This is a genomic window from Corynebacterium sp. MSK218, assembly GCF_030232655.1.
Classification (GTDB): domain Bacteria; phylum Actinomycetota; class Actinomycetes; order Mycobacteriales; family Mycobacteriaceae; genus Corynebacterium.
Genome location: NZ_JASPGN010000007.1, coordinates 1 through 56,404, shown reverse-complemented (window position 1 = coordinate 56,404; position 56,404 = coordinate 1). Strand labels below are relative to the sequence as shown.

Sequence of the window (56,404 nt, the reverse complement as noted above, 5' to 3'; positions counted from 1 at the left end):
GCGAGCATGAGTGCATAGGCGTTGATGATCCATAGCTGCTGCAGAGAAGTGGCGTGGAGTTGCTCGGAAAGCTCCGGAAGGGCGGTGTAGAGAATCGAGTTATCCAGACCGATCATGAGCAGGCCCAAAGAAACGACGCCAAAGAAGGTCCAGCGGCGCGTGGCGGAGGTGCGGAGGGCGTCGGTAGGCGCGGTGGTCTGTGTATTTGTCATGCTGCGAAACTCTAGCGAACGGTCGTTACAGTTTCAATACCGCAAGGAGGAATTTGTTGTTGAGGTCACAAAGGAATTCTTACGTGAGAATCCAGCTTTAATGTGGCGAAACCGCTCCGGGTAGAGCAACACTGGGGTCCTGTTCACAACAAACGTTAGAGAGGAAGACTTCATGGCACGCACATACGCTGCACAACTCGTCGAGATGCTCGAGGTCCAAGGCGTCGAGCGCATTTACGGCCTCGTGGGTGACTCCCTTAACCCCATCGTGGATGCGGTGCGCCGCTCCTCCATCGAGTGGGTCCACGTCCGCAATGAGGAGGCCGCCGCCTTCGCCGCGGAGGCGGATTCTCTCACCACCGGCAAGCTGGCCGTGTGCGCTGCCTCCTGCGGCCCGGGTAATACTCACCTTATCCAGGGGCTTTACGACGCCCACCGCAACGGCGCCAAGGTCCTCGCCATTGCTAGCCACATCCCATCGCGCCAGATCGGCTCAAAGTTCTTCCAGGAAACCCACCCGGAGGCCATCTTCCAGGAATGCTCCGGCTACTGCGAAATGGTGAACTCTGCGGAGCAGGGTGGCGTTGTCTTGCACCACGCCATCCAGTCCACCATGGCGGGCAACGGGGTTTCCGTCCTCGTTATCCCTGGTGATGTCTCCATGCAGGAGGCAGAGGATGACACCTTTACGTCCTCGGCTATCTCCGCGGGCCGCCCCATTGTCTACCCGGACCCGGCTGAAGCCGCTGCCTTGACCCAGGCCATTAATGAGGCCAAGACCGTCGCCCTCTTCGTCGGCGCCGGTGTGAAGAACGCCCGCGAGCAGGTCCTGGCTCTCGCGGAAAAGATCAAGGCACCCATCGGTCACGCCCTGGGCGGCAAAATGTACATCCAGTACGACAACCCCTTTGACGTCGGCATGTCCGGCCTCCTTGGCTACGGTGCCGCCCACGAGGCTACCCACGACGCCGACCTGCTTATCCTCTTGGGCACGGACTTCCCGTACAACGACTTCCTGCCGGATGCCAACGTGGCGCAGGTCGATATCGATGGCTCCCACATCGGCCGCCGCACCCGCATCAAGTACCCGGTGACCGGTGACGTAGCCGCCACCATTGAGAACATCCTGCCGCACGTTGATGAAAAGAAGGACCGCTCCTTCCTCGACAAGATGCTCAAGAAGCACTACGACAAACTGGAGCACGTCGTTGAGGCCTACACCTCCGGTGTAGACAAGCACACCCCGATTCACCCGGAATACATCGCGGACCTCATCGACAAGGAAGCCGACGAGGATGCCATCTTCACCGTCGATACCGGCATGTGCAACGTGTGGGGCGCGCGCTACATCACCCCAAATGGTCAGCGTGAGCAGATCGGATCCTTCCGCCACGGCACCATGGCTAACGCCTTGCCGATGGCTATCGGTGCCCAGGCCGCGAACCCGGGCCGCCAGGTCATCAGCTTCTCCGGTGACGGTGGACTCTCCATGCTCATGGGTGAGCTGCTCACCGTGAAGCTGCACAACCTGCCGCTGAAGACCGTCGTCTTCAACAACTCCTCCCTCGGCATGGTCAAGCTAGAGATGCTCGTTCAGGGCCTCCCGGAGCACGAGACCGATCACGAGCACGTGAACTTCGCCCAGATTGCAGAAGCTGCAGGTATCAAGCACTTCCGCATCGAGGATCCGAAGGACGCGCCGCGCCTCATCAAGGAGGCGTTGGCCTACGAGGGCCCTGCGCTTATCGACGTCGTCACCGACCCCAACGCCCTGTCCCTCCCACCGACGCTCACCTTCGAGCAGCTCATGGGCTTCTCCAAGGCTGCAACCCGCACTGTCTTCGACGGCGGCGTGGGCCAGATGCTCAGCATGGCGAAGTCCAACCTGCGCAACATCCCGCGTCCGCAGGACTTTTAATGTGTCGGCGTTAAGCGCCGCACATTAAAAGGGACCCACACCCTGCGGTTCCACCCCGCGAAAGCGTTATGCCTTCGCGGGGTCTTTGACTGGGATGAGGACCAGCGCGCCAACGAGCAGGACCAGCCCAATGGCGAGCACGCCTCCCCGATCTCCCTGCCCGAGCAGGGAAACGAAGACGCCAAAGAGGAAGGGCGTCAACCACGCCACGGCTCGGCCGGTCGTGGCGTAGAGGCCAAACATCTCGCCTTCGCGCCCCGGCGGGGCCACACGCGCCAAGAAGCCGCGGGCGGAAGCCTGGGCAGGGCCTACGCAGAGACACAGGATGAGCCCGCAGATCCAGAAGGCCGTCGGCCCCTGCGCCACGAACATGATGCCGGCCATGAGCGTCAAGATAGCCAGGCAGGTGAGGATGATGGCTTTGGGCCCCACGTGGTCGTCGATAAGCCCGCCCGCCACCGCGCCCAGCGCGGCGGCAACGTTGGCGGCAACACCGAAGATGAGGACGTCGCCAGGTGAAAGGCCATAGACGGACACGCCCAGCACGGCGCCGAAGCTAAACACCGCGGACAGGCCATCGCGGAAGATGGCAGAAGCGAAGAGGAAGGCAAAGGCGTTGCGGTCCTCCCGCCACAGCGTGTGCACCGTGCGCCATAGCTCCCGGTAAGAGGCCGCGAGGCCGCCCGTTCTTTCCCCCGACGGTGCAATCTCCGGCACGCGTAGCAAGACAGGAATGGCAGACAGCCCAAACCACGCCGCAGCGAGCAGTGCCACGAGCCGAATATTCCAGCCGCCCTCCGTGGACAGCCCCAGTCCGCCGCCCTCGCCGGAGACGAAGCCGAAGTAGCAGATGAGCAGCAGCACGATGCCGCCGAAATAGCCTGCCGACCAGCCCAGGCCGGATACGCGGCCCACCTTGTCCTCGGTGGCCACCTGGTTGAGTTGGGCAAAGTAGTTGACCTCCGCGAATTGGATGGTCACCGAACCTACCGCTAGGCCGATGAGGCCGAGCCAGAAATACGCGGGCGCATCATTGCGGATGAAGAACAGGTTGGCCATGACCAGGAAGGTCAGCAGCGACCAGAAGCCCAGCGCGCGACGCCGCGTGCCCAACCGGTCAGAGCGCTGCCCCATCACGGGGGTCACCGCAAAGATCACCAGGCCCGCCACCGTCATGGACCACGACAGCCACTGCGCCGGGGTGAACTGCGAGTCAATCTGCTGTCCCACCGAATCGGTGAGATAGACCGAGAAAATAAACGTCACGAGCACCGCGTTGAAGGCGGCCGAACCCCAGTCCCACAGAGCCCAAGCAGCCACGGTGAGGCGGTCAGTGCGTGTCGAGGCTTGCGTCATGCTTCATTATCGTAGGCAAAAACACCTGCCGAGTGGATGGAGTTGCACTTAACGCGACGTGAACTTTTAGGCTCAACGACATGCGTAACGACTACAGCATCGGCGATGTGGCTGGCATTTTGAAAGTCACCACCCGCACCCTGCGGCACTGGGATGACATCGGCCTGCTTAGCCCCCAGTGGCGCACCGGGGGTGATCACCGCCTCTACACCGAAGACGATGTGCAACGCGGGATGGACATCCTGATTTATCGCAGCGTCGGGATTGAGCTGAAAGACATCGCAGTGCTTCTCGACGCCCCCTCGTCCGCCACCCTGCCCCGCCTCCGCGCCCAACACGAGGCCTTGCAGAAGCGGCGAGCCGACGTCGACGCCATGTTGTACGCAGTGGAAAGACTAATTGAGGAGACTGAAATGGATAAGAACCTAAGCCCCAGCCAAAAAGTGCGGAACCTGGGTGACGCATGGCCCCAACTGCAGGAAGAAGCCCACGAGAAGTGGGGAGACAGCAAAGAATGGGCGGCCAGTGCGGCCGTCGCAGATTCGATGGGAAAGAAGGACTGGGAGGAATTCTCAGTGGACCATGAGAACTTTGCGGCCGAGCTAGAGGAAGCCGCGGACGCAGGACTTGAACCGGGCGGCAAGGAGGCGAAGGAGATCGTCGACAAGCACCGCGCCCTCATCGCCCAGTGGTACCCGGTGTCGAGGTCCAAGCAGGTGATCCTGGCGCGCATGTATTGCGAGGACCCGCGGTTTAACGAGACCTACCGCGGTAACGCCGACTATTTACGCCAGCTGATTGAGGCGCAAGCCCAGGCGGAAGGGGTGGATCTGGACAATCTCGCCTGGGACTAGTCGGTTCACAGCGCACGTACAGACTCCGCTCAGTACCCTTGGAAGCCAGAGTGCAATACTTCTCACCTTGAATGAGATATCCCTGGCGCCACCAGGCGTCAGGAGAAGCGGAGAAAGGACCAAAGCGGGACCATGGATGATTCGAAGGACGTCAAGGTACTTGTCGTCGATGACGAGCCCAATATCGTTGAGTTGCTCACCGTCTCCCTAAAGTTTCAAGGTTTCGACGTACACAGCGCCAACTCCGGCAACGAGGCCCTGCGCATCGCGCGTGAGATCAATCCAGACGCTTACATCATGGACGTCATGATGCCGGGCATGGACGGCTTTGAGCTGCTGGGCAAGCTACGCGCAGAGGGCCTCGACGGCCCCGTGCTCTACCTGACCGCCAAGGACAGCGTGGACCAGCGCATCCACGGCCTGACCATTGGCGCGGATGATTACGTCACCAAGCCCTTCAGCCTGGAAGAGGTCATCACCCGCCTGCGCGTGATTCTGCGCCGCGGTAACGCGGTGGATGACCAGGACGGCGACGCCACCATGACCTATGCCGACCTCACCCTCAACGATGACACCCACGAGGTCACCAAGGCGGGGGAGATCGTGGAGCTTTCGCCCACCGAATTCAACCTCCTGCGCTACCTCATGCAGAACCGCGAGGTGGTGCTGTCCAAGTCGAAGATTCTGGACAACGTGTGGCACTACGACTTCGGCGGCGACGGCAACGTCGTGGAGTCCTACATCTCCTACCTGCGTCGCAAGATCGACACCGGTGATACCCCGCTGATCCACACCGTGCGCGGCGTGGGTTATGTTCTGCGCATGCCCCGCTCGTAGGCTGAAGAGAGCATGAGCGATACCACCACCAACAATCAGGCCCCGGTTTCCGGGGCCACTCGTGTGAGCGAGAAGACCCAGCGCCGTCGCATCCAGCGCCCCAAAGCCCTGCCGCTGCGCACGTGGCTGCTCGTGCTCATGGTGCTCGTCTCGGGCATCGGTTTGGCGATGTCCTCGCTGGCGGTCTCGTCGATTATGCGCAATGTGCTCTATACCCGTGTGGACACAGAGCTTAACGACGCCCTCCATTCCTGGGCCAGCAACCTTGACGAAACCTTCTACACCCAGGACCGCAGCCGCCGCCCACCGACGGATTACGTGGCGATTGCCTATTACCCCAACGGCTCCGTGGTCTCCACCGGGCCCATGTCCGCCATCCCCGATGTCCGGGATGTCTACGTCGGCGGCGAACCGATGAGCGTTGCCTCGACGGAGGGCGACACCGAGTGGCGCGCGGTGGCTGCCGTTAAACCCGATGGTTCGGTGGTGGTCGTGGCCAAGGACATGACCACAGAGAACTCTATTCTCAAAGGCCTAGCCATCGTGCAGGTCATTATCGCAGCGGTGGTCATGCTCATCATCGCCATCGTGGGCATGTGGTTCATCCATAGGGCCTTGCGGCCGCTGCGGGTGGTGGAGAAGACGGCGTCGCAAATCGCGGCCGGAAACTTGGACAAACGTGTGCCGGAATGGCCGCTGCATACCGAGGTGGGACAGCTCGCCGCAGCACTCAACGTCATGCTGGGCCAGCTGCAGAATTCCGTCGTCGACGCGCAGGAGAAGGAGCAGCAGATGCGCCGCTTCGTCGGCGATGCGTCCCACGAGCTGCGCACCCCGTTGACCAGTTTGCGCGGTTATACCGAACTGTATCGCTCGGGTGCGACGCAGGATGCGGAGTTCGTGTTCAGCAAGATTGACGCGGAGTCGAAGCGCATGTCTCTGCTGGTGGAGGACTTGCTATCCCTGACCCGTGCGGAGGGCAACCGTTTGGATTTGCGCCAGGTGGACATGCTCGAGTTGGTGCTGTCGGTAGGGTCCTCAGCCCGTGCGGCGTTTGCTGGCCGCACCATCAACGTCAACAACGAGGCCACTGACATCCCCATTGTGGACGGCGACCCAGACCGCCTCCACCAGGTGCTGCTCAACCTCGTGTCCAACGGTATCCGCCACGGCGGCGAGGATGCTGCCGTCACGCTCACTCTCCGGGACGATGAGGAGCACGTGCTTATCGACGTCTCCGATGACGGCAAAGGCATCTCCCCCGAGGATGCCTCCCATATTTTCGAGCGCTTCTACCGCGCGGATACCTCGCGTACCCGAGACACTGGTGGCTCGGGCTTGGGCCTGGCGATTGTGAAGTCGTTGGTGGAGCAGCACGGCGGCTCGATCTCTGTGGAATCCGAGCTGGGCCGCGGCTCCGTTTTTACGGTGTGCCTGCCGAAGGCTAAACAGGCCGACTAGCTGCGCTTGCCTTCCTCATCGGTGCCGAGGTGCTGGCGGATACGTGCTGCGGCCTCGTCCATAGCGGCGGGGTCGGTAGCGTCGGCGGCGAAGGCCTTGGTGAAGTCGTAGTCCTCCATCTTCTCCGCAGGGAAGAGGTGGATGTGGGTATGCGGAACGTCGAAGCCAGCAATGATGTAGCCAGCGCGTGGGGTATCGAAGGCGGTGCTGATGGCGCCGCCGATTTCCTGTGCGATGGCGTTGAGGTGTGCCCAGGTCTCAGGATCCAGATCAGTCCACTTGTCAACCTCCTGCACCGGAACGACAAGGGTATGGCCGTAGCGCAGCGGTTCGATGGACAAAAAGGCGACGCACTTCTCGTCGCGGTACACAAAACGAGCGGGCAGCTCGCCGTTGATGATCTTAGTAAATACAGAAGACATGGCCACTAGGCTACCGCCAGTTAAGATGGACGGCATGCGCATACTCGTAATTGGCTCGGGCGGCCGCGAACACGCCCTGCTCACAGGCCTCAAAGCTGATCCTTCTGTGACTGATCTGCACATCGCTCCGGGCTCCCCGGCGCATACGCAGCAGGCCACGGTCCACCCGGAGTACTCCCAGGTGGATGACCCCGCTCGCATGGTGGAGCTTGCGCTCGACATCGCTGCGGACCTCGTTGTCATTGGGCCGGAGGTCCCGCTGGTCAACGGTGTGACTGATGCCTTGCGGGAGCGTGGGGTGGCGGTATTCGGGCCGTCGGCAAGCGCGGCTCAAATCGAGGGGTCCAAGGCCTTCGCCAAGGACGTCATGGCGGCCGCCGGCGTGCGCACCGCCCGCGCGGAACAGCTCGCCCCCGGCACTGCAGGCGCCGACATTGAGGCAGCCCTCGACCGCTTTGGCCCGCACTTTGTGGTCAAAGATGATGGCCTCGCCGGCGGCAAGGGAGTGGTGGTGACCGAATCCCGCGAGGAGGCCCGCGCGCACGTCGACGCCGTCCACGCTGCCGGCAATCCCGTATTGCTGGAATCCTTCCTCGATGGCCCGGAGGTGTCCCTCTTCTGCTTGGTCGACGGTGAAACCGTCGTCCCGCTCCTGCCCGCCCAGGACCACAAGCGCGCCTACGACAACGACGAGGGCCCCAATACCGGCGGCATGGGCGCCTACACCCCGCTGCCGTGGCTGCCGGAGGATGGCGTGCAGCGCATCGTCGACGAGGTCTGCCTCCCCGTCGCCCGCGAGATGGTTCGCCGCGGCACCCCGTATTCGGGTTTGCTCTACGCCGGCTTGGCATGGGGCAAGGAGGGCCCGGCCGTTGTCGAGTTCAACGCTCGTTTCGGTGACCCGGAAACCCAGGCGGTGCTGTCCCTGCTGAAGTCTCCGCTCGGAGAGGTCTTGAACGCCACCGCCACCGGTCACCTCGCGGAGCTGGAACCGCTGGAGTGGGAAGACGGCTACGCCGTGACCGTCGTGCTCGCAGCTGAGGGCTACCCGGCCTCCCCGCGCAAGGGCGATGTCATCACCTCTTCGGACCTTGAAGACCCCACGAAGATCCTGCATGCGGGCACGGCGACGTCGGAAAGCGGCGTGGTCTCCAACGGCGGACGTGTGCTCAACGTCCTGGGCAAGGGCGCCACGTTGGAAGAGGCTCGCGCCAACGCCTACGACGTCATCCGCCGCATCGAGCTGGACGGTAGCTTCTTCCGGACCGACATCGGTGCCCGCGCGGCGAAGGGCGAAATTAGTATCTAGTGCCCCGCGGCGTGGAATAATGAGCGACGTGGCTGAAAAGAAGAACATTTCCAACGTCCTGTCCGCTCGATACGCCTCCCCAGACATGGCTGAAATCTGGTCTCCGGAGAACAAGATCATCCTGGAGCGCCAGCTCTGGATTGCGGTGATGAAGGCGCAAAAGGACCTCGGCGTCGACGTGCCCGCCGAGGCCATCGCCGCTTACGAGGCGCAGGTCGATAACGTCAACCTCGCCTCTATCGCGGAGCGCGAGCGCATCACGCGCCACGACGTCAAGGCGCGCATCGAAGAGTTCAACGCCTTGGCTGGATTTGAGCACATCCACAAGGGAATGACCTCGCGTGACCTCACGGAAAACGTCGAGCAGCTGCAGATTCTGCGTTCCCTGGAGCTGGTGCGCGATAAGGCCATTGCGGTGGTCTCGCGCATCGGCGAGCGCGCCGCGCAGTACCAGACGCTGGTGATGGCTGGCCGCTCGCACAACGTGGCAGCGCAGGCCACGACCTTGGGTAAACGCTTCGCTTCTGCTGCCGACGAGATGCTGCTCGGCATCGAACGCGTGGAGTCTTTGCTCAGCCGCTACCCGCTGCGCGGCATCAAGGGCCCGATGGGTACCTCCCAGGACATGCTCGATCTCATGGGGGGCTCCGAGGATAAGCTCGCCGCACTGGAGACGCGCATTGCGGACCACCTTGGTTTCTCCCGTGTCTTTAACTCGGTGGGCCAGGTCTACCCCCGCTCCCTTGACTTTGACGCTGTCTCCGCGCTGGTGGAGTTGGGCGCTGCGCCGTCCTCTTTGGCCACGACGATTCGCCTCATGGCCGGCAACGAGACGGTGACGGAGGGCTTCAAGGAGGGCCAGGTGGGCTCCTCCGCCATGCCGCACAAGATGAACGCGCGTTCCTGCGAGCGCGTCGGCGGCTTCCAGGTGATTCTGCGCGGCTACCTCACCATGGTGGCGGACTTGTCCGGCCAGCAGTGGAACGAAGGCGACGTCTTCTGCTCGGTTGTGCGCCGCGTCGCGCTTCCCGACGCCTTCTTCGCCCTCGACGGCATGTTTGAAACCTTCCTCACCGTGTTGGCTGAGTTTGGCGCCTTCCCGGCCATGATTGACCGCGAGCTGGAGCGCTACCTGCCCTTCCTCGCCACGACCCGCATCCTCATGGCGGCCGTGCGCGCGGGCGTGGGCCGCGAAACCGCGCACGAGGTCATCAAGGAAAATGCCGTCGCTGTCGCGCTTAACATGCGCGAGAACGGCGGTGAGCAGGACCTGGTGGAGCGCCTCGCTGCGGATGAGCGCCTCCCGCTCGATGCCGCCGCGCTTGCCGACGCCCTCTCCGACAAGCACGCCTTCATCGGCGCCGCCGAGTCCCAAGTGGCCCAGGTGCTTGGCCGTATCAAGGCCCTCGCGGACCAGCACCCGCATGCCGCCTCCTACACTCCGGGCGACATCCTCTAGCTCGGTACGTTTTCGCACGCAAGCCCTCTAAAAAGTCAATTTTGGGGGCACTATTTACGAAAACGTACCTCGCTGGCCCGGTCCATGTACGTTTCGATCAAATAAGGTTGTCCAGATCGAATTTTCTGGCCCTTATTTGATCGAAACGACCATCTAGTCATTTTCTGTTTTATCCGGCGCGTTGTCTGCGCCCTTCGTCGCAGACTCGATGGCGCCGCGGGTTGTGCCCCAGGCCTGCCGGGCGCGATTGGCTACGGTTTCGCCGGCTTCGGTGGCGCGCTGCTGCGCAACACCAGCGGCTTCGCGGGCGGTGCCGGTGGCTGTCAGCTCGCGGAAGGCATCGAGGTGGCGGACGGGCTCTAAGTCCTCCGTTCCTTCGACGGCCAGGTTGGCTGCATTGGCGAAGTCACGCAGCTGGGCAAAGAAGCGGTTGACCTCCTGCACGGCGCGGGGAGAGTTCCAGTCGATGGCCTTGCGGAACGTCGAGAAGCTGCCCAGCTCATGCGCTATGCCGGCAATCCCCGACAGGCTTTCCAACAACCGCGCCGCGCGCTTCTCGCGTGCCCTGCCAACAGCCGCGACGTAGTCCTCAGACACGTCGCCCTCCACGGCAGTGACGCGGTTGAGCTGCAGTATGTACATCTGGTTCTGCAGCTGTACCGTGCGGGCCAGCTCATATAGCCGAAGCGAGCCTCAGAGTTGGTCTTCTGGAAGGTCTCCTTGACCTTGCCGGGCGAGGTTTTGGATTGCGCCATCCGTTCGGCAACTGCGGTGAGGTGCCGCAAAACTCGGCCTTGCAGTTTGGCTAGGTCGGCGTTGAGGTGCTGTACGGAGGCCCACTGCGTATCGGTAACCTTTTCAGTGCCCTCGAGCACGAGAGCGGCTTCGGCAAGCGTCTCCGCCACGCCGTCGAGCTCGCCCGCCAGCGTGTCCTGCTGGAAGCGCAACACTGCATCGAGCTTCGCATCGATGCGCTCTAAGTAAGTCTGCATCTGCGCCATCTGCTTCTCGACGGCCATCTGCTGCATCATCGACGCCAACACCATCGGCGCCGCAGGCGTGAGCAACCCGGCTTTGTCAAACTTCACGTGCTTGAGAAACACGCCACCGTTGGCAGCCTTCGCCCCGCGAGGGGTGTCCTTCACACGGATGACACCAGCCCGAATATCGCCCGGCTTCATTCCCAAGCGCTTGAGATACGCAGCCGATTCGTCGTCGAGCTTGAGCCACCGTCCCGACTCCTTCTGATAGTCCTCGATGCCGGTGAGCACTTGGCCCGCGCGCTGGAGGAGCTGGGGAGTAATGGGAGAGGAGCCAGTACTGTCAGACAAGCGCTCTAGTTCAGCTGCGGGGCCGAGGACGAGGGCACCATCGTCGCTCACGACGACAGCCAGCTCGTCAGAACGAGGGTCCACTGCCATTAGCCAAGCCCCGGTACACGCAGCACCGGCAGCTCAAAGCCGCCGAAGGCACCGATCGACTTTCCGTTCGAGGCCAGGTAGCCGCCGACCATAATCGCGGTCAGCGCCACCATCACGCCAATGACCGCAGCGCCCGTAGACGAGCTCTTCTCCTGCGTGGTTTCGCCCGGAATAGTCAGCTCCGGAACCTCCTGAATACCCTCTTCCGCGCCGCGTTCGCGCAGCTCAGAAACGCACTCTTCGAAGGCCTGCGACTGAGCCGCGTTGAAAGCGTCGACGGCTTCTTTCTCCTGCGCCTGGTTTTCTGCCAGGGCGGCACGAAGCTTAGGGCTGAAATCGCTACCCGTTGACAGCAGGGGCGCCGGGCCCTTCTCAGAGCGGGCGGCTGCTGCGTTGATGGAATACTCGGCGTCCTCAGGCAGCAACACCGACTCGTCCGCCACGAGTGCTTCCGGAGCAGAAGCACCAACCAAGATGATGAGCATGTCCGCGCCCGTGTAGCCAGCCTTGCCCAGCGCGGCGACCGTCGCTGTATAGCCCGGCGCCTTGCTCACGTCCCGTGAGGTGTACGCCGAGAAGTCCAGCTTCGGGAACTGTGCCTGAATTTGCTCCGAGGTTTCGCGGATGGTGTTGATGTAGCCTTCGCGGACGTCGCGAGCCAGCTCGCGATCCGACGCCGACGCCGACATCGAGCACAGCCACTGGCCGTGGGCGGACTCGCGCACGGAGACGTCGGCTGCGTGCGCAGCGGGCACAGACAGGGCGCCGCACACCAGCGCAGCAGAGGTCACAAGAGAGGTCACGCGAGTGCGCATGGTGGTCTAACTCCTCGGAATAGGGACGTATCTTGATGCAGTGTAGACGGGGCTAGGATGGTTGTCATGCGTCCTGAACTTTCTTCCTACACCCACATCGCCTCCGGCAAGGTGCGCGATATTTATGACATCGACGACAACACCCTGCTCATGGTGGCCTCCGACCGCATCTCCGCCTATGACCATGCGCTGGAACCCGCCATCCCGGACAAGGGGCGCGTGCTCACGGCGACCTCGATGTTCTTCTTCGACGCCATCGATTTCCCCAACCACCTCGCCGGCCCGCTCGATGATGAGCGCATCCCCGAAGAGGTCCTCGGCCGCGCCATGGTGGTGAAGAAGCTCGACATGTTGCCCTTCGAGTGCGTCGCCCGCGGTTATCTCACCGGTTCTGGACTCAAGGAGTACAAGGCATCCGGCAGCGTATGCGGCGTTGAGTTGCCCGAGGGACTCACCGAGGCTTCCCGCCTGCCCGAGCCCATCTTCACCCCGGCCACCAAGGCGGAGCAGGGCGATCACGATGAGAACGTGTCCTTCGACGTCGTCGTGGACAAGCTCGGCCGCGAACGAGCCGAGGAGCTGCGTGAGGCGACCCTACGTATCTATGCCACAGCAGCCGCGTTGGCGGAGGAGAAGGGCATTATTTTGGCGGATACGAAGTTCGAGTTTGGCGTCGATAAGCACGGCACTCTGGTGTTGGCCGATGAGGTCCTCACCCCGGATTCCTCGCGCTACTGGCCGGCCGATACCTATGAGGAAGGCAAGGTCCAGCCTTCCTTTGACAAGCAGTACGTGCGCGATTGGCTCACCAACTCCGGCTGGGACAAGGAGTCCACGCCGCCGCGCCTGCCCGAGGACGTGGTCCAGGCCACCCGCGCGCGCTATGTTGAGGCCTTTGAGCGCCTGTCCGGAACCACTTTTTAAGGAGGCTGAATGAACGCACCGATTGCTGCCAAGCGCCCTATCACGCGAGAGTTTCACGGCCGCAGCTTCGTCGATGATTACGAGTGGCTGCGTGAGAAAGACGCTCCGGAGACCCGCGAGTACCTTGAGGCCGAAAACGCTTATACCCAAGAGCGCACCGCGCACCTGGAAACCTTGACGGAGAACATCTTCACTGAGGTCAAGTCCCGCATCAAGCAGACAGACATGTCCGTGCCCCAGCGCTGCGGCAAGTACTGGTACTACGGCCGCACCGAGGAGGGCAAGGAGTACGGCTACAGCTGCCGCATCCCGGTGGCGGAAGGCTCCGATCCGTGGACCCCGCCGACTATCCCGGAGGAAGGCGCTCCCGACGGGGAGCAGGTGCTTCTCGACGTCAACGCGCTCGCCGAAGGCCACGACTTCTTCGCCCTGGGTGCGTCCTCGGTGAGCGATTCCGGTGACCTGCTGGCCTATTCGGTCGACGTGGCTGGTGACGAGCGCTTTGAGCTGTTTATCAAGGACCTGCGTACTGGTTCACTGCTGGAGGATCGTCTGGAAGGCATCTTCTACGGTGCGACGTGGGTCGGGGAGGAGTACATCTTCTACACCACCGTGGATGACGCATGGCGCCCGGATACGGTGTGGCGCCACCGCGTGGGCACCCCGCAGTCGGAGGATGTCGTGGTCATGCGCGAGGAGGACTCGCGTTTCGGCATCGGCGTGGGCACGACTCGCAGTGAGAAGTACATCATGATCGTCTCCGGATCGAAGACGACGAATGAGGCGTGGGTACTTGAGCAGTCCACCCCAGAGGGCGAGTTCCGCTGCTTGTGGGAGCGCGAGACCGGCGTGGACTACGACGTCGATCATGCCGTGGTGGGCGGCACTGACTATTGGGTCGTCACCCACAACGCCACGGGTCCCAACTTTGCCTTGGGGTATTGCGCGGTTGCTGATGAGCTTCCAACCCTGCGCGATCTCACCGTCCTCATGCCGCACGATGACTCCGTGCGTATCGAGGGCGTGGATTGCTACCGCGACCAGATCGTCGTGGGCTATCGCCGCGGCGGCATCGGCCGTGCGGCGGTGATGGACGTGCGGGAGGGGTGGACGCCCTTAAGCGAGCTTCACTTCAACGAGGAGCTCTACACCGTCGGTGTGGCTGGCAACCCGGAATGGGATGCGCCGGTGCTCCGCGTGAGCTATACGTCCTTCGTTCAGCCCGCGCAGCTCTTTGATTACCGCGTGGCCACGGGCGAGTACACGTTGCTCAAAGAGCAAGAAGTCCCGGGCGGCTATGACAAGGACGAATACGTGGCTTACCGCGTCTGGTCGGAGGCTCCCGATGGGACGAAGATTCCTGTGTCTATCGTGCACCGCGCGGATCTGGACCGCACGCAGCCGAACCCGACGTTGCTCTATGGCTACGGGTCTTATGAGGCGAATATGGACCCGTATTTCTCGGTGTTCCGTTTGTCGCTCATGGACCGCGGCATGATTTTTGCCATGGCGCACGTGCGCGGTGGTGGTGAGATGGGCCGCAACTGGTACGACGACGGCAAGATGCTGGCGAAGAAGAACACCTTTACGGATTTCATCGCGGTGGCTGATGACCTTATCGCGCGCCGGGTGACCACGCCGGAGACCTTGGTGGCGGAAGGCGGTTCCGCAGGTGGGCTGCTCATGGGTGCGGTGGCGAACATGGCGCCGGATAGGTTCAAGGCCATCGAAGCTAACGTGCCCTTTGTGGACCCGCTGACCTCGATTCTCATGCCGGAGCTGCCGCTCACGGTGGTCGAGTGGGAAGAATGGGGTGACCCGTTCCATGACCCTGAGGTTTACGACTACATGGCGTCCTACTCGCCGTACGAGAACATTCAGGCGCAGGACTACCCAAATATTCTCGCGCTGACTTCGCTCAATGACACCCGCGTGCTCTACGTGGAGCCGGCGAAGTGGGTAGCCAAGCTTCGCGACGTCGCCACCGGCGGCGAGTTCCTCCTCAAAACTGAGATGGCAGCCGGCCACGGTGGCGTGTCAGGCCGCTATGCCAAGTGGAAGCAGAACGCGTTTGAGTATGCGTGGCTCATTAACCAAGCGACGGGGGCGGAGGCTTAAGCTTCACCCCCGCTCGGCGCGCGGCGGCGCGGTGGCTGTGCGATAATTTTCCTTATGCATGGCCACCTTTTGGTTTCGATTTCCAGTATTTTTGATGACACCCGAAGCCAGGCCTCCAGTCTGCTCAAGCAGCTCGATAAAGCCGATATTCCTGTTTCGTTGCTGGTGGCGCCGCACATTGACGGCAACTGGCACCTCGCTAAGGATGCGGTGACACAGTCTTGGTTGCGGGAGCAAGCTGAATCGGGCCGCGTGCTGATTCTCAATGGCTTTGACCAGGCGGTTCAAGGGCGTCGCGCGGAGTTTGCCAATCTGGATGCGCATGAGGCGCGCCTGCGCCTGAAGGGCGCGACCCGGCAGATGGCCAAGATTGGCTTTGAGCCCGCGATTTTCGCGCCGCCGCGTTGGCGCATGTCGGAGGGCACGCTCTCTGTCCTTCCCGAGTTTGATTTCGACTTCGCTGCCTCCACCCGAGGCATCCATGACTTGCGCTCCGGCGAGCTACACCAAGCCCGCAACTTGTCTTTCGGTGAGGGCTTTGGCTCGGCCAAGTGGTGGCGCCGCAACATCATTCGCGCTGCAGAGCGCTCCGCTGAGCGCGGCAATACCGTGCGCTTGTCCATTTCTGGGCGCAACCTTGATGACCGCAAGGTCGTCTCCGATTTCCTCAAGGCTGCCGAGCGTGCCGTCGCTGCGGGTGCCCGCCCCGCCGACTATTCCGTTTTCACGCACGCCGAATAGCCCAACACCCCTTTCTGGTTGGCGGGTGTGGCCAATGTAGACGCGGTGAAAGTGTGCGAACCGGTCGGGTATGCTGGTTGCGCGTTTCACGAGCGCAATCCAGTGGACGTAGATTTCTAGTCCCCACCCGCAACCGGAGCGAGAAAAGCCTCTCTGATGAGGGGCTTGACCTGGCTGAGCAGAGACGAACTTAGCGAGTATTCGGGCGTTGCGGGTCAGTCAGGAAGTGACAGGGAGCTCCGTCAGTAATGCTGGCGGGTGTCCGGCTGCACTGTTGGCGGCGTCTAGCGCGTACTTGGTACTACATGGGGTGTTGGAGGCGCCACGACTCGGTGGCGTTGCGTCAACTTCTACTTGGAAAAGCTAGTTCTTGTGCCTAACTTCAAACAGATCATCGCGATGTGCATTGAAGGTGATGGGGTCTTTACAGGTTTACAGCCAACTGCCCGTGTAAACACATGCAGATAAGCGTTTGGTGCTCTTGGGGCAGAGGTTTAAAAGCGTTCATTTGTTTGAAAATGCTGTTTTGCTGCTGTCATTTAATGCGCCAGCTTCTCATACGGGCGCGTACGAAAGCACGGTTCCCTCTCGAATTAGGTGTGGTTCATTGAAAGCGTGTGCCCCCAGGAGGTTTCCCTGGGGGCACACGCTTGTTTCTCTTAGCTCTTTAGAACCAAGAAAGTTAGGGCCAGTCTACTTAACAACAATCTTTACCATTACCGGCTCGTCATTCACAGTTACTTCCTGACTTCCCTCGAGCACTCGCGCGGAGGAAAGGCTGGAAAGCCCTGAACAAGATGCGTTGATGGTATGCGAACCAGGCTCCAACCCGTAGAAGTACACGCCATTGGTATTAGTCGTGTGTACCTTTTCCTGCGAAAGACCAATAAGCTTACATTCGCCTGCCGGGTTACCACTGGAGGTTACAACTTGAATCGTTGATTCTCCTTCATTAGGCGTGGCCTGCCCATCGTCGGGGAGACCTTGGCCGACACTGATTGCAACAACTAGGGAAATAATGCCCAGAACGGTACCAATGAGTCCCAGAAGATTACTAGGGTTATTAATGAGAGCTTGAACCTGAGCTGGAACCGGGATCTGTGGTTGCATTGTTTTGGATCTCCTTAATGTCATTGAAGGTCTTTAGCATGCTTGGGCTGATCCTATATAGGTTGCCAACCTCGTGGGTGGGTTAGTAGGGGGTTATTTTTCTCCGCGGGAGCTATATGGACGTGTTGTCTCCGGGCATGACTTGAAAGCTTATCCATGACGGACAAAACTTGGGACCCTTCAGACTGGTGGCTCGATACCCACACCGAAGAACCTGTAGCGCCACTGGAGTTAGCCAAGTAACAAGACTTCGAACGCCAAGGAGAAAAGCACCACGCGCTGCCTGGGCGAAAGAAAAACTCAAACGGCGCGGCCACCCAAACGGCGACCAGCCACATACGACGCCCACATCGACAACGAATGGAACCCCAGCCTAGGCGTAAGAAAAGGCTGGGTCGGGGTTCCTAAATCCACGCGAAATGTCCGTTACGCTCGGAGAAAAATGACCTTGAGTCCAAGGCTTACATACAAAACGCACACATTAAACTCAGGAGAGCGCTTTATTCAGACTCAGTTGGGGCACAGGCAGCGGCAATGATGCCAAGGACTGCCAGCAGGCCGATGCCACCAGCAGCGTACTGAGCCTCGCGTGGGATGTTGCGCGTGACGTTGTAGGTCAGCGTCTGAATCTGCTTCTGTACCGGCTCAAGACCCGGGATGTTGAACTGCGCGCTAATGTTCCCGAGGAAGGCCAGCGGGATAGCGAGGGCGGCGGGGATGCTGAGGCCGAGGACCGTCGGCAAGCAACGCTCACTCACAGAGGAACCACCTGCCGGGGCCGCCGGCTTGTCGCCGGCCTTGACGGTCTCTGAGGTGCCGTCGGTGTAGGTGACGACAAGATTGCCGTTGGCGTCTGTGGTCACGGACTTAATACCGCGGCCGTCCTTGCCATCTTTACCGTTCTGTCCGTCGGTACCGTCGCGGCCGTCGGTGCCGTCGCGACCCGGTGCGCCATCGAAGCCGTCGCGGCCCGGTGCGCCCTGGTCGCCCTTCGAGCCAGCGAGGGTACCGAGGATTTCGGAGGTGCCGTCGGTGTAAGTAACGACGACTTCGCCCTTGTCGTTGGTGGTCACGGACTTGATGCCACGGCCGTCTTCGCCATCCTTACCGTCGGTACCGTTTTCGCCATCGGCGCCGTCTTTACCGTCCTTGCCGGCATCGCCCTGAGCACCGACTACCTTGCCGACGTTCTGCTCCTCACCATCGGTGAACGTCACAATGAGCTCACCCTTGTCGTTGATGCGAACAGACTCGATGCCTCGGCCGTCCTTGCCCGGCTCACCCTTGTCGCCCTTCGGGCCGGACACCGTACCAGCGTTCTCGGTGGTGCCGTCGGTGTAGGTGATGATGAGCTCGCCCTTGTCGTTGGTGGTCACGGACTTGATACCACGGCCGTCGGTTCCATCCTTACCGTCGGTGCCGTCCTGGCCGGGCTCGCCCTTCTCGCCCTTCTCTCCCTTGTCGCCGTCCTTGCCGTCGGCGCCAACGACCTTGCCAGCGTTCTCGGTGGTGCCGTCGGTGTAGGTGATGATGAGCTCGCCCTTGTCGTTGGTGGCTACAGACTCGATGCTGCGGCCGTCCTTACCGTCTTTGCCGTCGGTGCCGTCTTTGCCGTCCTGGCCGGCGTCGCCCTTGTCACCCTTGTCGCCCTTGTCGCCCTTAGGGCCCTTGTCCCCATCCTTGCCGTCGGCGCCAACGACCTTGCCGGCGTCCTCGGTGGTGCCGTCGGTGTAGGTGATGATGAGGTGGCCCTCGTCGTTGATGGTGACGGACTTGATGCCGCGGGCATCGTCAGCCGGGGCCGGGTCGCAATCCTTGAGCTCGTCAGCGGAGCGCTCGACCGTGCCGAGGTTGAAACCTACCTTAACCGGGTCGTGGTCGGAGGAGCGGTAGGGGTTGTCGGCCTCGAAGACATCGCCGCCGGTGTAGTTGCGGCGGGAGTACTCCATGGCAATCGGCTCATCGGAGTTGATGTTCCAGGTCTGTGCGGCCACGGCCTTAACATTCTTGTTGGCCAGGATGTGGTCCAGGGAACCAATGCGGCCGGAGAACTGGTAAGAGGCCACTGCCTGCCACTCAGACTCCGGGTTGAGCTTCTCAACCGGGATGGTGTAGCCGGCGTTGCGGAAGATGGAGATGGCGTCTTCCTTGGAGTAGGAGTTCAGGTCACCCATGACGAAGGTGGCCTTTTCCTGCCACTGCGGCTGCTTGGACAAACCATCCAGGACTGCCTGAGCGTGAGCATTGCGCACGTTCGGGTTATTGCCCTGGCCGTCGCCGGTGTCCTTATCACCGTTAGCCACGGAGCCCTTGGACTTGAAATGGTTGGTTACCACCACGAAGGAATCAGGGAGCTCAGGAGCGCACTTATCAGCTTTTTCAGCAACCGGCTTGAACTCCGCAGCGAGCGGAGTGCGGGCGGTACCCTTGAAACGCTCGTCCTCAAGCAAGGTGGCCTCACCAACCGGCTCGACGCGATCCTTCTTGTAGATGATCGCGGTGCGGATGACGTCCGTATCGGCTGACGCGTTCGCCGGGGCCTTAACGTAATCCCACTTCTCAGAACCCGCGCGGGTATTGAGCTCACCCACGAGGTACTTCACGGCGTCATCGTAGGAGCCACCCACGGTGTTCGCGGCGTTTTCGATCTCAGACAGTCCAATGACATCGGCGTCGAGGCCCTCCAGCGCGGTGAGGATCTTGCCCTTCTGGTCATTGAACGCAGACTTCGACCACGCGCCGCGGAAGGTACCACTGTCAGAGCCCACGCCGTTGCCAAAGCGGTCCTTATACGCCTTCGCGCCGTTGTCCTCACCCAAGTTGATGAAGAAGTTGAGCACGTTAAACGCCGCCACGGTGTAATCGCCTTCCACCTGCGGGGCCTCCGGACGAGCCGGGTCCCACGTAATCGGCAGGTCTGCGGTGGCAGAGTCACCGGTAATCATCGAGGTGGGCTGGAAGCGCCACTGGTTGTGGCCGTAGCCCAAGATGACGCCGGAGTCCGCAAACTCCACCTGGTTGGTGGTGCGGATGGTCTTCACATCCGAGCCGTTCTGCATGATGTACGGCAGCTTCGTCGACGCACCATCACGGGTGAAGTCACGGGTAGAGCCGTCATCGAGGATGACGTACTTCGCTGCGTTGGACTCTTCCAGAGCATGCATTTCCGCACTGCCCGGGGCGAACTTGTCCGTCGGCTGGCGCAGCGCCTCCGTGCCCGGGGCCAGACCCAGCTCGCCGTAGCGATTAAGGCCGTAGTTGTCAGTCACCGTGTGCACGCCCGGCTTGAGCAGCATGGATTCGAGCTTTTCACGGGCCTCGTCACCTTCCGGCAGCGCCTCGAGGGACAGTGGGGTGACGGCGGGGAGGGCGTCGGTAAGCACAGAGCCCTGGGTCAGGGCGATTTGGGTCTGACCGTAGTACTCATCAACGCTGCCGGTGACCTCGACGGACTCGCCGATGGACGGGTAGAAGCCGGTGCCGCCGGTGTAGACAAAGACTGCCTCAGAGGCCTCGGTCGGGGCGGTTGCACCCGTGCCCGGGGTCTGGATGGTGAAGCCATTAAGGGATTTCTCGCCCTTCCACACGGCGGTGACGACGCCGCGGGTGGTGACGGTCTGGCCCTTAAGCGGGGACTCTGCGCCGGTGCCCTGGATGTCCGGGATGGTGACGGTGGAGCCCGGCTCGGCCGGGGTGGGATCCGGATCCGGCGCGGTTGCGCCACCGCCGGATTTCGGTGTTGGGGCGGCGGTGCTGAAGTCGGTAGCGTTGTCGTCGGTGTCGGTGCCGGCCTCGTTGCGCTGCGCGGAGGTAGTGTTGCTCAAGGCAGGTGTGGGGGAGCCCTCGCTTATCGACGCCGAACCGTACCCCACGATGTCAACCTCGGACCCGGAGGCGTCGTAAAGCTTCACCGAGCCCTTGGAGCCGGACATGCTGAGACTGCCCTCGGCATCCGGGGTAGGCAGAGGTTCACCAGTTCCGCCGCCATTTTCCTGGATGAGGTAGTGGCCACCGGCTGGGATGGAACCGGACAGGTCGTGCTTTCCGCCCGAATTGCCGGAGGAAGAAAAGTACTCCACGGACCAGCCGGTGACGTCAATGGCGGTATCCGTCGGGTTGTAGAGCTCAATGAAGTCGTGGGTAAACGGGGCGTTCTTGTTACCGCCGCCGCCATACACCTCAGAAATGACGGCGGTGGAACCGTCCACCGCAGCAGTGGCCTGAGGAACAACCACGCAGGTGGAAACCAGCGCGGCGATGGCGAGCGAGCCAATACGCTTGAGATGCATGAGAAGAGTCCTTGAATCGGTGAGATGAGTGACAGTGAAATTTGTTCTACTCGCTGGTTGTGTATTGCGGTACTCGAGTGCTGAAGGCGAGCTGGGCGTTTAAGAGAGGTTGTCCAAGAATTCTTCACTCGTTTAGGGGTTGTTCACCCCCTGAGGATTCGCCAAACCTCCCCGGTTGCGCGATAGACTGACGGGGCACCCATACTCACGCACAGTAAGGCAGAATTTTCATGGCTCGTGTAGTTGTCAATGTCATGCCCAAGGCCGAGATTTTGGACCCGCAAGGTCAGGCCGTCGTCCGCGCGCTGGGGCGCCTCGGGGTTGCTGGTGTCAGCGACGTGCGCCAGGGCAAGCGTTTCGAAATCGAGGTCAATGATTCCGTGAGCGCGGAGGAGCTGGAGAAGGTTGCTTCCACCCTGCTGGCCAACACGGTTATCGAGGACTACGAGGTCATCCAGTAATGAAGATCGGCGTTATTACCTTCCCGGGCACGCTTGACGACGTCGACGCGGCCCGCGCCGCCCGCACCGCCGGTGCCGAAGTCGTGTCCCTGTGGCATGCGGACGAGGATTTGCGCGGCGTCGATGCTGTCGTGGTTCCCGGCGGCTTTTCTTATGGCGACTACCTGCGCTCCGGCGCTATTTCGGCGCTGGCTCCGGTGATGCGCGCGGTCGTCGAGGCTGCGAATAAGGGCATGCCGGTGCTGGGCATCTGTAACGGTTTTCAGATTTTGACCGAGGCTGGCCTGTTGCCCGGTGCGCTAACCCGCAACCAGGGCCTGCACTTCCACTGCGTGGATACCTACCTTGAGGTTGCCAACGCTGAGACGGCGTGGACCCGCGAGTTTGAACAGGGCCAGCGAATCCTGATTCCCGCGAAGCACGGCGAGGGCCGCTTCCAGGCAGATGCGGAAACCGTGGAGCGCTTGGAGGGCGAGGGCCGCGTGGTCTTCCGCTACACGGATAACTTCAACGGCTCCATCAATGACATTGCTGGTATCACCAATGAGGCCGGCAACGTGGTGGGGCTCATGCCGCACCCGGAGCATGCCATCGATCTTCTCACCGGCCCGTCCACCGACGGTCTGGGTTTGTTTGTGTCCGCCCTCAAGGTCGTCGCTTAGCACGCGCCGACGGTTTTAAGGAGAAACAATGACCGTACACAACGACACCGTCGAGCAGGCCACGCAGCAGTCGGACCTGGAGCAGCCTTACCGCGAGCTTGGTCTGAAGGATGATGAGTACGCCCGTATTCGCGAGATCCTGGGCCGTCGCCCTACCGATGCCGAGCTGACCATGTATTCCGTGATGTGGTCGGAGCACTGCTCCTACAAATCTTCCAAGGTGCACCTGCGCTACTTCGGCGAGACCATGACCGAAGAGATAGGCTCGAAGATTCTCGCTGGTATTGGTGAGAACGCCGGCGTGGTAGACATCGGGGACGGCAACGCGGTGACCTTCCGCGTGGAAAGCCACAACCACCCGTCGTATGTGGAGCCGCACCAGGGCGCCGCGACGGGCGTGGGCGGCATCGTCCGCGACATCATGGCGATGGGCGCGCGCCCGATTGCCGTAATGGATCAGCTGCGCTTTGGTCCCGCCGATGCCCCGGATACCAAGCGCGTCCTGCCGGGCGTGGTTGATGGTATTTCGCACTATGGCAACTGCTTGGGCCTGCCCAACATTGGTGGTGAAACCGTCTTTGATGAGTCCTACGCCGGCAACCCACTGGTCAACGCCCTCTGCGTTGGAACCTTGAAGGTGGAGGACCTGAAGCTCGCTTTTGCTTCCGGTACTGGCAACAAGGTCATGCTCTTCGGCTCGCGCACCGGCCTCGATGGCATCGGTGGCGTGTCCGTGTTGGCCTCCGACACTTTCGAGGACGGCGCGGAGCGCAAGCTGCCGGCCGTGCAGGTGGGCGACCCGTTTGCAGAGAAGGTCCTCATTGAATGCTGCCTGGACCTGTATAAATCCGGCATTGTTGTCGGCATCCAGGACTTGGGCGGTGCGGGCCTGGCCTGCGCGACCTCCGAGCTGGCTGCCTCCGGTGACGGCGGCATGGAGATCAACCTGGACAACGTTCCGCTGCGTGCGGAGAACATGTCCGCTGCAGAAATCCTGGCTTCCGAGTCCCAGGAGCGCATGTGCGCCGTGGTGACCCCGGAGAACGTGGAGAAGTTCAAGGAAATCTGCGCGCACTGGGATGTGACCTGCGCGGAGATCGGTGAGGTTACCACCGGTGACCACCTCATCATCCGCCACCAGGGCGAGGTAGTGGTGGACGCACCTGCGCACACCATCGCCAACGAGGGCCCGGTTTATGACCGCCCGTACGCCCGCCCGGAGTGGCAGGATGCGCTGCAGGAGTTCCAGGACGTCGAGAAGCAGGACCTCATCGTGGCGCTGAAGAAGCTCGTGGCGTCCCCGGCACTGTGCTCGCGTGACTTCATCACCGAGCAGTACGACCGCTACGTGCGTGGCAATACCGTGCAGTCTCACCATGCCAATGCTGGTGTGCTGCGCATCGACGAGGAGACTGGCCGTGGCGTGGCCGTCTCTGCTGACGCTTCTGGTCGCTACACCAAGTTGGACCCGAACATGGGCGCTCGTTTGGCGCTGGCGGAGGCCTACCGCAACGTTGCCGTCACCGGTGCCCGCCCTGTCGCCATCACCAACTGCCTCAACTACGGTTCCCCGGAGAACCCGGACGTCATGTGGCAATTCCGCGAGTCCGTGCATGGGCTTGCCGACGGCGCCGTGGAACTCGGCATCCCCGTCTCTGGCGGCAACGTCTCCTTCTACAACCAGACTGGTGAGGAGCCGATCTTGCCGACGCCCGTCGTGGGTGTCCTCGGCGTTATCGATGACGTCCATAAGTCCATCGGCAACGAGCTCGGCCTCGTGGAGGAGCCGGAGGTCCTCGTGCTGCTGGGTGAGACCAAGGATGAATTTGGCGGCTCCATCTGGCAGCAGGTGAACGCGCACGAGCAGGGCCACCAGGCGAAGGACGGACTCAACGGCCTGCCGCCGCAAGTGGACCTGGCCAACGAGCAGCGCCTTGCAGACTTCTTCGTGGGCAACGAGGGCGTTACCGCCGCCCACGACATCTCCGAGGGCGGCCTTGCCGTCACCGCATTCGAAATGGCCAAGCGTAGTGGTGTGGGCCTGAGCCTGGATCTATCCAAGGTTCACGAGGACGCTTTTGTGGCGGCCTTCTCCGAGTCCGCCTCCCGCGTACTGGTGGCCACGACCGCCGACCGCGTTGATACCCTACTGCACCGCGCTGAGGAGTGCGGCGTGCCGGCCGTCATCGTGGGCCAGACCACCGACAACGGTGAGTTGGAGCTCGGCGGCGAGTCCATCGCCGTATCCGAACTGCGCGAGGCCTGGGCAGCCACCCTGCCGGACCTCTTCGGCCACGCGGTGGGCGCCAACTCCGTCGTGGAGTAAAGCACACGCAGCGCACTGCGACCGGGCAGGGTTCTCGCTATGGCGAGGCCCTGCCTCTGACGTCTAAGCGCTCCAATTTACGTTGTAGACTCAAGCCAAAATAGCGACCGCCCCACCTACCGGGGTAAGCCGGAAAGCCTTCAGGGGCTCTTTCGGTGGGGCGGAACCTTTGGCCTCAATTTTAGACCTTCGTCGCGCGGGGAAGCAAGGGTGTCATTTAGAAACACGGAGGCCAACGAAGTAGTGATGGACGACGGCACTAAGGCCACCGTTGTGCACAGCAAAACGTGTATGCTTACGGCCACGTAGGTTAGGACACCTGAGGGGAACGCAGCCATGACTCCACCAACCACAGTTCCGAATGACCAAGAGGCCCGCATCCAACGCACCTACTGGATGGCAGACCGTGGCCCGCGACCACTCACGCGCGGCTGGGGGCATTTCTGTGCGGCGATTCTATCGGTCATCGCCTCCACGGTTCTCATCACATTTGCGTGGATGACGCTGCCGTGGTGGCAGGGGCTTGCGGTAACGGTGTACGGCGTGGGCGTGGTTGGTCTCTTTACCGTATCGGCGCTGTATCACCGCTGGCCCTGGGTGTCCATGCGCGCGGTGCAATGGTGGCGGCGGGCAGACCACGCGACGATTTCGGTATTCATCGCGGCGACTTACACTCCTTTGTGCGCCATCGTGCTAGAACCCACGCAGGCGCTGTGGATGCTGAGTGCGGCGTGGGTGGGAGCCATCATGGGCGTTGTCCTGAATCTGGTGTGGATTAACCACCCACGCTGGCTGGATGTGGTGGTGTATCTCGTGCTGGGCTGGCTCATCTTGCCGCTGCTGCCGAACCTGTGGCAGTCTGCGGGCCCAGCCGTGGTGTGGCTGTTGTTTGCAGGTGGCGTGGTCTACTCGCTGGGCGCATTGATCTACGGCTTTAAGTGGCCGGGGCGCAATGCGCGTTGGTATGGCTACCATGAGCATTTCCACACCGCGACGATTGCCGCGGCGGTGGTGCACATGGTAGCCATCTGGATGGTGGTGGCGGGCTAGCCTCTTACAGGGCAGACCATGTGGAGGGACCTAGTCGGTGAGGTCGTCGGCGAGGGGGTATTCGAGGGCGACGTCGTGGCACAGAACGCGACCTGTCGTTGAGCCGTTCCACTCGGGGTCAAAGCCCACGGCGCGCAGAGCTTCGACGAGCTGTTCGCCGACCTTGATGGTTGCCTCTTCGCTTTTCTCCATGGCGGAGAACCCAAAGTACAGCTCGCCGTTGTAGATAACCCGGCTGATGTCCTGGCGGTGGCAGTAGACATAACCGCTGCGGCCTTCCTCCTCAGCGAGCTCGGAGCCTACCCAGACACCGTCTGATAGATCCCAGGCCTCGTTGAATGTGAAGGAGATATCGCGTTGAGCTAGCTCCTTGCGGAGGGCATCGAGACGCTTAGCATCCTCCGACTTCTCCGTGACCAGACGGCCGTATTCTGCGGCGACTTCGTCGATGATGGCGTCGAAATCCTCTGGATAAGGTTCGTCATGGCTAGCCTCCCATTCGGTGGGGTCATCGAGGACTTCAATGTAGTCATTGTGGATGTCTTGGCGGGATTCGCCGTGGCAGAGTCTCAGGGCGATGTCGTTGCGAAGCGGGCTTGGCTCAAGGAGATCATCGGAGGGCGGAAAGGAACTGGAGAACATTGGATGCTGTGTGGTCATAGCTCAGAGAGTAAACAGTTCTAATCGGCACTGTCTGAAAACAGGGAAGACACCCCACAGGCGGGGTGTCTTCCTAGAAATGCGGTAGTGGCTTACTTGTGGAGTGGATCCACGCCGGCCTCGTTAAGCATCGGGATGTTGTGAGCCTCGGCCGGAACGCCGAAGGCATCCACGAGTACGACGGACCACGGAGCAAGCGAATCAACGAGGTCGTTGATGGCCGCGCGGGCAGCCTTGATGCGGCCAGCCGGGATGAGGTTGTGCTCCTGGTACCAGCCCGCGTGCTGCACCAAGGTGTCGAAGACGAAGAGGTGGCGCAGCTGCTCGAAGACCTGGCGCGCCAGCGAGCCTTCCTCAAGGCGCTCTTCTGCCTCAATCATGGCTTGTACGAGCAAGGTGTCCACGCGAGCCCAGCCGGCGGCGATGAGGTGGTCCTGGCACTGGTCCACGATGGCTGCGGCCTGAACCTTGTCGGCCTTGCGGGCCGGCTGGATGCGGCGCACGAGGGAGAAAAGGACGGACTGGGCGCGGTCGTCGATAAGCTTTGCCTGGTAGGTGGCGTCGAACAGCGAAGCTTCGGACGGGTTCACGCGGTCCACCAGGCCCTGTAGACGGGTGGTGAAGCCGTAGCGGCGCTTGACCACGTCAGTGGCGGTGGTGGCGGCGTACTTCACGGTGTCCCACGGGCTCATGTCATTCATTTCACGGCCGTAGGCAGTCAGTAGGTTCTTACCCACCATCTGGATGAGCACGGTGTTGTCACCCTCAAAGGTGGAGAAGACATCCGAATCAGCACGGTACGTGGTCAGACGGTTCTCCGACATGTAGCCGGCGCCACCGCAGGCCTCACGGCACTCTTGAATGGTGCGGGTAGCGTGCTGGGTTTGTGCAGCCTTAATAGCCGCAGCTAGGGACTCCATCTCACGGGAGGCGAACTTCTGCTCTTCGGTCGGCTCCGTGACGGACCACGTGCCGGCCTCGTGCTGGTCGTTCTGCTCCTGGTAACGCTCCAGAATCTGGTTGTAGAGCAGGTGCAGCGCGTAGGTGCGGGCCAGTGGGATGAGCAGGCGACGACGGTGCTGGCGGTGCTCGATAAGGCGCTTTTCGGCGCCGGTTGCGCCCTCGAACTGACGGCGGCGGTTGGCGTAGCGAATCGCGATGTCGAGGGAGGCCTCAGTAGCGGCACCTGCAGCGCCGGAGACGCCAATGCGGCCACGGATGAGGGTGCCCAACATGGTGAAGAAGCGGGAGTTCTTCGACTCGATGGGGGAGGAGTACTTGCCGTTCTCATCGACGTCAGCGAAGCGGTTGAGCAGGTTCTCGCGCGGCACGCGGACGTTGTCGAAGCGCAGGGTGCCATTATCGACGCCTACCAGGCCACCCTTGTGTCCATGATCGCCCAAGGTCACGCCCGGCAGCTCGTTGCCCTCTTCGTCGCGGATGGGGACGATGATGGCGTGAACGCCGTGGGAACGACCATCGCTTTCTGGCGTAATGAGCTGAGTGAAGACGACGGCGGCGCGGCCATCCTTGGCGGCATTACCGATGTAGTTCTTCACCGCGGTATCGGATGGGGTGTTCACCACGAATTCTTGGGTCTCAGGATCGTAGGTGGCGGTGGTCTCCAAGCTCTGGACGTCGGAGCCGTGGCCGCGCTCGGTCATGGCGAAACAGCCTGGCAGCTCGAGGCTGGCGGCCTTCTTGACCCACTCGATGTGACGCTCGGTGCCCAGTTGGTCGAGGGCACCGCCCCACAGACCCCACTGCACTCCGGACTTAATAGCCAGGGAGCCATCGACCCAGGCCAGGCCCTCGAGGGTAAAGGTAGAGAGATTTGGTTTGCCAGCACCACCGTTGGCGCGGCGCAGACCATGGGTGAAGCCGCCGAAGTCGCGCACCTTGGCCAAGTTGTTAAAGGTGTGCTCGCGCTGCTCTGCCATGGGCAGGTGGGACTTCGGGAAGAGCTCTGGGTCGTTGAGGAAGGTGCGCAGCTCGTCGCGGAAGGCGGCGTGGGGGCCGTCGAGAAGCGCGCCCAGCTCCGTAGCTACGGATGGTTTTGGCGTGGTGGGCAGGCGGTGGGGGCTGCGGGCCTCGGCCTTGGGGGCGTCGTTCGAGGCGTTCTTGTTGAGGTCGACGGTGGACTTCTTATCGGAGGACTTGGTCAAAGGCATGATGGGATTTCCTTTCTGAATAAATTCTTTAGCGCTCGACGATGGCTGCGACGCCTTGGCCGCCGGCGGCGCAAATGGAGATGAGGGCGCGGCCGCCGCCGTTCTCTTCGAGGATCTTTGCAGTCGTTGCAAGAATGCGGGTTCCGGTCGCGGCGAACGGGTGGCCGGCGGCGAGTGAGGAGCCCTTGACGTTGAGCTTGGCGCGGTCAATAGGGCCCAAGGCGGACTGCAGGCCGAGGCGCTCGCGGCAGTAGGTCTCGTCCTCCCACGCGGACAGGGTCGCCAGAACCTGGGAAGCGAAGGCTTCGTGGATTTCGTAGAAGTCGAAATCCTGCAGGGAGAGATTGTTGCGCTCCAGTAGGCGCGGGACGGCATAAGTAGGGGCCATGAGCAGGCCATCCGGACCGTGGACGAAGTCGACGGCAGCGGTTTCGGAATCCACGAGGAAGGCACGCGGTTCAATGTTGTGCGCGGCTGCCCACTCCTCGGAGCCCAAGAGGGCGACCGAGGCGCCGTCGGTCAGCGGTGTGGAATTACCAGCCGTCATGGTGGCCTGGGCGCCGTGCTGCTCAGCGTCGCGCTTGCCGAAGACCGGCTTCAGCTTGGCCAGCGATTCCAGCGAAGAATCCGGACGCAGGTTGGTATCGCGATTGACGCCGAGGAAGCCGGTGGTCAGGTCGGTGAAGAAGCCCTCCTCCCAGGCCTTGTGGAGGTTCTGGTGGGAGGCCAGGGCGAGCTCGTCTTGAGCCTCACGGGTCACGCGCATTTCACGAGCGGTAATGGCGGCGTGGTCACCCATGGACAGGCCGGTTCGTGGCTCGCCGTTCTGCGGCTGCTCTGGGGCCAGCTGGGAGGGGCGGATGGAGCCGATGAGCTGGGCGCGCTGTGCGGTGGACTTGGCGCGGGTGAGGTTGAGCAAGGTGCGGCGCAGGTTGTCATTGACCGCCAGCGGGGCATCTGACGTGGTATCCGTACCGCCGGCGATACCAGCGGAAATACGCCCCTGGGCGATGGCATCACCGACGTGGATGGCGGCAGCCAGGGAGGTGCAGCAGGCCTGCTGGACGTCGATAGCCGGTGTGGTGGAATCCAGGGCGGAACCGAGGACAACCTCGCGGGTGAGGTTGAAATCACGGGAGTGCTTGAGCACGGCGCCGGCAGCGACGAGGCCTAGGCGTTCGTCGTGAAGCCCATAGCGGGCCACCAAGCCGTCGAGGGCGCTGGTGAGCATGTCCTGGTTGGACGCGTGGGCGTACTGCTTATTTGAGCGGGCAAACGGGATGCGGTTGCCGCCCAGGATGGCGACGCGGTGCTGAGGGGTGGTCATCTAATGCTCCTTCGCGGGGTGGTTTGTGCGAGTCATCGCGGTGAGAGGGGTGGAGACCCCTCAAGGAAGTGCGCATCACAACTTAAGTGATAGTGTTAGTTCTATCACTCAATTAACTAACCTTGCAACCAAGTCAACAAAGCTCGCAAGGTTGTGAAGATTTAAGAAAGGATCGCGCCACCCTATGTCGCATGTCACTATCGCTGAGAAGCTCATCAACTCCCCATTGGCCGCCAAAGCGGGTGTGCCGCAGGGCTACCCCCTTCGCCGACACAAGGCCGGTGAACCTGCCCTCGAAGGCCCCATTGTCCTGGGTGGGCAAGGCCGTATTGCCGAGTTCCTCCGCTCCCAGCTGGCCGTGGACTACCAGGTCATCGACTCATCTGCGGAAGCCAAGCGCGCCGCGCTGGTCTTCGATGCCACGGGAATTGAGACCCCAGAGCAGCTCCGTGAGCTCTATGATTTCTTCAACCCGCAGATGCGCAACCTCCTGCCGTGCGCGCGCATCGTCGTGGTCGGCACCACCCCCGAGGCAGCCGATACTATCGACGCCCGCATTGCCGCCCGCGCCCTCGAAGGGTTTACTCGTTCCCTTGCGAAGGAAATGCGCAAAGGTGGCACCGTGAACTTGGTGTGGGCCGACCCAGCCACCACCGCAGAGGTGGAGTCCACCCTCCGCTTCTTCCTGTCGGGCAAGTCAGCATTCGTCGACGGTCAGGTCGTCCGCGTGAGCGCGCAGGGCGCGACGCTGCAGGGCGAACAGAACTGGGTGAAGCCGCTTGATGGCCGTCTTGCTGTCGTCACCGGTGCCGCCCGCGGTATTGGCGCCACCATTGCTGAGGTGCTTGCCCGCGATGGCGCAGATGTCATCTGCATCGACGTTCCACAAGCAAGCGAGCACCTGGCTAAGACGGCCAACCAGGTCAAGGGCACGGCGCTGCCGCTCGACGTCACCGACCCGCAGGCAGCCGACAAGATTGCGCAGCATGCTCAGGAGCGCCACGGACGCGCCATCGACGTCATCGTGCACAACGCCGGTATTACTCGCGACAAGCTCATGGCCAACATGAACGAGGGCCAGTGGGATGCTGTACTCGCTGTTAACCTCCTCGCCCCAGTGCGTATCACCGAAAATCTCCTTGAGTCTGGCTCCCTGGCGCCGGGCGCGGCTGTGGTTGGTGTGTCCTCCATGGCCGGTATTTCCGGTAACCGCGGCCAGACGAACTACGCCACCACCAAGGCCGGAATCATCGGGCTGGTCGATGCCCTGCGCCCCGTCCTCGCGGAGAACGGCTCCACCATCAACGCTGTGGCGCCGGGCTTTATTGAGACCGCCATGACCGCAGCGATGCCGACCGGACCGCGCGAGATTGGCCGCCGTCTTAACTCTCTCCAGCAGGGCGGCCAGCCTATCGACGTCGCTGAAACTGTCGCTTTCTTCGCCGCCCCTGCGTCTGCGGCAGTGACCGGCAACACCGTCCGCGTCTGCGGCCAGAACCTCATGGGAGCCTAAATGAACTACACCACCCTGACTGAGATTCCTGACCTGTCCGCCCTCTACCGCACACTCATGGTCGGCGCAGTGCCGGTACCCGGTATCGGTGCAGGCAAGCGCACGGTCGCTGATCCCCGAACGGCCTTCCGCGTTGACAGCGTTCGCGTAAACACGGAACACCTAGCGCGCTACTGCCAGGCCACCGGCCTGCGCCTGAGTAACGAAGTGCCCGCTACCTATCCCTATGCGCTGGCTTTCCCGCTGGCCATCAAGGTCATGGCCGCCAAGGACTTCCCCTTCCCGGCATTGGGCGTAGTTCACCTGTCCAACCGCATCGAGCAGACGCGCCCACTGCGCGTGGATGAGGCTTTCGACATCACGGTCCATGCTGAGAATCTTCGCCCGCACCGCAAGGGCCTCGTCATCGATATGGTGACCACCTACAGCGTGGCCGGCGAAGAAATCTGGCGCCAGACCTCTGCCTTCCTAGGCCAGGGTGCGAAGTTCACCAAAGATACTCCACAGGAGGTCACGGCCCGCCCCGAGGCGGAGCGCTTCCTCGACTTCCCCGGTGATGAGGTGGGCACCTCCACCGCGACGCTGCGCTTTACCCCCGAGAGCACCCGCGTCTACGCTGAAGCATCTGGTGACAAGAACCCCATCCACGTCTCCAAGGTTGGAGCGAAGCTCTTTGGTTTTCCCGCCACGATTGCGCACGGCATGTACACCCACGCGCGGATGCTGTCCGTACTGGAAGGCGTGCTGACTGGTGGTACCCGCATCACGGCTGACTTCTACAAGCCGGTTATCCTTCCCGCGACGACCGGTGTATACGTGGCACCTGCTGGTGCCGACGACGCGCGGGGAGCTGGCGCGCGCGACCTCACGCTGCGCAAGGCCAAGGACCCCAGCAAGCTGCATGTCGCAGCCCGCGTGGAGCCCCTTTCTTAATCCACGTGCTGGTGCTTCGGCGCCACCACCAAGGGTTTCGGGGAGTACTTGCCGCGCAGCCCGCGCAGGATGCCGGCGTGCTCCCAGAGGCGCTTATCCTCTTCGGTACGAGGAGTGAACTGGCGGGCGGCCAGCGGCTGCCAGTCGGCATCCATGGCCATGTAGGACACCGTGGCGTGGATAGCAGTTTGTAACTGCTCGCGTCCGCCGCGGGGGTTGCCGGAGCGCACGTGAACTGACATCTGCATGGAGCGGGCGTCGGTACGCATCATGCGGGCATCGACCTCAATGAGGTCACCAATGTGAATCGGGCGATAGAAGCGAATACCGCCGGCATAGACCGCCACGGTGTGTTCCCCCGACCACTCCATCGTGCAGGCAGAACCCGCCTCATCGATCCACTCCATCGCGGTGCCGCCGTGGACATTGCCGCCCCAGTTCACGTCCGTGGGCTTGGCCAAGAATCGGTTGATCATGCGCGGTGCATCCGAGGGGCCGTCATACGTCTGCTTTTCCATCTCTTCCTCGATGGCATGACGCAGCTCAATACGAGACTGAGCAGCTTCCCACACGCGCTGATGCTCCGTGGTTTCCGGCTGCAGTGGCGGTACCGGGACAGACTTTCCCGTCTCCGTATCCTTGGCCACGAAGATGACGAGGCAGTCACACGCGCGGGTAAAAATACCGTCGCGTGGGTCAGCAGAGAGCACCTCGTTAACAATGTGCATGGAGGAACGGCCAGTCATGGCGATGCGGGAGCGCACCTCCACGAGGTGGCCCGAGGGGATGGGGCGTGTGAAATGGATGTGGCCCACGTAGGCTGTCACACAGTAGGTTCCCGACCACTGCACTGCACAGGCATAGGCTGCCTTATCAATCCACTCCAGGACGCGGCCACCGCCGATGCCCTGAGCACCAGCAATCGTGAGATCGGTGGGCGCGGCCATGAAACGCAGTGTGATGGAGGGGGACTTCCCGGTTTGGACCGGTTTCTTTTCTTCCGACAGAGTTGGTGACATGGATAACAAACTAGCAGGGAGCGTGGTTTACCTATGAAGAAGGCCGTTGATGCCGCCACCACCCGCGCCGCCGTAGAGGCCGTTGCGGACTGGATTCGCAACCCTGAAGAGATGGAAAAACCAGGTCGCACCGCACTCGCGCAGGCCACCCGCACCACCGCGCGCATGCTCGAGGCGGATGCGCCGGGCCATTCGGTCGAGCTGCGAGTCCCCCCATTCGTGGCAGTTCAGTGCATCGAGGGCCCGCGCCATACCCGAGGTACCCCTCCAAATGTGGTGGAGATGGATCCGCTCACCTGGTTGCAGCTGGCCACCGGCCTGTTGTCCTGGGAACAGGCGCTCGCCAGCCCGCGTCTGGATGCCTCTGGGTCCCGCGCGCACGAGATCGCGGAGTGGCTGCCGATCATTCCGTTAGTTTTCACCGAGCGAAACGACTAGGATTGGCGCCGTGGTAGCTGAACACGTCCAGAACAAGATTAAACCGCTATCGGAGGATCCTGCCCACGATCCAGAGCCCCGTGAAGAATGTGGCGTTTTCGGCGTCTGGGCACCGGGGGAAGAGGTGTCAAAGCTGACCTACTTCGGCCTCTTTGCCCTTCAACATCGCGGCCAGGAAGCCGCGGGCATTGCGGTGGGCGATGATGACCGCATCGTGGTCTTCAAAGACATGGGCCTCGTGTCTAATGTCTTCGATGAATCCATTTTGACGTCCCTACACGGCAACGTGGCGGTGGGCCACACGCGCTATTCCACGGCTGGCGGCAAGGAATGGTCCAATGTGCAGCCGATGTTCGGGACCTCGCCCAGTGGCGTCGATATTGCCTTGGGGCACAATGGCAACCTGGTGAACTATCTGGAGCTGCGTGCGGAAGCCGTGGAACGTGGGCTCATCAAACCGCAGGAAGAGTCCGTCTCGGACTCCATGTGCTTGTCCATGCTGCTTGCCGCCGGTGTCTCGGACGGTACCTCCGTCTTCGACTCGGCCCTGCAGCTGCTTCCCGACGTCAAAGGTGCCTTCTGCCTCACCTTCACTGATGGGCACACCCTGTATGCTGCGCGTGACCCGCATGGCGTGCGCCCGCTCGCGCTGGGCAGGCTGAACACGGGCTGGGTTGTGGCCAGCGAGACCTGCGCCCTCGACATTGTGGGCGCGCAGTTCATTCGTGAGATTGAACCCGGTGAGCTCATCGCCATCGATGAGACGGGCATTCGCTCTGAGCGCTTCGCAGAATCTAAGCGTCATGGCTGCGTCTTCGAGTATGTGTACTTGGCGCGTCCGGACACGAACATCAAAGGCCGTTCGGTCAACGCGACGAGGGTGGAAATTGGGCGTCGTCTAGCGCGGCAGTACCCCGCGCCTGACGCGGACATGGTCATCCCCGTCCCCGAATCCGGAAACCCCGCCGCCGTGGGATATGCCCGCGAATCGGGCCTGACCTTCGCGCATGGCCTAGTGAAGAACTCCTATGTTGGGCGCACCTTCATTCAGCCCACACAGTCCCAGCGCCAGATGGGCATCCGTCTCAAGCTCAACCCGCTGCGGGAGGTCATTGACGGCAAATCCATCGTGGTGGTGGATGATTCCATCGTGCGTGGCAACACTCAGCGCGCGCTCATCCGCATGCTGCGGGAGGCAGGTGCAGCCGAGGTGCATGTTCGTATTGCCTCGCCGCCGGTGAAATGGCCGTGCTTCTACGGCATCGACTTCGCCTCCCCTGGCGAGCTCATCGCCAACGCCAACCCCTCCGATGACCCAGAGGAAGTTGCCCAGACTATTTGCACCGCCATTGGTGCAGACTCCTTGGGCTTTGTCTCCATCGATGAGATGGTGGCCGCCACTGAGCAGCCGCGCAATGAATTGTGCTGTGCCTGCTTCGATGGCAAGTACCCGCTCGGCCTTCCCGCCGGTAACCCTAACGCTGAGGCCGTGCGCACCTTGCAGGGCTCGACCACGACTAACGAGTAAGGACTAGTTCACTCATGAGCGACAACACGTATGCAGCCGCTGGCGTCAACATCGAGGAAGGTGACCGCGCCGTAGAGCTGATTACCCCGCACGCGAAACGCGCTTCCCGCCCGGAGGTCATGGGTGGGCTCGGAGGTTTTGCCGGGCTGTTCAAGCTAGGTGAGTACAAGGAGCCGGTACTCGCTGCTGGTTCTGATGGCGTGGGCACCAAACTCGCTGTGGCCCAGGCTATGGACAAGCACGACACTATCGGCATCGACTTGGTAGCCATGTGTGTCGACGACCTTGTGGTGTGCGGCGCGGAGCCGCTGTTCCTGCAGGACTACATCGCCGTCGGTGAGGTTGTGCCGGAAAAGGTCGCAGAGATTGTCAAGGGTATTGCCGAAGGCTGTGTCCAAGCCGGTGCGGCACTGCTCGGCGGCGAGACCGCTGAGCACCCAGGTGTCATGGGCAAGGAGGAGTACGACGTTTCCGCGACTGCCGTGGGCGTGGTGGAAGCCGATGAGCTGCTGGGACCCGACAAGGTCAGCGATGGCGACGTGCTCATTGCCATGAAGTCCTCTGGCCTGCACTCCAACGGCTACTCGCTGGCGCGCTACGTCCTGCTGGAGCAGGCAGGCCTGCCGCTCGACGGCTACATGGAGGACCTCGGTCGCACCCTCGGTGAGGAGCTGCTAGAGCCGACCCGCATTTACGCCAAGGATTGCCTGGCGCTGACCTCCGAGTGCGCAGTGTCTACCTTCTGCCACGTCACCGGAGGTGGCCTCGCCGGTAACCTGGAGCGCGTTATCCCGGAGGGCCTGACCGCTGAAGTGAGCCGTTCGACGTGGACTCCGGGTCAGATTTTCAAGACCATTTCCTCCGTGGGCAAGGTCTCCCGCGAAGAGATGGAAAAGACCTTCAACATGGGTGTAGGCATGATTGCTGTCGTCGCCCCAGAAGACCGCGAGCGCGCTCTGGCAATGATGACCGCCCGCCACGTCGAGGCCTGGGAATTGGGCGCCGTACGCGCCGCCCAGGATGGTGAGCCGCGCGTGGTAATGACGGGCGAGCACCCAGGTTTCTAAAACCTAAACCTTGGTGGGGCCAACATTAATGGGCCCACCAAGGGTGGAAATCCTCTTGGGGATAGCAGACGCGAAGAAGGCCGGAGGCCTCATCCCAGAGGGGGAATGGCGGCCGCCGGCCTTTCGCGTACGTGCTGAGAGTTGAGCTTAGCGCTCGTCGGAATCGTCCTGATCCCACTCGTCCGAGTCCCAGTCATCCTCGGCGTAGTCCGAGTACTGGTCATCTTCGTCGTTGCTGGAATGCTGCGAAGCGAGTTCGCGCTGGAGAGAGTCCAGATCCATTTCGGGCGAGTTGTACTTCAGCTGGCGTGCAACTTTGGTCTGCTTTGCCTTTGCGCGTCCGCGTCCCATGTGCATGACCCCCTTGAGGTGTGTAGGGCGGTCCAGGGATTCTTGGCCGCCCCATCGTCTTAGTCAGATATGTGTATGTTCCTGTAAGACACCATAGCGTGTGTGACGAAAAAATTCCGAACTACCCCCAGCGGCGGGCCAAAAAAGTGTTATACCCCGTGGCGGTGGGGGCATGTGCGATGCGCCACTACCGGCCGCGCAGTCGGTCGACGGCAGCACGTCCTGCCTTCGGGCCTTCATCCTGGGGGATGGAATCTGGTTCGACGGACGCGGCAACCGGACCAATAGTTAGATCACCGTGGTTCAATGCACTGCGTTTGACCAGTCCCAGTCCGATCGGACCAAAGTCACAATCGTCCACCACGGTGCCTAGGCGTCCTACCCGGCGCCCGCCAAGAGTGATGTCGGCGCCTAGTTCAGGTGCCTCAGGCGCGGAGCCGTCGAGGTAGAGCAGGACGAGCAGGCGCGGCGAACGGCCGAGGTTCTCCACTCGGGCCACTGTCTCTTGGCCGCGGTAACAACCCTTGTCCAAGTGGACGAAGGCGGGGCGGTCATCGCTGCGGCGGATCCAGTGCGGAACCTCGTGGGGGATGGTTTTGCCGTCGAGGTCAGCAGCGAGTTCGGGTTCGCGGGCTTTGACTCGTTCAGCGGTAAAGGTCATCAGACCTGCCACGCTGCCGCCGTGGGACTCTAGCTCGGTCACGGCGGTGGCGAGGTCAGCGCGCGGGACGAGGATATCCTGTCGCGGGCACCCGGGCCAGAAAACGGAGCGCTCAGCTACGGTGACAGTTGGTGCTGGTAGGGCAGCGCCTAGGACGGAGATGACAGCGAGGTCAGCCTCGTCCACGGTGACCTCGGACCAAAAGACCATTTTCGTGAGGAAATCCTTGAGCGAGTCGAATTGCGCAGCAGGGACATCGAGGAAGAAGGTTTCTCCCGTAAAGACCAGATCCATGTGGTGCAGCACGTGACCTTGCATGTCGAGGTCCGCAGCACCGGCGGCGAAACCCGCCTCAACGTCATCGAGCTTTTGGCTCAACAAATTATGGAGAAAAGCCCGGGCATCCGGTCCGGAGACTGCGATGACACGGCGGTGGGAGCGGTCAATAATCGCGGATCCGGTCTCCACGGCGCGCTGCTCTACCAGGGGGTTGCCGTAATGCCAGGGGACCCCGGAGACGTCGACAAGCGTGGCGCCCTGAAGCTCAGCGGCTCCGGGCCGGGAAAGAAGCGGCGAAGAGTAACTCACGTCTTTCGATGGTAGGGCATAATCGAGTCTATGAGCCTTCAGCCCAGAAAAGAGCCGGTCATCTACGTTGTCGAACCTTTTGGAGGATCGGTGCGGCGGCACATGCCGAGCCTGCCGTTGGTGCACTGGGATGATGCTGCGGTCACTCGCGGCGATGGCATCTTTGAATCCCTCCTTGTGCGCGACGGCAAGGCGGCAAATTTCCAGCGCCATGCTGAGCGTTTCGCCCAGTCTGCCCGGGCGCTTGACCTACCAGAACCACCCATGCACAAGTGGGACGAGGCAACGCAGTTAGCCATTGCGGATTTTTGCGGGACTGAAGCTAGTGACCACGCTCTGCCGGAAGCCAAGTGCACGTGGACGTATACGCGCGGTAGGGCGTCGACAGGCGTGCCCTCGGCATGGGTTGTGGTTCAGGACATTCCGGAGGATGTGCTCAAGCAACGCGAGACGGGTGTGAAGGTGATGAGCACGCCGCGTCTGTGGCAGGTGGCGGAGGAGCTGCCGGCGAAAACTCTCAATTATGCGGCGACCATGGCCACGCTGCGGCTCGCGCGTGAGCGCGGATTCGATGACGTCATTTTCACCGACCCACACACCGGGTCGGTGTTGGAAGGGGCGACGTCGACAGTCGTGGCCGTCAAAGGCTCGAAAATGCGCACACCAGCGGGCACAGGAATCCTGCCCGGCACGACGCAGGCGGCGCTCTTTGAGTACGCCACGGAACAAGGTTTTCGGTGCAAGTCCAAGGAACTCACCGTAGAAGACCTGCAGGGCGCGGATTCAGTATGGCTGGTCTCCTCCGTGCGCACGGCGGTACGCGTCACCCGTCTTGATGATGTGAAACTCAAGGCGCCGGGGAATGCGGAGGAGATTCGCGGGCTTATCGACGCCTCACTGGCCCGCTAACTACCTTTCCCTCGGAGTTCCTTGACGTGTGGTTGGCTTATTAGCCCGCGACGCGTGTGAGCTCGGCAGACATGAAGGGGCGCATCTCGCCATCGACGAGGCGCTCGTCGACCCAACCAAGGTTGTTATTCGGCATGAGACCGTACATGCGCTTGCCTGGGCCGAGGTTGGTCGGTCCGGTTTCAGTCACCATGGTCGAGGCAGATTCAAGCTGCCAGGCGCGCTCATTAAACAGCGAACCGTAGAAGATCTCGTTGATGCCATTAGAAGAGGTATAGGTCATCTCGATCTCGTCCTTGAGGGAGATGCGCCAGAAACCGGACTCGCGGACGTCGGGGCCAGTCGGGTTGCCCTCGGTGTCGATCTTCCAGGTTCGGGAGGTGTACGTCAGGTAGTTCTCACCGTCGTGCGCAATAATGAGCTGCTGGCCAAAAGCGTACTGCTCGCCATCAGTGCTGTGGGCCTGGCCCTCGCCCTGCCATACGCCGACGAGGGGGAGCAGGCCTAGAAGGCCATCGTGCAGCGACGGGCCTTGGCGAAGGTTAGCCGTTTCATCCGGAAGCGGGTTCTCAGCCACGTCCACGGTGGGGATATTGCGGGAGGCGGCATCCTTCCAGGCTTCGGCGGCCTGGTTGACGGCCTCGTTGCCATCAATCTTGGTGTTTTCCGGGTGCGCGTCCCGGCGGTCCTGGGACTCGTTGTGTTCATTGTTCTGTTCGCTCATGCTGCCCCAGCGTAGTCGTGCCGGCGGTATAGAAACCACTAGGCTCCAGTACTCTGGTGTGGCATGCGCGTGTTGCTCATTTCTAATCCGAACTCCACCAGCCAGAATGCGGCTCTCTTCCGAGAGGTGTTGCCCATCATTCGTGGCGTGGAGGGACTGCGCCTGCTGACGCAATTTACTCATTACCCAGGTCATGCGGAAGAAATGGTTCGCGGTATGACGAGAGAAGACTATGACGTCATCTTGGTCTTTGGTGGCGATGGCACGGTCAATGAGATTGTCAACGGCCTCCTCGGTCCGGTCGACGCTGAGTCACGTCCGTCCCCGCAAGATATCCCAGCACTAGCGGTTATTCCGACTGGTTCCGCTAACGTTTTTGTCCGCGCTCTCGGGTTCCCCAATACCCCGATTGAGGCCGCGCACGTGTTGGCGCGCATGCTGGACCGTGATATCCGCCGTGAGGTGTTCCTGGGCACGTGGAATGACCGTTGGTTCGCGGTCAACGCTGGTTTCGGTTTGGATGCTGACGTGTTGGCGCGTGTGGACCGAGCTCGTGAGAAGGGCTTTTCCGCTACCCCGCTGCGCTATCTGGCGGTGTCGTTTCAGGCCTACCAGCGCGCCCGTATCCGCCCGCCGCGCATCAATGTACGTGCAGTCTCGCGCTCTGGGGATACCTTCAAGGCGGATAATGTGCCGCTCATGTTCACCTCCAATACCAACCCGTGGACCTTCCTGGGCCCGCTTCCGGTGGTGACGAATCCGCGTAACTCTTTTGACCAGGGGCTCGGGTTGTTTGGTGTTTCCGACCTGCACGGGATTGATGGTTTGGTGGGCGTCCTTCACCTCTTTGGTGTGGATCGCCGTCACTGGCTCAACAAGGTAACGGATGCTCGTACCTTGCATTTTGAGGATGCCGCCGAAGTGGACTTGGAATGCCCCAAACCGCACCGTTTCCAGGCCGATGGCGAATCGGAAGGTACTTTTACCACGATCCACATCGAGTCAGTGCCGAATGCACTCGAGGTCTTCGCGCCGATTGATCCGCGCCCAGCGTCCCAGCGCACAATCCGGGAAGTGCTGCGCGACTTTATCCGCATCAAGTAAACGACAAGATGCCCGTCCTGTGGGGCGCAAGCGTCTGCCAGTTAGTTTTGACGCCAGCTGGGAGGCGTCGTCGGCGCACTGCCCACCTCGTTGGCAGTGTCTTGGGCCTTCTGTGCGGCGTCTTCCACGGCCTTCTCCTCTGAACCGTCGATTTCGAGAGGTGAGAGTTGCGTGGTTTTGAGCGTGATGTTGCGGCGCTGTACCTCGAAGGAAATGGAACCGCCGTGCAGTTTTACCGAGGTGGCTTGCGAAGGTAGCGGCAGTTCGCGCGTGTCCAGCACCAAGCTGAAGGCCTTCTGGAGGCGTTCATCGTTCGTGCCGTAGACGCTCATACGGAACTCTGGGCCCACGAGCCGCAGCGTGACGGTAGCGGTCGATTTGCTGGTATCCCCTGGAAGCGTGCCGGTCAGCTCCGCTTCGGCGGACAGACCACCGGTAGGGGACATGTCATCCGGATTGGCAATGGACAAGTCCGTAATTCCCAGCAAGCGGCCGAGCGCGACGCCATCGAGACTGATGCTACGTGTGTACGTCGAGACGGGTGAGCCCTCAAGATCGCCGTTAAAGAGCTGCTCGGGGCGAATGGTGATATCACGCAGGGTGGTTGAGGCATTGACCATGCCCAGCTTGGGTACCTCGACGTCGGAGGAGTTGACCTCGATGTAGGGGATCTCTTTGGTGAGCGCCGCGGCGGTAAAAGGCACACCACCAATGAAGACGTCCGGGGTATTCTCCAACTGCGAGCTAGCCTTAGCTTTTTGGGCCACGGTGTGTTCCGCATGCATGGCCACTGCAGAATCCGCCAGCCACGTAGTCAACACCACGCCTGCCACGACGGCGAGGCGCACGACGGTGCGGCTGAGATGGATGACGGTCACCCCTCTATTTCTACCGCACGTAGGCTGGGAACCATGAATATTGAAACCCGTACCTTGCCGCAGCGTCCCGACCTCGCGGAGCAGGTGGCGCGGCTTGCACAGAACGCCGCTGCCCACGATGGTATCGACCCGCTTTCGGAGCAGTTCCTCCTTGGGCTGCGCGATGCCCGCCTGGGCCATGAGCACCTGCTCGCCAGGGTTGGTGAGGACATTGTAGGCGTGGCCGCACGTGATGGCGACCAGGTAGAGCTCGTCGTTTCTCCCGACCATCGGCGAGCAGGGGTGGGACAGGCGCTTTACGACGTCCTCCCGGCCCACCCACACCTGTGGGCACACGGCAATTTCCCCGCCGCACAAGCACTGGCGAAGAAGAATGGGATGGACGTTGTCAGGCGCCTGCTCGTCATGGCTATTGACGGTGATGCGCTGCGTGACGCTGCCGGGCACCCCTCGCTGGAGGAAGGGCTGGACATCCTGTCCTATGCCGAGTCAGTCGAGCGCTTCGACCGTGCACGCGTGGAAGAAGAGTGGGTACGCGTAAACAATGAGGCTTTTTCCTGGCATCCGGAGCAGGGCGGCTGGGACATCGAGCGCCTACATCGCGGCATGGAGGCCGAGTGGTTTGACCCGGCTGATGTCCTTTTCCTGTGGGCTGGCATCGGTGGTAGCGATGAGAGTGCCGTACCTGATCGCGCTGGAGCGACAATGGCGGGATTCCACTGGCTTAAATGGCATACCGAAGAGGATTCTGCATTCGGTGAGGTCTATGTGGTGGGATTGGCGGAAGCTTTCCGCGGACGCCGGCTGGGTGGTCCGCTTCTGAGCGCTGGGCTGCAGCGTATGGTGGACAAAGGCGCTGAGAAGGTAATTCTTTATGTCGAGGCAGACAACGAGCCAGCTGTTAAGGCCTACGAGAGGCTTGGCTTTTTCATCGCTGAGGAGCACTGCGTCTGGGCTAAAAGTGACTAGTCTCACGGGCTTTTGGTACAAGTTAACCGATTGTTCACCTCTAGATCCTTGTGTGGTTAACCCACTCGGGATACCTTTACGTTTCGTGAGTTAATCGTGCTCGCCTTGTAGATGGGGTGGAGGGCGATTTCCTCGGACAATCATTCTCTTGTATCCACACCGGAAAGGTTTCCCGTGATTCGCAACTTCAAGCGCACCGCTGCAATCTTCGGCATCGTTGCCGCTACCTCCACTGCTCTCGTCGCCTGCTCTGAATCCAACGACTCTGGCTCTTCCGAGGGCGGCTCTGAGGGTTCTGACGTCTCCGGCGAGCTCGTCGGTGACGGCGCTTCCTCCCAGCAGAATGCAATGTCTTACTTCCAGACTGCATTCTCTGAGGATCACCCGAACGCTTCCCTGTCCTACAACGCTTCCGGCTCCGGCGCTGGCGTTGAGGCTTTCACCAACGGCCAGGCTGACTTCGCTGGTTCCGACTCCGCTCTGAAGGAAGACGAGGGCGAGGTTGAGGCTGCTGCTGAGCGCTGTGGCGGCAACGAGGCATGGCACCTGCCGACCACCATCGGTCCGGTTGCTATCGCGTACAACCTCGAGGGCACCGAGATTAACCTCTCCACCAAGACCCTGGCCAAGATCTTCAAGGGTGACATCACCAAGTGGAACGATAAGGCAATCGCTGCTGACAACGAGGGCACCGACCTGCCGGACGAGGACATCACCGTCATCTTCCGCTCCGATGAGTCCGGTACCTCCGCTAACTTCCAGAAGTTCCTGAAGGCCGCTACCGGCGACTGGGACAGCGAGGGCAAGCAGTTCCCGGATGCAGTTGGTGAGGGTGCAAACGGCTCCGCTGGTGTTGCTGACCAGGTTGCGAACATCAAGGGCGCTATCACTTACGTTGAGGCCGGCTTCGCCGACCAGAAAGAAGCAGCCGGCGTTCAGAAGGCTAAGATCGACTTCGGCCACGGCCCGGTTGAGCTGAACACCGAGTCCGTCAACGTTGCTCTGGAGAACCTGGAGTTCAAGAAGACCGAGTCCGAGCACAACATGGTTGTTGACTCCGACGCTCTGTTCTCTTCCGATGACGAGGGCGCATACCCGCTCATCCTGACCACCTACAACATCGTTTGCTCCGCTGGTTACGATGAGGAGACCTCCGCTCTGGTCAAGGCCTTCTTCACCACCGTCCTGGATCACCAGGATGACCAGCTCGCTGCTCAGGGCTTCATCCCGGTTGAGGGTGCACACCTGGACAAGCTGAAGGCTGCTGTTGACGCTCTGCAGTAAGCGCTAGAGCTTCACAAAGCTAAATATCTCTCGCCCCCACTGCCGCACTCGATTCGCGCTTTGGGGGCGCAGGTATGTAATGACAATTTCCATTCTTAACGCTGAAAAGGATTAGAACGTCTCATGGCAGACAATAATCTCACCACGGCGCCAGAGCAGACGGAGCTTTCCGTCTCCGCTGCTGAGCGGCTTAATACCGGCGGATCCGAAGAACTTGCCACGGCTGACTCCGGAAGTGGAGTTAAGCGGCCAGGCGACCGAGTCTTCGAATTCCTGTCTTCTGCTTCGGCTACTTTGATCACCGTCATGATTGCTGCCATTGCAGGCTTCCTGCTGTGGCGTGCCGTGCCTGCTTTGGGCGTTAACGACGGTGGCATCATGGGCTTCTTTACCTACGGTGGCCGCTGGGAGACCAACGATACTTCCGCGATGAAGTTCGGTATCCCGACCATGTTCGGCACCACGGTGCTCATCTCCGTCTTCGCCCTGCTGCTGGCTATGCCGGTCGCGTTGGCGATTGCCATCTTCCTGTCCAATTACGCACCTGCACGTATGGTTAAGCCACTGGGCTTCCTCGTGGATATGCTCGCCGCGGTCCCGTCCATTGTTTATGGTCTGTGGGGCTGGCAGGTCCTCGGCCCAGCGCTCTCCGGTTTCTACTCGTGGCTGGAGTCCTGGGCCGGTGGGTTCTTTCTCTTCACCGTCTTCGACAACTCGCCGTCGTTTGCTACCGGCCGTAACCTCTTCACCGGTGGCATCGTGCTGGCCGTGATGATTCTTCCGATTATCGCCGCTACGGCGCGTGAGGTCTTCGTCCAGACCCCTCCTGGTCAGATTGAGTCCGCTTTGGCGCTAGGCGCCACCCGCTGGGAAGTTATCCGCATGACGGTGCTGCCTTTCGGTATGTCCGGCTACATCGCTGGTTCCATGCTCGGTCTCGGTCGTGCATTGGGTGAGACCATGGCTCTGTACATGGTTGTCTCCCCGCTGGTGGACTTCCGCTTCTCGCTCTTCGACGGCGGTACGACCTTCGCCATGGCCATCGCCCTGGCATCCGCAGAGTTCGGTAACCAGATGCGCGCAGGTGCTTACATCGCCGCCGGCCTCATGCTGTTCTTGCTGACCTTCGTGGTCAACGCCATTGCCCGCGCCATCGTGAAGAAGAAGTAGGGAGGAGGACACAATGACTACTACTGCTAACGCCAAGCCTGCCTCCGCAGGCGCTACCTTCCTTGATATTTCGGCTTCCCGAAAAGCCACCAACACCATTGCCACCGTCGTGGTGTGGGGGGCCATGATTCTTGCCATGGTCCCTCTGGTCTGGGTTCTGTGGGAGCTCTTCGCCCGTGGCAGCGGCATCATCTTCAACGCTGATTGGTGGACCGCGTCCCAGCGCGGCATCATGAACAGTGCTGAAGGCGGCGGTGCTGCTCACGCCATCATCGGTACCTTCATCCAGACCATCCTGGCCTCCGTCATCTCCATCCCGATTGGTATCTTCACCGCTATCTACTTGGTGGAGTACTCCAAGGGTGGATGGCTCGGCCGTACCACCACCTTCATGGTGGACATCCTGTCCGGTGTGCCGTCCATCGTTGCTGCGCTGTTCATCTTCGCTATGTGGATTACGCTCTTCGGCTTTGGCCGCTCCGGCTTCGCCGTGGCGCTTTCCTTGGTGCTGCTGATGATTCCTATCGTGGTGCGTAACACCGAGGAGATGCTCCGCGTGGTTCCTATGGACCTGCGTGAAGCCTCCTATGCGTTGGGTGTTCCGAAGTGGAAGACCATTGCTCGCATCGTCCTGCCGACCGCTCTGTCCGGCATCGTTACCGGTATCATGCTCGCAATTGCGCGTGTGATGGGTGAGTCTTCTCCGGTGCTGGTCCTTGTTGGTTCCTCCTCCATCATCAACTGGGATGCGTTCAAGGGCTCGCAGTCCTCGCTGCCGCTGATGATGTTGGATATGTACAAGGCCGGCGCACAACCGGCCGTCCTGGATAAGCTCTGGGGTGCAGCGCTGACGCTGGTTATCCTCATTGCCATCCTCAACATCGCGGCCCGAATCATCTCCGCGAAGTTCTCGGTCAAGAAATAGATCGCCGTAACATTCGATTCCGCCATACATTCTTAAGAGGAGAAACTCCCTAATGTCTAAGCTCGCGCTCAATGACGTGAACATCTACTACGGCGACTTCCACGCCGTGCAGAACGTCAACATGCAGATCCCTGCCAAGGCCGTTACCGCGTTCATTGGCCCGTCCGGCTGCGGTAAGTCCACCGTTCTGCGCACCCTGAACCGTATGCACGAGGTCATCCCTGGTGCCTCCGTCAAGGGTGAAATCCTGTTGGACGGCCAGAACATCTACGGCCCCAAGGTTGACCCGGTGTCCGTGCGTAACACCATCGGCATGGTCTTCCAGAAGGCAAACCCGTTCCCAACCATGTCCATTGAGGACAACGTGGTCGCTGGCCTGAAGCTGTCTGGTGAAAAGAACAAGAAGAAGCTCAAGGAAGTTGCTGAGAAGTCCCTGCGCGGCGCAAACCTCTGGGACGAGGTGAAGGACCGACTGGACAAGCCGGGCGGCGGCCTCTCCGGTGGTCAGCAGCAGCGTCTGTGCATCGCTCGTGCGATTGCCGTGGAGCCGGAGGTTCTCCTCATGGATGAGCCGTGCTCCGCGCTCGACCCGATTTCCACCCTGGCTGTGGAGGACCTCATCCACGAGCTGAAGGAGAACTTCACCATCGTTATCGTGACCCACAACATGCAGCAGGCAGCTCGTGTGTCCGATAAGACTGGCTTCTTCTCCCTCGAGGCCACCGGTAAGCCGGGCCACCTCGTGGAGTTCGACGAGACCACCAAGATCTTCGAGAATCCTTCCAAGAAGGAGACCGAGGACTACATCTCCGGCCGCTTCGGCTAAACCGTAGAGAGTCGCTCTACCAAGTCTGCCCCTCCCAGACCTTTCGGTCTGGGAGGGGCAGACTTGTTTAAAGGGGAAGCCGAACTCAGCATGCAGGCGGGGCGCGCGGTGGGGTGGTGCGCCTTAGCGGTGGAACTGACGCTCCAACTCAGCCATGCGGGCTTCCATCTCGGCCTCGCGCTGTTCTTCATCGCGTTTGTGCATATAGCGCTGCGGGTCCAAGCCAGTGGCTAGGTAAATGATGCGGCCGGCGGCGGAAGAACAATGGTCTGCGAAGCGCTCGTAGTAGCGGGAAAGCTGTGCGGTTTCCACTGCCTGGCGCACAGTGCCCTTCCACTCGCGCTGGGTAAGCATCCGCAACAGATGCTGGTTGATATCATCAACCGCGTCATCATCTTCCTTGAGACGCAGAGCCAGATCCGGGTCACGTGTAATAAGGAGATCTTTCAGTCCCATGGACATATCCAGCACGAGGCGCGCGTACTCTTCGAAGAAGCCAAGGATATCCGCCGGAACGACAATCTCCGGGTGGCGGCGGCGCGCACTCGTGGCAATGTGCTGGGCCAAGCGGCCCATGCGGTAGTAGTCCTCCACGATATAGATCGAGGAGATCACTTGGCGCAAGTCTTTCGCCATGGGGTTCTCAAGGGCCAGAAGGGACACAGCGCGGTCTTTGCAGCGCTCACGGACCTCATCGAGTTCTTCACGCAACGAGACGGCCTCCTCGGCCGGCTGGAGGGCGCCCTCCAGCAACGCCTGAGAGGCGAGGGTCATAAGCTTATGGACGGTATCGCTCATAATGATGAGGTCATGGGCGAAATTATCCAGTTGTTCACGGTAGGCTGCGCGCATGTCTGCTAGACTACTTTATCTTTTGGTCTAGCGCGCGTTGAGAATCAGTCAAACGATAAAAATCTTGGACTGGTTCCTCTGCCTCGAAAGAACTTAGCCGCCGGAGTGCATCAGCTCCGCGCCCTCGGGCACCGTGGCATCTTCTGGATCATCCAGCCAGCCTTCGGGGAGGACCACCTTGGCGGGGGAACCCTGGCGGCCACGGGCGCCATCGGCGTCGTCGGCAAGCGCAGGCGAACCTGCCCACGGCGCGAGCAATTCACGCAGATCGTCGAGAGAATTGACGCGGGAGAGACCTGCACGGACTTCTCCACCGACGGGGAAGCCGCGCAGATACCAGCCGATATGCTTGCGAATATCGCGGCTGGCCTGGCGCTCACCTTCATGCTGAGCCAAGAGCTCCGCATGGCGCGTCATAATGCGCGTGACCTCACCCAGCGTGGGTTCGGAAGGGACTGGCTCGCCGCGCAGGTGCGCGGATAGCTCGGCAAAGAGCCAAGGGCGGCCCAAACAGCCGCGGCCAACCACGACGCCATCGCAGCCGGTCTGCTCCATCATGGCGTGGGCATCAGTGGCCTTGAAAATGTCGCCATTGCCCAGCACCGGGATACCGGTGTCAGCAAGATGCTCCTTAAGACGCGCAATCTCATTCCAATCCGCATGACCGGAATAACGCTGCGCAGCGGTGCGGCCGTGGAGCGCGACTGCCGACGCCCCCTCTTCCACCGCAATGCGTCCCGCATCGAGGTGTGTGTGGTGCTCATCATCGATGCCCACACGCATCTTGACGGTGACCGGAATGTCGGTACCTTCGGTGGCTTTGACTGCGGCCGCCACGATATTGCCAAAGAGGCGGCGCTTATACGGCAGGGCAGAACCACCACCTCGGCGCGTGACTTTGGGGACCGGGCAACCAAAGTTCATATCGATGTGATCTGCCAGGTTCTCATCCACGATCATTTTTGCTGCTTTATACGTGTACTCCGGGTCCACCGTGTACAGCTGCAGGGAGCGTGGGTTCTCCTGCGGATCGAAGGTGGTCATGTGGATGGTCTTTGGGTTGCGCTCGACAAGGGCACGCGCCGTGACCATCTCACAGACGTAGAGACCGGACACCGTGCCGGTCTTTTCGATTTCTTGCTCGCGGCACAGCACACGAAAAGCCACGTTGGTCACGCCAGCCATGGGGGCGAGAACAACGGGGGAGTTGAGCTGAATTTTTCCGATTGCAAGAGTCACGTCGCTCATTGTGCGCGGTGAGGGGGTGGGGTAGCAAATTGAGCGTGTGCTGCCACGGGTAGCGCTGACTGTATGTGGGGAACGGGGATAGAGAGGGGGTGCACAGTTTTGCAAAGAGTGCGGTAAACTCTCCACGCATTCGCTAATGTGGTGTATGTAACTAAGTGAAAGGGGCCGTAACCTAGGCCCTTTTTCGTACATAAAGGAGGATTTAATGTCTGAGAGAATCGCGTACGCACCGTTTGAGAAGCTTGTTATGAGCGCCGACGAAGCTGCAAAGTTTGTCAATCATGGTGACCGCGTAGGTATCTCCGGCTTTACCGGTGCTGGCTACCCCAAGGCCCTGCCTACTGCTATCGCTGAGAAGGCCAAGGCCGCTCACGAGGCGGGCGAGGAGTTTAAGATCGACGTATTCTCCGGCGCCTCCACCGCTCCGGACTGTGATGGCGTGCTGGCAGAGGCCAACGCCATTCGCTTCCGCTCTCCGTACAACTCGGACCCGGCGCTGCGTAACCGCTTTAACGACGGCTCCGCTCTCTACCAAGACATCCACCTTTCTCACTCTGGACAGCAGGTTGAAGAGGGCTTCTACGGTGATTTCCAGGTAGCGATTATTGAGGCGGTCCGTATTGATGAGAACGGCAACATCGTTCCGTCTTCCGCTGTGGGCAACAACCTCGAGTACATCGAGGCAGCGGACAAGATCATCATTGAGGTCAACGAGTGGCAGTCCGAGAACCTCGAGGGCATGCACGATATCTACAAGATTGAGAAGCTGCCGAATCGTCAGCCGATTCCGATCACCAAGCCGGCTGACCGCGTGGGTACCACTTACATTGAGATTCCGGAAGAGAAGGTCGTGGCCGTGGTCAAGACCAACGCTCCGGACCGTAACGCTCCGTTCAAGGCTCCGGATGAGGTCTCTGAGAAGATTGCCGCGAACTTCATCGAATTCCTCGAGGGTGAGGTTGCCGCTGGCCGTCTCGAGTACGACAAGTTCATCATGCAGTCCGGCGTGGGTAACGTTCCGAATGCCGTGATGGCTGGCCTGCTGGATTCCAAGTTCGAGAACATTCAGGCCTACACCGAGGTTATCCAGGACGGCATGCTTGATCTTATCGACGCCGGCAAGATGACCGTCGCCTCCGCTACCTCCTTCGCGCTGTCCCCGGAGTACGCGGACAAGATGAATGCTGAGGCAGAGCGCTACGCCAAGCACATCATCCTGCGCCCGCAGCAGGTATCGAACCACCCGGAGGTTATCCGCCGCGTGGGCCTGATTTCCTCTAATGGCATGATTGAGGCCGATATCTACGGCAACATCAACTCCACCAACGTCTCTGGCTCCCGCATCATGAACGGTACCGGCGGCTCCGGTGACTTCACCCGCAACGCTTACATCTCCACCTTCGTCTCCCCGTCGGTGGCCAAAGATGGTGCAATCTCCGCCATCGTGCCGTTCGTGTCCCACACCGACCACACGGAGCACGACACCATGGTTATCATCACCGAATACGGCGTTGCTGACCTTCGCGGCCTAGCTCCGAAGGAGCGCGTTGAGAAGGTCATTGCAGTGGCTCACCCGGACTACCGTCCGCTGCTGGAGGAGTACTTCGAGCGTGCCAAGTCCAACAAGTTCCAGCACACCCCGCACGATTTGAAGACCGCCTTCGAGTTCCAGGTGAACTTCATGGAGAAGGGTGACATGCGCGGCTAGTTCGCTCATCCTCCCCACGGCCTTTAGTGCCGGATACTGGCCCTCACCGCTTCAAACTGAACTAGGTGAGGGCTATTTTCTTTTCCAGAACCCCACCTACTACAATGTAGGAACGTTGGGCCTTTAGCTCAGCTGGTAGAGCTACGGACTTTTAATCCGCAGGTCGCGGGTTCGATCCCCGCAGGGCCCACAAAAAGAGCCGCCTTAGGGCGGCTCTTTTCTTTTGTGCTATTGGCTTCTGAGTCCCTCGCTGGATTCTTGACTCGGGGTTAGCTCTTGACGAGCTTCCTAATGGCCCTCATGGCCTCCTCAAGCTTCTCTGCGGCCTCGTGCTCGTCTTTGGCAGCAGCGCCGGCCACACAGTGCTCAATATGGTCCTCAAGGAGCGCAAGGGACACGTTTTCCAGCGCTGAAGTCACTGCCGAAATCTGCGTGATGATGTCAATGCAGTACTGGTCCTCATCGATCATGCGATGAATGCCACGAGTCTGCCCCTCGATGCGCTTGAGACGGGCAAGATACTTCCCTTTCTGTTCGCTATCGGAGTTATAGCCGTGCACTCCAGGCTCGTGACAGGAGCAGGTATCGTGCTGTTCAGCCATGGTTTTCTGCCTTTCTTCCGAGGCGATTTGGTTAAGTCGGGATATCTCCAGTATATTTTTACAAAGTTGCCTGAACGGCAACGGGCCCCCATCGTCTAGCGGCCTAGGACACCGCCCTTTCACGGCGGCGGCACGGGTTCGAATCCCGTTGGGGGTACCAACACCTCTGTGTTGGTACATAAAAGAATACGTATGGCCCTGTGGCGCAGTTGGTTAGCGCGCCGCCCTGTCACGGCGGAGGTCGCGGGTTCAAGTCCCGTCAGGGTCGCCATTTTCAAAAGGCCATTGTTACGCCCCGAAGCGTTGTTAAAGAAACAAGCTTCGGGGCGTTTCTCGTTGCTATGCCACCTTAAGTCATGGTTTCTAACCTTTAGGCCTAAACGACACAACGTGTTGTTTTGCCCTTCCGGACCACGGTTCCGAGAGTGAAGAGACTTATAGGTCTAGTGCGGATGACGAGGCTGCGATGAGGACGTTCAAACTTGCCTGAAAACTGGAGTTGACATGGTGATTTGGTGAGTTTCTGAACCGTTGTGTAGAGTACTTATTCGTGCCCAGCGCACAAGAGATAATTAAAAATGGCCCTGTGGCGCAGTTGGTTAGCGCGCCGCCCTGTCACGGCGGAGGTCGCGGGTTCAAGTCCCGTCAGGGTCGCCGAAGTCCCTTGTGGCTTCTGGCCAGATAGCTCAGTCGGTAGAGCACACGCCTGAAAAGTGTGGGGTCGCCAGTTCGATCCTGGCTCTGGCCACAAGAGCAAACCCCCTCCAGTTCATTATGGAGGGGGTTCTTTTGTTTTAGGTTGTTGGAGGCCGCTTTTTGGTTTAATGGGCGCTATGACTACTTCAGTTGCGCACCAAACCGATCAATCCCGTTTCGTGATCACCGTTGATGGGGAAGAGGCGGGCTACGCCGAATACGCCGATACCGCAACAACACGCGAGTTCAACCACACCGTTATCCACGATGCCTTCCAAGGACAAGGTCTGTCGAAGACGCTCATTAAAGCAGCACTAGATGATGAATCGACGGCAGCCCGTCAAGTCATCCCTACCTGCAGTGCAGTGGCAGGGTTCATTGAGAAGAACCCTGACTACCAGCCGCTCACCACGCGTGAAGGCGCCCTCTAGATGTAGTAATCCGGGTCCACCAGCTTGATGCGCTCGTCCTTCTTGCGAGGACGGTTCTTAGCTGGGATACCCGTAGCGATGTGGTTCGGGGGCACATCTTTTGTCACCACGGCGTTAGCGCCTACTGCAGAGCCTTCGCCGATGGTGATGGGACCCAAGACCTTGGCGCCGGCGCCAATGGTCACGTTGTCCTCAATAGTGGGGTGGCGCTTGGTTTGTGTGAGCACCTGGCCGCCGAGGGTGACGCCGTGATAAAGCATGACACCGTCGCCGATTTCGGCGGTCTCACCGATGACGATTCCCATGCCGTGGTCGATGAAGAAGCGGCGTCCGATAGTGGCGCCGGGGTGGATTTCCACGCCGGTAAAGAAGCGATTCAGCTGCGCCAAAATGCGGGCCGGGCCGCGCCAACCGCGCTTCCACATGCGGTGGGAAAGGCGGTGTGACCAAATCGCGTGGAGACCGGAGTAGACCACAGCATTTTCCACGTCACCGCGGGCAGCTGGGTCGTGATCGCGGGCATTGTCAAGGTCCTCGCGGATCATCTTTAAGATGTGCATGCGAACCATCCTATCTATAAAGAAAAAGCGCCCTAGGAAAATAGGGCGCTTTTATTCGCTGGGTTCGGTTATGCCTCGCGGATGTCCTCGAAGAGGATGGTGGAGACGTAACGCTCGCCGAAATCTGGAGCAACGACCACGATGGTCTTGCCCTTGAATTCGTCACGAGCAGCCAGCTTCAGAGCAGCCGAGACGTTCGCACCGGAGGAGATACCGACCAGCAGGCCTTCCTCGGTAGCGAGCTTGCGGGCAGTGGACACGGACTCCTCGGTGGTAGCGGTAAGAACCTCGTTGAGGATCTCGCGGTCCAGAACCTCTGGCACGAAGTTGGCGCCAATGCCCTGAATCTTGTGTGGGCCGGCCTTGCCTTCGGAGAGAACCGGGGAGTCGGACGGCTCGACGGCAACGAGGTAGGTGTCGGCTTTCTGGGAACGCAGGTAGCGGCCCACACCGGTTACGGTGCCGCCCGTGCCCACGCCGGCAACGAAGGCATCAACCTTGCCCTCGGCGTCATTCCAGATCTCCGGGCCGGTGGTCTGCTCGTGGATCTTCGGGTTGGCCTCGTTTGCGAACTGGGAAGCCAGGATAGCGTTCGGGGTCTCGGCGATAATCTCGTTTGCCTTCTCGACGGCGCCCTTCATACCAGCAGCGCCCGGGGTGAGGACGATTTCAGCACCGTATGCGCGGAGCAGGACCTTGCGCTCGTTGGACATGGTCTCCGGCATGGTCAGGATCACCTTGTAACCCTGTGCGGCACCGACGAGTGCCAGGCCAATACCGGTGTTGCCGGAGGTGGCTTCAACGATGGTGCCGCCAGGCTTGAGCTGGCCGGATTCTACGGCGGCGTCGACAATCGCCTTGGCGATGCGGTCCTTCACGGAGTTGGCCGGGTTAAAGGACTCGACCTTTACCAGCACCTCAGCGTCGAGGCCCTCGGTAAGGCGGTTGAGGCGGACGAGCGGGGTGCCGCCGATGGTTTCCAGAATGTTGTTGTAGACAGCCACGATGTGGACTCCTTTGGAAATAAGTTCTGACTTACAGCAGACACCTTACACTCCGCTAGTAGACAAAGTGGTATATAAATTCTGGACAGAGCATTCGGGCATATGATGTGGGATTCTCAGACTGTGAGCTGCGTGGCGCGATTTAGAATTACCCCCGTCGGCCGGTTATACTTCACAAACAGTGTTCGCCTACCCCCGTTCGCAGCGGGGAATATGGGTGCACCTGCTGGTTACCCCCGAGTAAGAGAGAGTCTCATGGAGCCGCATCGACTCAAGGATGACGACGAGGCCGTACGCGCAGCGCTGTCGTCGTTGAAGACTGCTACGGGTATTCCCGTCACTATGTACGGAACCCTATTGCCGGATAATCGTTTGCAGATTACCCAGTGGGTAGGTCTGCGCACTCCGGCGCTACAGAACCTCGTGATTGACGCCAATGTGGGCGTTGGTGGGCGCGTGGTGAGCACGCGCCGCGCTGTCGGTGTTTCTGACTACACTCGTGCCACGACCATTAGTCATGAGAATGACCGCTATATCCAAGACGAGGGCCTGCACTCCATCGTCGCAGTTCCGGTCACTGTCCAACGTGAAATCCGCGGTGTCCTCTACGTCGGCGTTCACTCGCCGGTGCGTTTGGGTGACAAGGTGATTGAGGAAGTCACCATGACCGCTCGTTGTCTGGAGCAGGACCTTGCAGTGAATTCGGCTCTTCGCCGCGCTGATGGCGGAAAGGGCGGAGCCGCGCGTGGACACGTGATGAATGGCGCGGAGTGGGAACAGGTACGTTCTACTCACTCCAAGTTGCGCATGCTGGCTAACCGCGTCTCGGATGAGGATCTGCGTAAGGAACTCGAGGCTCTCTGTGACCAAATGGTCTCTCCGGTACGCGTCAAGCAGTCCACCAAGCTGTCTGCTCGCGAGCTCGATGTTCTGTCGTGCGTGGCACTCGGCCATACCAACGTGGAAGCCGCCGAGGAAATGGGAATCGGTGCTGAGACCGTGAAGTCTTATTTGCGCTCTGTGATGCGTAAACTTGGCGCTCATACCCGTTATGAAGCGGTGAATGCAGCTCGTCGTATCGGCGCGTTGCCCTGATTGTAGGTAAGTTGGGTGGGCGTGAAAGACCAATTTATTGTCTCCGGTGGGGCGCGCCTGCAGGGCACCGTCAAGGTGGACGGTGCCAAAAACAGTGTGCTGAAGCTTATGGCTGCGGCCTTGTTGGCGGAGGGCACCACCACGCTGACCAACTGTCCTGAGATTCTCGATGTCCCCCTGATGCGCAAGGTCCTCGAGGGCCTTGGATGCTCGGTGGAGATTGAGGGCCACACGGTGCGCATTACGACACCCGCCGAGCTCCATTCCAACGCTGACTTCGACGCGGTGCGCCAGTTTCGCGCTTCGGTCTGCGTGCTTGGCCCCTTGACCTCGCGATGTGGGCACGCCAAGGTGGCGCTCCCCGGCGGCGATGCTATCGGCTCCCGCCCGCTCGATATGCACCAATCTGGTCTCGAGAAGCTCGGTGCAAGTACCCGCATTGAGCATGGAGCTGTCGTGGCTGAAGCGGAGCACTTGCGCGGTGCCAGCATCAAACTCGACTTTCCTTCTGTGGGTGCGACCGAAAACATTCTTACTGCCGCTGTTCTTGCGGAGGGCGAAACTCAGTTACATAATGCCGCCCGCGAGCCGGAGATCGTGGACTTGTGCCTCATGCTCAAGGAGATGGGTGCTGATATCGAGGGTGAAGGTACGTCCACCATCACCATTAGGGGAGTGGAAAAGCTGTACCCGACTGAGCACGAGGTCATTGGTGACCGCATTGTTGCCGGCACCTGGGCCTACGCTGCTGTGATGACGCGGGGTGACATTACAGTTGGGGGCATTGCGCCAAAGCATCTGCACCTCCCGCTGGAAAAGCTCAAATCTGCCGGCGCCGAGATTGAGGCCTATGTCAACGGATTCCGCGTGCGCATGGACCGCCGTCCATCTGCCGTGGACTACCAGACCTTGCCGTACCCTGGCTTCCCCACGGATCTACAACCGATAGCCATCGGCCTTTCTTCTGTAGCGCAGGGAACCTCCATCATCACAGAGAATGTCTTCGAGTCTCGTTTCCGCTTTGTCGATGAGATGCTGCGCCTCGGTGCCGACGCGCAGGTTGACGGCCACCACGTGGTCATTCGTGGTCAAGAACGGCTGTCTTCCACTCATGTCTGGAGTTCCGACATTCGCGCCGGTGCCGGATTGGTCCTCTCCGCACTGTGCGCGGATGAGACAACAACGGTCCACGACGTCTTCCACATTGATCGCGGTTACCCGAACTTCGTGGAAAACCTTCAGGCCTTGGGCGCCACCATCGAGCGCACGCAAGAGGAAGAGCTCTACTAAGGAGCAGTGCTTGGCGACGTTTCCCTGGTCCAACGTGGTGGTTGTACTGGGGATTTGTTGTTTGTTGGGGGTGTGCGTATATTTATGCGAGTCGCCGCGAGGTAGCCGTGAGGTTAACTGGTGGTAGA

50 protein-coding genes, 5 tRNA genes and 1 pseudogene (1 of these 56 cut by a window edge) are annotated in these 56,404 nt (G+C 61.0%); 35 read left to right on the top strand and 21 right to left on the bottom strand.

The features are described from left to right. Positions 1-212, bottom strand: partial view of an MFS transporter gene (locus tag QP922_RS07165; RefSeq protein WP_284808609.1) — the beginning only. 1,291 nt of this gene lie to the left of the window's left edge; only the first 212 of its 1,503 coding nucleotides appear in the window; the start codon lies at positions 210-212; its stop codon lies beyond the left edge, outside the window. Positions 213-384: 172 nt separating this feature from the next. Between QP922_RS07165 and QP922_RS07160 the strand changes: the two genes are divergently transcribed. After that, complete coding sequence (locus QP922_RS07160) at positions 385-2,130, top strand: pyruvate dehydrogenase (RefSeq protein ID WP_284808608.1); 1,746 nt, start codon at positions 385-387, stop codon at positions 2,128-2,130. Positions 2,131-2,196: 66 nt separating this feature from the next. On the opposite strand, the gene QP922_RS07155 is transcribed toward QP922_RS07160, so the two are convergent. Further along, a complete protein-coding gene (locus QP922_RS07155; RefSeq protein ID WP_070673446.1) occupies positions 2,197-3,486 on the bottom strand; it encodes an MFS transporter in 1,290 nt (429 codons plus the stop codon). 80 nt (positions 3,487-3,566) lie between these two features. Between QP922_RS07155 and QP922_RS07150 the strand changes: the two genes are divergently transcribed. The 3 genes from QP922_RS07150 (at position 3,567) to QP922_RS07140 (ending at position 6,638) form a co-directional block, all read left to right on the top strand. Continuing rightward, positions 3,567-4,340 carry a MerR family transcriptional regulator gene (locus tag QP922_RS07150; protein WP_070673445.1) on the top strand — a complete coding sequence of 258 codons (774 nt, stop codon included), beginning with the start codon at positions 3,567-3,569 and terminating at the stop codon, positions 4,338-4,340. A 132-nt stretch (positions 4,341-4,472) separates the two neighbouring features. Further along, positions 4,473-5,177 (top strand): response regulator transcription factor, encoded by a 705-nt coding sequence (locus QP922_RS07145; protein ID WP_046649284.1) that lies wholly within the window; start codon positions 4,473-4,475, stop codon positions 5,175-5,177. Positions 5,178-5,189: 12 nt separating this feature from the next. Beyond that, on the top strand, positions 5,190-6,638 hold the full coding sequence (locus QP922_RS07140; protein ID WP_284808605.1) for a sensor histidine kinase: 1,449 nt from the start codon (positions 5,190-5,192) through the stop codon (positions 6,636-6,638). Here the strand turns inward: QP922_RS07140 and QP922_RS07135 are convergent. Beyond that, positions 6,635-7,060, bottom strand: coding sequence for an HIT family protein (locus tag QP922_RS07135; protein ID WP_039676546.1), 426 nt, complete (start codon positions 7,058-7,060; stop codon positions 6,635-6,637). The two genes, QP922_RS07140 and QP922_RS07135, sit on opposite strands and share 4 nt — an antisense overlap. Before the next feature lie 34 nt (positions 7,061-7,094). Between QP922_RS07135 and purD the strand changes: the two genes are divergently transcribed. After that, positions 7,095-8,369, top strand: coding sequence for a phosphoribosylamine--glycine ligase (gene purD / locus QP922_RS07130; RefSeq protein WP_284808604.1), 1,275 nt, complete (start codon positions 7,095-7,097; stop codon positions 8,367-8,369). A gap of 19 nt (positions 8,370-8,388) precedes the next feature. Further along, entirely contained in the window at positions 8,389-9,828 is a 1,440-nt protein-coding gene (gene purB, locus QP922_RS07125) for an adenylosuccinate lyase (protein WP_239189002.1), read from the top strand. A 153-nt stretch (positions 9,829-9,981) separates the two neighbouring features. Here the strand turns inward: purB and QP922_RS07120 are convergent, their stop codons facing one another. The 3 genes from QP922_RS07120 to QP922_RS07110 are packed head-to-tail and all read right to left on the bottom strand — an operon-like array spanning position 9,982 to position 12,064. Beyond that, on the bottom strand, positions 9,982-10,425 hold the full coding sequence (locus tag QP922_RS07120) for a hypothetical protein (RefSeq protein ID WP_284808599.1): 444 nt from the start codon (positions 10,423-10,425) through the stop codon (positions 9,982-9,984). Beyond that, positions 10,335-11,249 carry a S1 domain-containing protein gene (locus tag QP922_RS07115; protein ID WP_284808597.1) on the bottom strand — a complete coding sequence of 305 codons (915 nt, stop codon included), beginning with the start codon at positions 11,247-11,249 and terminating at the stop codon, positions 10,335-10,337. The genes QP922_RS07120 and QP922_RS07115 overlap by 91 nt, the downstream gene beginning before the upstream one ends. Then, positions 11,249-12,064, bottom strand: coding sequence for a serine/threonine protein kinase (locus QP922_RS07110; protein WP_284808596.1), 816 nt, complete (start codon positions 12,062-12,064; stop codon positions 11,249-11,251). The genes QP922_RS07115 and QP922_RS07110 overlap by 1 nt, the downstream gene beginning before the upstream one ends. Positions 12,065-12,130: 66 nt before the next feature. On the opposite strand from QP922_RS07110, the gene QP922_RS07105 reads away from it, so the two are divergent. From QP922_RS07105 to QP922_RS07095, 3 genes are read left to right on the top strand one after another with little or no spacing between them, the layout of a single operon-like run. Beyond that, positions 12,131-12,988 carry a phosphoribosylaminoimidazolesuccinocarboxamide synthase gene (locus QP922_RS07105; protein ID WP_204099554.1) on the top strand — a complete coding sequence of 286 codons (858 nt, stop codon included), beginning with the start codon at positions 12,131-12,133 and terminating at the stop codon, positions 12,986-12,988. A 9-nt stretch (positions 12,989-12,997) separates the two neighbouring features. Continuing rightward, positions 12,998-15,106 (top strand): S9 family peptidase, encoded by a 2,109-nt coding sequence (locus QP922_RS07100; protein WP_284808594.1) that lies wholly within the window; start codon positions 12,998-13,000, stop codon positions 15,104-15,106. A gap of 54 nt (positions 15,107-15,160) precedes the next feature. After that, on the top strand, positions 15,161-15,847 hold the full coding sequence (locus QP922_RS07095; protein ID WP_284808592.1) for a DUF2334 domain-containing protein: 687 nt from the start codon (positions 15,161-15,163) through the stop codon (positions 15,845-15,847). 693 nt (positions 15,848-16,540) lie between these two features. On the opposite strand, the gene QP922_RS07090 is transcribed toward QP922_RS07095, so the two are convergent. Beyond that, positions 16,541-16,957, bottom strand: a complete 417-nt coding sequence (locus tag QP922_RS07090; protein ID WP_284808590.1) for a hypothetical protein — start codon at positions 16,955-16,957, stop codon at positions 16,541-16,543. 183 nt (positions 16,958-17,140) lie between these two features. Between QP922_RS07090 and QP922_RS07085 the strand changes: the two are divergent. Beyond that, a pseudogene (locus tag QP922_RS07085) lies at positions 17,141-17,357 on the top strand (IS256-like element ISCau1 family transposase); the annotation flags it as partial. Between the two features lie 100 nt (positions 17,358-17,457). On the opposite strand, the gene QP922_RS07080 reads toward QP922_RS07085, so the two are convergent. Continuing rightward, entirely contained in the window at positions 17,458-21,246 is a 3,789-nt protein-coding gene (locus QP922_RS07080; protein ID WP_284808589.1) for an ExeM/NucH family extracellular endonuclease, read from the bottom strand. Between the two features lie 230 nt (positions 21,247-21,476). Between QP922_RS07080 and purS the strand changes: the two genes are divergently transcribed. From purS to trhA, 4 genes are all read left to right on the top strand, one after another. Beyond that, positions 21,477-21,707, top strand: coding sequence for a phosphoribosylformylglycinamidine synthase subunit PurS (gene purS, locus QP922_RS07075; protein ID WP_284808587.1), 231 nt, complete (start codon positions 21,477-21,479; stop codon positions 21,705-21,707). Further along, positions 21,707-22,369 carry a phosphoribosylformylglycinamidine synthase subunit PurQ gene (gene purQ / locus QP922_RS07070; RefSeq protein WP_115023531.1) on the top strand — a complete coding sequence of 221 codons (663 nt, stop codon included), beginning with the start codon at positions 21,707-21,709 and terminating at the stop codon, positions 22,367-22,369. Before purS ends, purQ begins: the two co-directional genes overlap by 1 nt. 28 nt (positions 22,370-22,397) lie before the next feature. Next, positions 22,398-24,695, top strand: a complete 2,298-nt coding sequence (gene purL / locus QP922_RS07065) for a phosphoribosylformylglycinamidine synthase subunit PurL (RefSeq protein WP_284808583.1) — start codon at positions 22,398-22,400, stop codon at positions 24,693-24,695. Positions 24,696-25,031: 336 nt separating this feature from the next. Continuing rightward, positions 25,032-25,745 (top strand): PAQR family membrane homeostasis protein TrhA, encoded by a 714-nt coding sequence (gene trhA / locus QP922_RS07060; protein ID WP_284808582.1) that lies wholly within the window; start codon positions 25,032-25,034, stop codon positions 25,743-25,745. 30 nt (positions 25,746-25,775) lie between these two features. Here the strand turns inward: trhA and QP922_RS07055 are convergent, their stop codons facing one another. The 3 genes from QP922_RS07055 to QP922_RS07045 all read right to left on the bottom strand — a co-directional run bounded on the left by QP922_RS07055 (position 25,776) and on the right by QP922_RS07045 (position 29,903). After that, complete coding sequence (locus QP922_RS07055) at positions 25,776-26,405, bottom strand: DUF6891 domain-containing protein (protein WP_284808581.1); 630 nt, start codon at positions 26,403-26,405, stop codon at positions 25,776-25,778. Between the two features lie 92 nt (positions 26,406-26,497). Next, positions 26,498-28,576, bottom strand: a complete 2,079-nt coding sequence (locus QP922_RS07050) for an acyl-CoA dehydrogenase family protein (protein ID WP_039676522.1) — start codon at positions 28,574-28,576, stop codon at positions 26,498-26,500. Positions 28,577-28,604: 28 nt separating this feature from the next. Further along, positions 28,605-29,903: an acetyl-CoA C-acetyltransferase gene (locus QP922_RS07045; protein ID WP_284808580.1), complete on the bottom strand. Its 1,299-nt coding sequence runs from the start codon at positions 29,901-29,903 to the stop codon at positions 28,605-28,607. A gap of 184 nt (positions 29,904-30,087) precedes the next feature. Here QP922_RS07045 and QP922_RS07040 point away from each other — a divergent pair, with 184 nt between their 5' ends. After that, positions 30,088-31,416: a 3-oxoacyl-ACP reductase gene (locus QP922_RS07040; protein ID WP_284808579.1), complete on the top strand. Its 1,329-nt coding sequence runs from the start codon at positions 30,088-30,090 to the stop codon at positions 31,414-31,416. After that, positions 31,417-32,349, top strand: coding sequence for a MaoC/PaaZ C-terminal domain-containing protein (locus tag QP922_RS07035; protein ID WP_284808577.1), 933 nt, complete (start codon positions 31,417-31,419; stop codon positions 32,347-32,349). It begins immediately after the preceding gene. On the opposite strand, the gene QP922_RS07030 is transcribed toward QP922_RS07035, so the two are convergent. After that, on the bottom strand, positions 32,346-33,368 hold the full coding sequence (locus tag QP922_RS07030; RefSeq protein ID WP_070672391.1) for an acyl-CoA thioesterase: 1,023 nt from the start codon (positions 33,366-33,368) through the stop codon (positions 32,346-32,348). The two genes, QP922_RS07035 and QP922_RS07030, sit on opposite strands and share 4 nt — an antisense overlap. Before the next feature lie 33 nt (positions 33,369-33,401). On the opposite strand from QP922_RS07030, the gene QP922_RS07025 reads away from it, so the two are divergent. Genes QP922_RS07025 through purM form a run of 3 tightly spaced genes read left to right on the top strand, consistent with a single transcriptional unit; the run spans position 33,402 to position 36,401 of the window. Continuing rightward, positions 33,402-33,806: a sterol carrier family protein gene (locus QP922_RS07025; RefSeq protein WP_284808576.1), complete on the top strand. Its 405-nt coding sequence runs from the start codon at positions 33,402-33,404 to the stop codon at positions 33,804-33,806. 10 nt (positions 33,807-33,816) lie between these two features. After that, positions 33,817-35,334, top strand: coding sequence for an amidophosphoribosyltransferase (gene purF / locus QP922_RS07020; RefSeq protein WP_502869593.1), 1,518 nt, complete (start codon positions 33,817-33,819; stop codon positions 35,332-35,334). A gap of 14 nt (positions 35,335-35,348) precedes the next feature. After that, the gene (gene purM / locus QP922_RS07015; RefSeq protein ID WP_070672383.1) at positions 35,349-36,401 is read left to right on the top strand and encodes a phosphoribosylformylglycinamidine cyclo-ligase; all 1,053 of its coding nucleotides are present in this window, start codon (positions 35,349-35,351) and stop codon (positions 36,399-36,401) included. A gap of 147 nt (positions 36,402-36,548) precedes the next feature. Here the strand turns inward: purM and QP922_RS07010 are convergent, their stop codons facing one another. Together QP922_RS07010 and ygfZ are read right to left on the bottom strand one after the other, a co-directional pair. Then, the gene (locus QP922_RS07010) at positions 36,549-36,752 is read right to left on the bottom strand and encodes a DUF3073 domain-containing protein (RefSeq protein ID WP_210388183.1); all 204 of its coding nucleotides are present in this window, start codon (positions 36,750-36,752) and stop codon (positions 36,549-36,551) included. Positions 36,753-36,939: 187 nt separating this feature from the next. After that, on the bottom strand, positions 36,940-38,001 hold the full coding sequence (gene ygfZ / locus QP922_RS07005; RefSeq protein WP_284808573.1) for a CAF17-like 4Fe-4S cluster assembly/insertion protein YgfZ: 1,062 nt from the start codon (positions 37,999-38,001) through the stop codon (positions 36,940-36,942). Positions 38,002-38,031: 30 nt separating this feature from the next. On the opposite strand from ygfZ, the gene QP922_RS07000 reads away from it, so the two are divergent. Further along, positions 38,032-38,910 (top strand): aminodeoxychorismate lyase, encoded by an 879-nt coding sequence (locus tag QP922_RS07000; protein ID WP_284808572.1) that lies wholly within the window; start codon positions 38,032-38,034, stop codon positions 38,908-38,910. Positions 38,911-38,950: 40 nt separating this feature from the next. Here QP922_RS07000 and QP922_RS06995 read toward each other — a convergent pair whose 3' ends face one another. Next, positions 38,951-39,634 carry a heme-binding beta-barrel domain-containing protein gene (locus QP922_RS06995; protein WP_070672371.1) on the bottom strand — a complete coding sequence of 228 codons (684 nt, stop codon included), beginning with the start codon at positions 39,632-39,634 and terminating at the stop codon, positions 38,951-38,953. A 63-nt stretch (positions 39,635-39,697) separates the two neighbouring features. On the opposite strand from QP922_RS06995, the gene QP922_RS06990 reads away from it, so the two are divergent. Continuing rightward, the gene (locus QP922_RS06990; RefSeq protein WP_284808570.1) at positions 39,698-40,738 is read left to right on the top strand and encodes a diacylglycerol/lipid kinase family protein; all 1,041 of its coding nucleotides are present in this window, start codon (positions 39,698-39,700) and stop codon (positions 40,736-40,738) included. A gap of 41 nt (positions 40,739-40,779) precedes the next feature. Here QP922_RS06990 and QP922_RS06985 read toward each other — a convergent pair whose 3' ends face one another. Next, positions 40,780-41,616, bottom strand: a complete 837-nt coding sequence (locus QP922_RS06985; RefSeq protein ID WP_284808568.1) for an LmeA family phospholipid-binding protein — start codon at positions 41,614-41,616, stop codon at positions 40,780-40,782. A gap of 33 nt (positions 41,617-41,649) precedes the next feature. On the opposite strand from QP922_RS06985, the gene mshD reads away from it, so the two are divergent. From mshD to pstB, 5 genes are all read left to right on the top strand, one after another. Further along, positions 41,650-42,585, top strand: a complete 936-nt coding sequence (mshD, locus tag QP922_RS06980; protein ID WP_284808566.1) for a mycothiol synthase — start codon at positions 41,650-41,652, stop codon at positions 42,583-42,585. A 174-nt stretch (positions 42,586-42,759) separates the two neighbouring features. Further along, the gene (pstS, locus tag QP922_RS06975) at positions 42,760-43,869 is read left to right on the top strand and encodes a phosphate ABC transporter substrate-binding protein PstS (RefSeq protein WP_070672359.1); all 1,110 of its coding nucleotides are present in this window, start codon (positions 42,760-42,762) and stop codon (positions 43,867-43,869) included. A 123-nt stretch (positions 43,870-43,992) separates the two neighbouring features. Then, positions 43,993-45,039, top strand: a complete 1,047-nt coding sequence (gene pstC, locus QP922_RS06970; RefSeq protein ID WP_070672356.1) for a phosphate ABC transporter permease subunit PstC — start codon at positions 43,993-43,995, stop codon at positions 45,037-45,039. Between the two features lie 13 nt (positions 45,040-45,052). Then, a complete protein-coding gene (gene pstA, locus QP922_RS06965) occupies positions 45,053-45,964 on the top strand; it encodes a phosphate ABC transporter permease PstA (protein WP_070672353.1) in 912 nt (303 codons plus the stop codon). Positions 45,965-46,016: 52 nt separating this feature from the next. Continuing rightward, positions 46,017-46,790 (top strand): phosphate ABC transporter ATP-binding protein PstB, encoded by a 774-nt coding sequence (pstB, locus tag QP922_RS06960; protein ID WP_204099573.1) that lies wholly within the window; start codon positions 46,017-46,019, stop codon positions 46,788-46,790. A gap of 123 nt (positions 46,791-46,913) precedes the next feature. Here the strand turns inward: pstB and phoU are convergent, their stop codons facing one another. After that, entirely contained in the window at positions 46,914-47,642 is a 729-nt protein-coding gene (gene phoU / locus QP922_RS06955) for a phosphate signaling complex protein PhoU (RefSeq protein ID WP_070672346.1), read from the bottom strand. 93 nt (positions 47,643-47,735) lie between these two features. Then, entirely contained in the window at positions 47,736-48,881 is a 1,146-nt protein-coding gene (gene dusB, locus QP922_RS06950) for a tRNA dihydrouridine synthase DusB (RefSeq protein WP_284808565.1), read from the bottom strand. A gap of 214 nt (positions 48,882-49,095) precedes the next feature. Between dusB and scpC the strand changes: the two genes are divergently transcribed. Both scpC and QP922_RS06940 read left to right on the top strand, forming a co-directional pair. After that, positions 49,096-50,598, top strand: a complete 1,503-nt coding sequence (gene scpC / locus QP922_RS06945) for a succinyl-CoA:acetate CoA-transferase ScpC (RefSeq protein ID WP_284808564.1) — start codon at positions 49,096-49,098, stop codon at positions 50,596-50,598. Positions 50,599-50,715: 117 nt separating this feature from the next. Continuing rightward, positions 50,716-50,788, top strand: a tRNA-Lys gene (locus QP922_RS06940). Between the two features lie 79 nt (positions 50,789-50,867). On the opposite strand, the gene QP922_RS06935 is transcribed toward QP922_RS06940, so the two are convergent. Beyond that, entirely contained in the window at positions 50,868-51,200 is a 333-nt protein-coding gene (locus QP922_RS06935) for a metal-sensitive transcriptional regulator (RefSeq protein ID WP_070672337.1), read from the bottom strand. Between the two features lie 84 nt (positions 51,201-51,284). Here QP922_RS06935 and QP922_RS06930 point away from each other — a divergent pair. From QP922_RS06930 to QP922_RS06910, 5 genes are all read left to right on the top strand, one after another. Beyond that, positions 51,285-51,360: transfer RNA gene (locus QP922_RS06930), tRNA-Glu, on the top strand. 34 nt (positions 51,361-51,394) lie between these two features. Then, a tRNA-Asp gene (locus QP922_RS06925) sits at positions 51,395-51,471 on the top strand. Between the two features lie 309 nt (positions 51,472-51,780). Beyond that, positions 51,781-51,854 (top strand) — tRNA-Asp (locus QP922_RS06920). Between the two features lie 21 nt (positions 51,855-51,875). After that, positions 51,876-51,948: transfer RNA gene (locus tag QP922_RS06915), tRNA-Phe, on the top strand. Positions 51,949-52,024: 76 nt separating this feature from the next. Beyond that, positions 52,025-52,327, top strand: coding sequence for a GNAT family N-acetyltransferase (locus tag QP922_RS06910; protein WP_070672334.1), 303 nt, complete (start codon positions 52,025-52,027; stop codon positions 52,325-52,327). Here QP922_RS06910 and epsC read toward each other — a convergent pair. Both epsC and cysK read right to left on the bottom strand, forming a co-directional pair. After that, positions 52,324-52,887, bottom strand: coding sequence for a serine O-acetyltransferase EpsC (gene epsC / locus QP922_RS06905; protein WP_284808561.1), 564 nt, complete (start codon positions 52,885-52,887; stop codon positions 52,324-52,326). The two genes, QP922_RS06910 and epsC, sit on opposite strands and share 4 nt — an antisense overlap. A 68-nt stretch (positions 52,888-52,955) precedes the next feature. After that, positions 52,956-53,894, bottom strand: coding sequence for a cysteine synthase A (gene cysK / locus QP922_RS06900; RefSeq protein WP_502869594.1), 939 nt, complete (start codon positions 53,892-53,894; stop codon positions 52,956-52,958). Positions 53,895-54,146: 252 nt separating this feature from the next. Here cysK and ramA point away from each other — a divergent pair, with 252 nt between their 5' ends. Then, entirely contained in the window at positions 54,147-54,986 is an 840-nt protein-coding gene (ramA, locus tag QP922_RS06895; protein ID WP_039676486.1) for an acetate metabolism transcriptional regulator RamA, read from the top strand. 21 nt (positions 54,987-55,007) lie between these two features. Then, complete coding sequence (murA, locus tag QP922_RS06890; protein ID WP_070672426.1) at positions 55,008-56,276, top strand: UDP-N-acetylglucosamine 1-carboxyvinyltransferase; 1,269 nt, start codon at positions 55,008-55,010, stop codon at positions 56,274-56,276. Positions 56,277-56,404 lie beyond the last annotated feature (128 nt).

Excerpts from the sequence above, each read along its gene's own strand:
- QP922_RS07110 (WP_284808596.1), bottom strand. The coding sequence starts at position 12,064 with ATGCGCACTCGCGTGACCTCTCTTGTGACCTCTGCTGCGCTGGTGTGC.
- QP922_RS07045 (WP_284808580.1), bottom strand. The coding sequence starts at position 29,903 with ATGACCACCCCTCAGCACCGCGTCGCCATCCTGGGCGGCAACCGCATC.
- scpC (WP_284808564.1), top strand. The coding sequence starts at position 49,096 with ATGTCTGAGAGAATCGCGTACGCACCGTTTGAGAAGCTTGTTATGAGC.
- QP922_RS06990 (WP_284808570.1), top strand. The coding sequence starts at position 39,698 with ATGCGCGTGTTGCTCATTTCTAATCCGAACTCCACCAGCCAGAATGCG.
- epsC (WP_284808561.1), bottom strand. The coding sequence starts at position 52,887 with ATGCACATCTTAAAGATGATCCGCGAGGACCTTGACAATGCCCGCGAT.
- QP922_RS07040 (WP_284808579.1), top strand. The coding sequence starts at position 30,088 with ATGTCGCATGTCACTATCGCTGAGAAGCTCATCAACTCCCCATTGGCC.
- QP922_RS07150 (WP_070673445.1), top strand. The coding sequence starts at position 3,567 with ATGCGTAACGACTACAGCATCGGCGATGTGGCTGGCATTTTGAAAGTC.
- QP922_RS07025 (WP_284808576.1), top strand. The coding sequence starts at position 33,402 with ATGAAGAAGGCCGTTGATGCCGCCACCACCCGCGCCGCCGTAGAGGCC.
- QP922_RS07035 (WP_284808577.1), top strand. The coding sequence starts at position 31,417 with ATGAACTACACCACCCTGACTGAGATTCCTGACCTGTCCGCCCTCTAC.
- purB (WP_239189002.1), top strand. The coding sequence starts at position 8,389 with ATGAGCGACGTGGCTGAAAAGAAGAACATTTCCAACGTCCTGTCCGCT.
- pstC (WP_070672356.1), top strand. The coding sequence starts at position 43,993 with ATGGCAGACAATAATCTCACCACGGCGCCAGAGCAGACGGAGCTTTCC.
- purD (WP_284808604.1), top strand. The coding sequence starts at position 7,095 with ATGCGCATACTCGTAATTGGCTCGGGCGGCCGCGAACACGCCCTGCTC.
- QP922_RS07145 (WP_046649284.1), top strand. The coding sequence starts at position 4,473 with ATGGATGATTCGAAGGACGTCAAGGTACTTGTCGTCGATGACGAGCCC.
- purS (WP_284808587.1), top strand. The coding sequence starts at position 21,477 with ATGGCTCGTGTAGTTGTCAATGTCATGCCCAAGGCCGAGATTTTGGAC.
- QP922_RS07115 (WP_284808597.1), bottom strand. The coding sequence starts at position 11,249 with ATGGCAGTGGACCCTCGTTCTGACGAGCTGGCTGTCGTCGTGAGCGAC.
- QP922_RS07090 (WP_284808590.1), bottom strand. The coding sequence starts at position 16,957 with ATGCAACCACAGATCCCGGTTCCAGCTCAGGTTCAAGCTCTCATTAAT.
- purQ (WP_115023531.1), top strand. The coding sequence starts at position 21,707 with ATGAAGATCGGCGTTATTACCTTCCCGGGCACGCTTGACGACGTCGAC.
- QP922_RS07140 (WP_284808605.1), top strand. The coding sequence starts at position 5,190 with ATGAGCGATACCACCACCAACAATCAGGCCCCGGTTTCCGGGGCCACT.
- trhA (WP_284808582.1), top strand. The coding sequence starts at position 25,032 with ATGACTCCACCAACCACAGTTCCGAATGACCAAGAGGCCCGCATCCAA.
- ramA (WP_039676486.1), top strand. The coding sequence starts at position 54,147 with ATGGAGCCGCATCGACTCAAGGATGACGACGAGGCCGTACGCGCAGCG.
- QP922_RS07100 (WP_284808594.1), top strand. The coding sequence starts at position 12,998 with ATGAACGCACCGATTGCTGCCAAGCGCCCTATCACGCGAGAGTTTCAC.
- QP922_RS07080 (WP_284808589.1), bottom strand. The coding sequence starts at position 21,246 with ATGCATCTCAAGCGTATTGGCTCGCTCGCCATCGCCGCGCTGGTTTCC.
- QP922_RS06935 (WP_070672337.1), bottom strand. The coding sequence starts at position 51,200 with ATGGCTGAACAGCACGATACCTGCTCCTGTCACGAGCCTGGAGTGCAC.
- QP922_RS07135 (WP_039676546.1), bottom strand. The coding sequence starts at position 7,060 with ATGTCTTCTGTATTTACTAAGATCATCAACGGCGAGCTGCCCGCTCGT.
- QP922_RS07095 (WP_284808592.1), top strand. The coding sequence starts at position 15,161 with ATGCATGGCCACCTTTTGGTTTCGATTTCCAGTATTTTTGATGACACC.
- QP922_RS07055 (WP_284808581.1), bottom strand. The coding sequence starts at position 26,405 with ATGACCACACAGCATCCAATGTTCTCCAGTTCCTTTCCGCCCTCCGAT.
- QP922_RS07000 (WP_284808572.1), top strand. The coding sequence starts at position 38,032 with ATGAGCCTTCAGCCCAGAAAAGAGCCGGTCATCTACGTTGTCGAACCT.
- pstA (WP_070672353.1), top strand. The coding sequence starts at position 45,053 with ATGACTACTACTGCTAACGCCAAGCCTGCCTCCGCAGGCGCTACCTTC.
- QP922_RS07050 (WP_039676522.1), bottom strand. The coding sequence starts at position 28,576 with ATGCCTTTGACCAAGTCCTCCGATAAGAAGTCCACCGTCGACCTCAAC.
- QP922_RS06910 (WP_070672334.1), top strand. The coding sequence starts at position 52,025 with ATGGGCGCTATGACTACTTCAGTTGCGCACCAAACCGATCAATCCCGT.
- purL (WP_284808583.1), top strand. The coding sequence starts at position 22,398 with ATGACCGTACACAACGACACCGTCGAGCAGGCCACGCAGCAGTCGGAC.
- QP922_RS07160 (WP_284808608.1), top strand. The coding sequence starts at position 385 with ATGGCACGCACATACGCTGCACAACTCGTCGAGATGCTCGAGGTCCAA.
- pstB (WP_204099573.1), top strand. The coding sequence starts at position 46,017 with ATGTCTAAGCTCGCGCTCAATGACGTGAACATCTACTACGGCGACTTC.
- QP922_RS07010 (WP_210388183.1), bottom strand. The coding sequence starts at position 36,752 with ATGGGACGCGGACGCGCAAAGGCAAAGCAGACCAAAGTTGCACGCCAG.
- QP922_RS07105 (WP_204099554.1), top strand. The coding sequence starts at position 12,131 with ATGCGTCCTGAACTTTCTTCCTACACCCACATCGCCTCCGGCAAGGTG.
- QP922_RS07155 (WP_070673446.1), bottom strand. The coding sequence starts at position 3,486 with ATGACGCAAGCCTCGACACGCACTGACCGCCTCACCGTGGCTGCTTGG.
- QP922_RS06995 (WP_070672371.1), bottom strand. The coding sequence starts at position 39,634 with ATGAGCGAACAGAACAATGAACACAACGAGTCCCAGGACCGCCGGGAC.
- QP922_RS07030 (WP_070672391.1), bottom strand. The coding sequence starts at position 33,368 with ATGTCACCAACTCTGTCGGAAGAAAAGAAACCGGTCCAAACCGGGAAG.
- phoU (WP_070672346.1), bottom strand. The coding sequence starts at position 47,642 with ATGCGCGCAGCCTACCGTGAACAACTGGATAATTTCGCCCATGACCTC.
- mshD (WP_284808566.1), top strand. The coding sequence starts at position 41,650 with ATGAATATTGAAACCCGTACCTTGCCGCAGCGTCCCGACCTCGCGGAG.
- purM (WP_070672383.1), top strand. The coding sequence starts at position 35,349 with ATGAGCGACAACACGTATGCAGCCGCTGGCGTCAACATCGAGGAAGGT.